The 55,922-nt window shown below is 61.5% G+C and carries 55 protein-coding genes and 1 tRNA gene (1 of these 56 running past the window's edge); 19 read left to right on the top strand and 37 right to left on the bottom strand.

Annotated elements, in window-relative coordinates:
- Positions 1-112 carry the start of an H-NS family nucleoid-associated regulatory protein gene (locus tag ACE3PH_RS14545; protein ID WP_374320344.1) on the bottom strand. It extends 152 nt beyond the left edge of the window, so only the first 112 of its 264 coding nucleotides appear in the window; the start codon lies at positions 110-112; the stop codon falls past the left edge of the window.
- Between the two features lie 144 nt (positions 113-256).
- Between ACE3PH_RS14545 and ACE3PH_RS14540 the strand changes: the two genes are divergently transcribed.
- Together ACE3PH_RS14540 and ACE3PH_RS14535 are read left to right on the top strand one after the other, a co-directional pair.
- A complete protein-coding gene (locus ACE3PH_RS14540) occupies positions 257-1,003 on the top strand; it encodes a metallophosphoesterase (protein WP_374320342.1) in 747 nt (248 codons plus the stop codon).
- Positions 993-2,414, top strand: coding sequence for a serine/threonine protein kinase (locus ACE3PH_RS14535; RefSeq protein WP_374320340.1), 1,422 nt, complete (start codon positions 993-995; stop codon positions 2,412-2,414). The genes ACE3PH_RS14540 and ACE3PH_RS14535 overlap by 11 nt, the downstream gene beginning before the upstream one ends.
- A gap of 12 nt (positions 2,415-2,426) precedes the next feature.
- Here the strand turns inward: ACE3PH_RS14535 and ACE3PH_RS14530 are convergent, their stop codons facing one another.
- Positions 2,427-3,248 (bottom strand): SDR family oxidoreductase, encoded by an 822-nt coding sequence (locus tag ACE3PH_RS14530; RefSeq protein WP_374320338.1) that lies wholly within the window; start codon positions 3,246-3,248, stop codon positions 2,427-2,429.
- Positions 3,249-3,508: 260 nt separating this feature from the next.
- On the opposite strand from ACE3PH_RS14530, the gene ACE3PH_RS14525 reads away from it, so the two are divergent.
- The gene (locus ACE3PH_RS14525; RefSeq protein ID WP_374320336.1) at positions 3,509-4,000 is read left to right on the top strand and encodes a DUF4405 domain-containing protein; all 492 of its coding nucleotides are present in this window, start codon (positions 3,509-3,511) and stop codon (positions 3,998-4,000) included.
- 4 nt (positions 4,001-4,004) lie between these two features.
- Here the strand turns inward: ACE3PH_RS14525 and parC are convergent, their stop codons facing one another.
- The gene (parC, locus tag ACE3PH_RS14520; RefSeq protein WP_374320334.1) at positions 4,005-6,335 is read right to left on the bottom strand and encodes a DNA topoisomerase IV subunit A; all 2,331 of its coding nucleotides are present in this window, start codon (positions 6,333-6,335) and stop codon (positions 4,005-4,007) included.
- Positions 6,336-6,417: 82 nt separating this feature from the next.
- Between parC and ACE3PH_RS14515 the strand changes: the two genes are divergently transcribed.
- Complete coding sequence (locus tag ACE3PH_RS14515; protein ID WP_374320332.1) at positions 6,418-7,482, top strand: alpha/beta hydrolase; 1,065 nt, start codon at positions 6,418-6,420, stop codon at positions 7,480-7,482.
- Positions 7,483-7,498: 16 nt separating this feature from the next.
- Here ACE3PH_RS14515 and ACE3PH_RS14510 read toward each other — a convergent pair whose 3' ends face one another.
- On the bottom strand, positions 7,499-9,520 hold the full coding sequence (locus ACE3PH_RS14510; RefSeq protein WP_374320330.1) for a DNA topoisomerase IV subunit B: 2,022 nt from the start codon (positions 9,518-9,520) through the stop codon (positions 7,499-7,501).
- Positions 9,521-9,633: 113 nt separating this feature from the next.
- On the opposite strand from ACE3PH_RS14510, the gene ACE3PH_RS14505 reads away from it, so the two are divergent.
- Positions 9,634-12,030: a putative bifunctional diguanylate cyclase/phosphodiesterase gene (locus ACE3PH_RS14505; protein WP_374320328.1), complete on the top strand. Its 2,397-nt coding sequence runs from the start codon at positions 9,634-9,636 to the stop codon at positions 12,028-12,030.
- A 4-nt stretch (positions 12,031-12,034) separates the two neighbouring features.
- Here ACE3PH_RS14505 and ACE3PH_RS14500 read toward each other — a convergent pair whose 3' ends face one another.
- The 14 genes from ACE3PH_RS14500 to fliF form a co-directional block, all read right to left on the bottom strand.
- Positions 12,035-13,336 carry an alkaline phosphatase family protein gene (locus ACE3PH_RS14500; protein WP_374320326.1) on the bottom strand — a complete coding sequence of 434 codons (1,302 nt, stop codon included), beginning with the start codon at positions 13,334-13,336 and terminating at the stop codon, positions 12,035-12,037.
- A 25-nt stretch (positions 13,337-13,361) separates the two neighbouring features.
- Entirely contained in the window at positions 13,362-14,123 is a 762-nt protein-coding gene (gene fliR / locus ACE3PH_RS14495; protein ID WP_374320323.1) for a flagellar biosynthetic protein FliR, read from the bottom strand.
- A 3-nt stretch (positions 14,124-14,126) separates the two neighbouring features.
- Positions 14,127-14,396 (bottom strand): flagellar biosynthesis protein FliQ, encoded by a 270-nt coding sequence (fliQ, locus tag ACE3PH_RS14490; RefSeq protein ID WP_374320321.1) that lies wholly within the window; start codon positions 14,394-14,396, stop codon positions 14,127-14,129.
- 28 nt (positions 14,397-14,424) lie between these two features.
- Positions 14,425-15,189, bottom strand: coding sequence for a flagellar type III secretion system pore protein FliP (fliP, locus tag ACE3PH_RS14485; protein WP_374320319.1), 765 nt, complete (start codon positions 15,187-15,189; stop codon positions 14,425-14,427).
- A gap of 13 nt (positions 15,190-15,202) precedes the next feature.
- On the bottom strand, positions 15,203-15,565 hold the full coding sequence (locus ACE3PH_RS14480; protein ID WP_374320317.1) for a FliO/MopB family protein: 363 nt from the start codon (positions 15,563-15,565) through the stop codon (positions 15,203-15,205).
- Positions 15,566-15,594: 29 nt separating this feature from the next.
- A complete protein-coding gene (gene fliN, locus ACE3PH_RS14475) occupies positions 15,595-16,110 on the bottom strand; it encodes a flagellar motor switch protein FliN (RefSeq protein WP_374320315.1) in 516 nt (171 codons plus the stop codon).
- Positions 16,103-17,104 (bottom strand): flagellar motor switch protein FliM, encoded by a 1,002-nt coding sequence (gene fliM / locus ACE3PH_RS14470; protein ID WP_374320313.1) that lies wholly within the window; start codon positions 17,102-17,104, stop codon positions 16,103-16,105. The genes fliN and fliM overlap by 8 nt, the downstream gene beginning before the upstream one ends.
- A gap of 48 nt (positions 17,105-17,152) precedes the next feature.
- Positions 17,153-17,770, bottom strand: a complete 618-nt coding sequence (gene fliL / locus ACE3PH_RS14465) for a flagellar basal body-associated protein FliL (RefSeq protein ID WP_374320311.1) — start codon at positions 17,768-17,770, stop codon at positions 17,153-17,155.
- Positions 17,771-17,912: 142 nt separating this feature from the next.
- Entirely contained in the window at positions 17,913-19,268 is a 1,356-nt protein-coding gene (locus ACE3PH_RS14460; protein ID WP_374320309.1) for a flagellar hook-length control protein FliK, read from the bottom strand.
- A 56-nt stretch (positions 19,269-19,324) separates the two neighbouring features.
- Entirely contained in the window at positions 19,325-19,816 is a 492-nt protein-coding gene (fliJ, locus tag ACE3PH_RS14455) for a flagellar export protein FliJ (RefSeq protein WP_374320307.1), read from the bottom strand.
- Between the two features lie 26 nt (positions 19,817-19,842).
- Positions 19,843-21,276, bottom strand: a complete 1,434-nt coding sequence (gene fliI, locus ACE3PH_RS14450) for a flagellar protein export ATPase FliI (RefSeq protein WP_374320305.1) — start codon at positions 21,274-21,276, stop codon at positions 19,843-19,845.
- The gene (locus ACE3PH_RS14445; protein ID WP_374320303.1) at positions 21,273-22,298 is read right to left on the bottom strand and encodes a FliH/SctL family protein; all 1,026 of its coding nucleotides are present in this window, start codon (positions 22,296-22,298) and stop codon (positions 21,273-21,275) included. Before ACE3PH_RS14445 ends, fliI begins: the two co-directional genes overlap by 4 nt.
- Entirely contained in the window at positions 22,285-23,280 is a 996-nt protein-coding gene (fliG, locus tag ACE3PH_RS14440; RefSeq protein ID WP_374320300.1) for a flagellar motor switch protein FliG, read from the bottom strand. Before fliG ends, ACE3PH_RS14445 begins: the two co-directional genes overlap by 14 nt.
- Positions 23,281-23,295: 15 nt before the next feature.
- Positions 23,296-25,023, bottom strand: coding sequence for a flagellar basal-body MS-ring/collar protein FliF (gene fliF, locus ACE3PH_RS14435; protein ID WP_374320298.1), 1,728 nt, complete (start codon positions 25,021-25,023; stop codon positions 23,296-23,298).
- Positions 25,024-25,233: 210 nt separating this feature from the next.
- Here fliF and fliE point away from each other — a divergent pair, with 210 nt between their 5' ends.
- The 5 genes from fliE to bamC all read left to right on the top strand — a co-directional run bounded on the left by fliE (position 25,234) and on the right by bamC (position 29,267).
- The gene (fliE, locus tag ACE3PH_RS14430; RefSeq protein ID WP_374320296.1) at positions 25,234-25,575 is read left to right on the top strand and encodes a flagellar hook-basal body complex protein FliE; all 342 of its coding nucleotides are present in this window, start codon (positions 25,234-25,236) and stop codon (positions 25,573-25,575) included.
- A gap of 60 nt (positions 25,576-25,635) precedes the next feature.
- A complete protein-coding gene (locus ACE3PH_RS14425) occupies positions 25,636-26,886 on the top strand; it encodes an MFS transporter (RefSeq protein WP_374320294.1) in 1,251 nt (416 codons plus the stop codon).
- A gap of 23 nt (positions 26,887-26,909) precedes the next feature.
- Entirely contained in the window at positions 26,910-27,035 is a 126-nt protein-coding gene (locus ACE3PH_RS14420; RefSeq protein ID WP_374320292.1) for a hypothetical protein, read from the top strand.
- Between the two features lie 98 nt (positions 27,036-27,133).
- Positions 27,134-28,015 carry a 4-hydroxy-tetrahydrodipicolinate synthase gene (gene dapA / locus ACE3PH_RS14415; protein ID WP_374320290.1) on the top strand — a complete coding sequence of 294 codons (882 nt, stop codon included), beginning with the start codon at positions 27,134-27,136 and terminating at the stop codon, positions 28,013-28,015.
- Between the two features lie 88 nt (positions 28,016-28,103).
- Entirely contained in the window at positions 28,104-29,267 is a 1,164-nt protein-coding gene (gene bamC, locus ACE3PH_RS14410) for an outer membrane protein assembly factor BamC (RefSeq protein WP_374320288.1), read from the top strand.
- 167 nt (positions 29,268-29,434) lie between these two features.
- On the opposite strand, the gene ACE3PH_RS14405 is transcribed toward bamC, so the two are convergent.
- The 3 genes from ACE3PH_RS14405 to ACE3PH_RS14395 form a co-directional block, all read right to left on the bottom strand.
- Positions 29,435-29,632, bottom strand: coding sequence for a hypothetical protein (locus ACE3PH_RS14405; RefSeq protein WP_374320286.1), 198 nt, complete (start codon positions 29,630-29,632; stop codon positions 29,435-29,437).
- Between the two features lie 158 nt (positions 29,633-29,790).
- A complete protein-coding gene (locus ACE3PH_RS14400; RefSeq protein WP_374320284.1) occupies positions 29,791-30,318 on the bottom strand; it encodes a hypothetical protein in 528 nt (175 codons plus the stop codon).
- 10 nt (positions 30,319-30,328) lie between these two features.
- On the bottom strand, positions 30,329-31,480 hold the full coding sequence (locus ACE3PH_RS14395) for a JmjC domain-containing protein (protein ID WP_374320282.1): 1,152 nt from the start codon (positions 31,478-31,480) through the stop codon (positions 30,329-30,331).
- 66 nt (positions 31,481-31,546) lie between these two features.
- On the opposite strand from ACE3PH_RS14395, the gene ACE3PH_RS14390 reads away from it, so the two are divergent.
- Complete coding sequence (locus ACE3PH_RS14390; protein ID WP_374320280.1) at positions 31,547-32,071, top strand: peptidylprolyl isomerase; 525 nt, start codon at positions 31,547-31,549, stop codon at positions 32,069-32,071.
- Between the two features lie 5 nt (positions 32,072-32,076).
- Here the strand turns inward: ACE3PH_RS14390 and dut are convergent, their stop codons facing one another.
- The 5 genes from dut to alaS form a co-directional block, all read right to left on the bottom strand.
- The gene (gene dut / locus ACE3PH_RS14385; protein WP_374320278.1) at positions 32,077-32,526 is read right to left on the bottom strand and encodes a dUTP diphosphatase; all 450 of its coding nucleotides are present in this window, start codon (positions 32,524-32,526) and stop codon (positions 32,077-32,079) included.
- A gap of 10 nt (positions 32,527-32,536) precedes the next feature.
- The gene (gene coaBC, locus ACE3PH_RS14380) at positions 32,537-33,778 is read right to left on the bottom strand and encodes a bifunctional phosphopantothenoylcysteine decarboxylase/phosphopantothenate--cysteine ligase CoaBC (RefSeq protein ID WP_374320276.1); all 1,242 of its coding nucleotides are present in this window, start codon (positions 33,776-33,778) and stop codon (positions 32,537-32,539) included.
- A 40-nt stretch (positions 33,779-33,818) separates the two neighbouring features.
- Complete coding sequence (locus ACE3PH_RS14375) at positions 33,819-34,889, bottom strand: AraC family transcriptional regulator ligand-binding domain-containing protein (RefSeq protein ID WP_374320274.1); 1,071 nt, start codon at positions 34,887-34,889, stop codon at positions 33,819-33,821.
- A gap of 71 nt (positions 34,890-34,960) precedes the next feature.
- Positions 34,961-35,845, bottom strand: a complete 885-nt coding sequence (locus ACE3PH_RS14370) for a metal-dependent hydrolase (RefSeq protein WP_374320272.1) — start codon at positions 35,843-35,845, stop codon at positions 34,961-34,963.
- A gap of 189 nt (positions 35,846-36,034) precedes the next feature.
- Positions 36,035-38,662, bottom strand: coding sequence for an alanine--tRNA ligase (gene alaS / locus ACE3PH_RS14365; protein WP_374320270.1), 2,628 nt, complete (start codon positions 38,660-38,662; stop codon positions 36,035-36,037).
- Between the two features lie 245 nt (positions 38,663-38,907).
- On the opposite strand from alaS, the gene ACE3PH_RS14360 reads away from it, so the two are divergent.
- A complete protein-coding gene (locus ACE3PH_RS14360; protein WP_374320268.1) occupies positions 38,908-39,828 on the top strand; it encodes an aspartyl/asparaginyl beta-hydroxylase domain-containing protein in 921 nt (306 codons plus the stop codon).
- Here ACE3PH_RS14360 and ACE3PH_RS14355 read toward each other — a convergent pair.
- The 3 genes from ACE3PH_RS14355 to ACE3PH_RS14345 all read right to left on the bottom strand — a co-directional run bounded on the left by ACE3PH_RS14355 (position 39,822) and on the right by ACE3PH_RS14345 (position 41,059).
- A complete protein-coding gene (locus ACE3PH_RS14355; protein WP_374320266.1) occupies positions 39,822-39,998 on the bottom strand; it encodes a hypothetical protein in 177 nt (58 codons plus the stop codon). The genes ACE3PH_RS14360 and ACE3PH_RS14355 overlap by 7 nt on opposite strands.
- Positions 39,999-40,167: 169 nt before the next feature.
- Positions 40,168-40,241: transfer RNA gene (locus tag ACE3PH_RS14350), tRNA-Gly, on the bottom strand.
- A 50-nt stretch (positions 40,242-40,291) separates the two neighbouring features.
- Entirely contained in the window at positions 40,292-41,059 is a 768-nt protein-coding gene (locus ACE3PH_RS14345; RefSeq protein ID WP_374320264.1) for a PEP-CTERM sorting domain-containing protein, read from the bottom strand.
- Between the two features lie 279 nt (positions 41,060-41,338).
- Here ACE3PH_RS14345 and trmB point away from each other — a divergent pair, with 279 nt between their 5' ends.
- Both trmB and ACE3PH_RS14335 read left to right on the top strand, forming a co-directional pair.
- Complete coding sequence (trmB, locus tag ACE3PH_RS14340; RefSeq protein WP_374320262.1) at positions 41,339-42,061, top strand: tRNA (guanosine(46)-N7)-methyltransferase TrmB; 723 nt, start codon at positions 41,339-41,341, stop codon at positions 42,059-42,061.
- A gap of 100 nt (positions 42,062-42,161) precedes the next feature.
- Positions 42,162-45,302 carry an L-glutamate gamma-semialdehyde dehydrogenase gene (locus ACE3PH_RS14335; RefSeq protein WP_374320260.1) on the top strand — a complete coding sequence of 1,047 codons (3,141 nt, stop codon included), beginning with the start codon at positions 42,162-42,164 and terminating at the stop codon, positions 45,300-45,302.
- Between the two features lie 26 nt (positions 45,303-45,328).
- Here ACE3PH_RS14335 and ACE3PH_RS14330 read toward each other — a convergent pair whose 3' ends face one another.
- From ACE3PH_RS14330 to ACE3PH_RS14310, 5 genes are read right to left on the bottom strand one after another with little or no spacing between them, the layout of a single operon-like run.
- Positions 45,329-46,153: a peptidylprolyl isomerase gene (locus ACE3PH_RS14330; protein ID WP_374320258.1), complete on the bottom strand. Its 825-nt coding sequence runs from the start codon at positions 46,151-46,153 to the stop codon at positions 45,329-45,331.
- Between the two features lie 25 nt (positions 46,154-46,178).
- Positions 46,179-46,448, bottom strand: coding sequence for a BolA family protein (locus ACE3PH_RS14325; protein WP_374320256.1), 270 nt, complete (start codon positions 46,446-46,448; stop codon positions 46,179-46,181).
- 39 nt (positions 46,449-46,487) lie between these two features.
- The gene (locus ACE3PH_RS14320; protein WP_374320254.1) at positions 46,488-47,138 is read right to left on the bottom strand and encodes a septation protein A; all 651 of its coding nucleotides are present in this window, start codon (positions 47,136-47,138) and stop codon (positions 46,488-46,490) included.
- Between the two features lie 23 nt (positions 47,139-47,161).
- Positions 47,162-47,560, bottom strand: coding sequence for a peptide-methionine (R)-S-oxide reductase MsrB (gene msrB, locus ACE3PH_RS14315; protein WP_374320252.1), 399 nt, complete (start codon positions 47,558-47,560; stop codon positions 47,162-47,164).
- A complete protein-coding gene (locus ACE3PH_RS14310; protein WP_374320250.1) occupies positions 47,557-49,095 on the bottom strand; it encodes a YdiU family protein in 1,539 nt (512 codons plus the stop codon). The genes msrB and ACE3PH_RS14310 overlap by 4 nt, the downstream gene beginning before the upstream one ends.
- A gap of 132 nt (positions 49,096-49,227) precedes the next feature.
- Here ACE3PH_RS14310 and ACE3PH_RS14305 point away from each other — a divergent pair, with 132 nt between their 5' ends.
- Both ACE3PH_RS14305 and ACE3PH_RS14300 read left to right on the top strand, forming a co-directional pair.
- Positions 49,228-50,070, top strand: a complete 843-nt coding sequence (locus ACE3PH_RS14305) for an undecaprenyl-diphosphate phosphatase (protein WP_374320248.1) — start codon at positions 49,228-49,230, stop codon at positions 50,068-50,070.
- Positions 50,067-50,885, top strand: a complete 819-nt coding sequence (locus ACE3PH_RS14300; protein WP_374320246.1) for a ferritin-like domain-containing protein — start codon at positions 50,067-50,069, stop codon at positions 50,883-50,885. The genes ACE3PH_RS14305 and ACE3PH_RS14300 overlap by 4 nt, the downstream gene beginning before the upstream one ends.
- Positions 50,886-50,890: 5 nt before the next feature.
- Here ACE3PH_RS14300 and xerD read toward each other — a convergent pair whose 3' ends face one another.
- Complete coding sequence (xerD, locus tag ACE3PH_RS14295; RefSeq protein WP_374320382.1) at positions 50,891-51,802, bottom strand: site-specific tyrosine recombinase XerD; 912 nt, start codon at positions 51,800-51,802, stop codon at positions 50,891-50,893.
- A gap of 7 nt (positions 51,803-51,809) precedes the next feature.
- Complete coding sequence (locus ACE3PH_RS14290; protein ID WP_374320244.1) at positions 51,810-52,379, bottom strand: chalcone isomerase family protein; 570 nt, start codon at positions 52,377-52,379, stop codon at positions 51,810-51,812.
- 173 nt (positions 52,380-52,552) lie between these two features.
- On the opposite strand from ACE3PH_RS14290, the gene ACE3PH_RS14285 reads away from it, so the two are divergent.
- Positions 52,553-53,458 carry an AEC family transporter gene (locus ACE3PH_RS14285; RefSeq protein WP_374320242.1) on the top strand — a complete coding sequence of 302 codons (906 nt, stop codon included), beginning with the start codon at positions 52,553-52,555 and terminating at the stop codon, positions 53,456-53,458.
- A gap of 4 nt (positions 53,459-53,462) precedes the next feature.
- Here the strand turns inward: ACE3PH_RS14285 and ACE3PH_RS14280 are convergent, their stop codons facing one another.
- Positions 53,463-54,521 (bottom strand): integron integrase, encoded by a 1,059-nt coding sequence (locus ACE3PH_RS14280; protein ID WP_374320240.1) that lies wholly within the window; start codon positions 54,519-54,521, stop codon positions 53,463-53,465.
- A 279-nt stretch (positions 54,522-54,800) separates the two neighbouring features.
- Between ACE3PH_RS14280 and ACE3PH_RS14275 the strand changes: the two genes are divergently transcribed.
- Both ACE3PH_RS14275 and ACE3PH_RS14270 read left to right on the top strand, forming a co-directional pair.
- Positions 54,801-55,211 (top strand): hypothetical protein, encoded by a 411-nt coding sequence (locus ACE3PH_RS14275; protein ID WP_374320238.1) that lies wholly within the window; start codon positions 54,801-54,803, stop codon positions 55,209-55,211.
- 130 nt (positions 55,212-55,341) lie between these two features.
- Positions 55,342-55,725 (top strand): nuclear transport factor 2 family protein, encoded by a 384-nt coding sequence (locus ACE3PH_RS14270; protein WP_374320236.1) that lies wholly within the window; start codon positions 55,342-55,344, stop codon positions 55,723-55,725.
- Positions 55,726-55,922 lie beyond the last annotated feature (197 nt).

The raw sequence follows: 55,922 nt of genomic DNA, 5'->3' as shown, positions 1-55,922 counted from the left end.
CGGGTGGCGAAGAGGCAGGCACGTCCGCCAGTTCATCTGACGTGATGCCCCAGAAATCAACCAGCTTCCGAATCGAGCGCAGGACGGCTTCTTGTTCTGCGGTCATCGTCATGGGTGGGCGCGCAAACAGCACAGTCTTGCTCGCATGAGGTATGACCGATTTTACCAGAATGAGTTCAACGCCATCAGGGGGCAGTCCCTTGTGTTCACCCCTCGGTACACGGCCTAGACTCTTCAGGTTGGAGATGTCCCGTTCATGAAAATTGCCCTGTTATCCGACCTGCATGCCAACCGCCAGGCCACCGAGTCTGTGTGGGCGCACGCCCAAAGCGAAGGCGTAGACCAACTCGTCTTGCTGGGCGACTATGTTGATTACGGCGCCGACCCCGCTTGGGTCATCGACTTTGTCAGAGATCAGGTCGCCCACGGTGCCATCGCCGTCAAGGGCAACCATGACGATGCTGTCGTCGCCGACGAAGACAACCCCGACATGGCTGGCCACGTGCTGCCATCCCTCAAGTGGACGCGCCAGCAACTCAGCGCTGACCAAAAGGCATTTTTGGCGGGCTTGCCACTCACGGCCACAGTGGGGCCCTGCCTCGTTGCCCACGCCAATGCCCACGACCCAGCCAACTGGGGCTACATCATGGGCCGACTGGAGGCCACGCGCAGCCTGTTTGCCAGCGACCACCAATTCGTGTTTTGCGGGCACATGCATGACCCTGCGCTCTACCACCTGACCCTGACGGGCAAAGGCGGGAACTTCACACCGGTTCAGGACGTGCCCATCGAGTTGTCATCGGCTCGCCGCTGGCTGGCCATTCCGGGTTCGGTCGGGCAACCGCGTGACGGCAACCCAGCCGCCTGCTACGCCATGTTCGACACCGACACCAGCACCCTGACCTTCCACCGGGTGCCCTACGACCACGATGCGGCCGCGCAGCGCATCCGCGATGCCGGCCTGCCTCCCCAACAAGCAGAAAGGCTGTTGCATGGCAGATGACATCACGCTCCCGCAGAAGCTCGAAGAAGGTCAGATCATCGACCGTTTCCGACTGGAAAAGCGGGTACACCAGGGCGGCATGGCAGCGTTGTGGTCCGTGACCGATCTGGACAACCAGCAAGACATCCCACTGCTGATGAAGGTGCCCCGCATCAAGGGCGGAGAAGACCCGGCCACCATCGTCGGCTTCGAGGTTGAACAGATGCTGATGCCCAGGCTGACGGGGCCTCATGTGCCGCACTTCGTGGCCAAGGGCGACTTCACCCGGCAACCCTATATCGTGATGGAGCGCATCCAGGGTGAAACCCTGCGCCCCCGGCTGGACGACGCCCCGGTCCCCGTCGATGAGGTGGCTGATTTCGGCGCACGGGTGGCCCAGGCCCTGCACGCCCTGCACTGCCAGCATGTGGTGCACCTCGACATCAAACCCAGCAACATCATGTTCCGCGAGACCGGTGAAGCCGTGCTGGTCGACTTCGGTCTGTCGCGCCACGACCAACTCCCCGACTTGCTGGAAGAAGAGTTCGAGTTGCCCATGGGGACGGGCCCTTATATGTCGCCGGAACAGGTGCAGTTCAACCGGACCGACCCACGCAGCGACCTCTTCGCCCTCGGTGTGATGATGTACCACTTCACCACCGGAGAACGCCCCTTCGGGCAACCCAACTCGGTCTCCGGTTTGCGCAAGCGCCTCTATACCGAACCGGTGCCGCCCCGCGCCATCAAGGCAGACATCCCGGCGTGGTTCCAGGAAATCGTGCTGCGCTGCCTCGAAGTCAACCCCGACAAGCGCTACCAGTCTGCCGCGCAACTGGCCTTTGATCTGCTGCATCCGGAACAGGTGACCCTCACGGCCAGGGCCGAGAAAATGGACACGGCCGGCCGACTCAAAACCCTGAGCCGCTGGTTCAAGGCAGTCGGCGCAGAATCCCGCACCCAGGCCAATGCCGCCGAGGTGGTTGAACGCAGCCCGATCATCATGGCCGCCGTTGGGATCCATTCCTCGACGCCGGCACTGCAAAAAAAGCTGCTGGGCACCGTCAAACGCATTTTGCAGATCGAACCGGGCGCCCGACTGGCCTGCGTCACTGTCATGAAGACCAACCGGGTTGGCATGGACAAGTTGACCGACGATCAGGGTAACAGCCTGCATGTCCAGCAGTTGGTGGCCATCAAGCACTGGGCGCGCCCGCTCCAGCAAGCTCTCGACATGGATGACCAGCGCCTGACCTTCCACGTGCTCGAATCACCGGACACGGCAGCGGCCATCATCGAGTTTGCCCGCAAGACGCACGTCGACCACATCGTGATGGGTGCGCGAGGCAACTCGGCGCTGCGTCGCTACCTGGGCAGCGTGAGTGCCCAGGTCGTGGCCGAGGCCGAGTGTTCGGTCACCGTGGTTCGCGTCTGATTCGCCTGAGCCTCAGGCCTCGATGTACAGGTCCAGCATCGGCTCGCTGCCCGGTGTGACCAGATAGGGCGCGAAGTCGGTGACACCGGCCTCGCGCAGCACCGTTTCGTCCACAAAAAACTGACCCGACACCTGACGGCTGTCCTGCGTCAGGATGTGCCAGGCTGCATCGGCCATGATCTCGGGCGTGCGCCCCATGGTGCCCAGATGGCTGCCCACCGCATTCAAGGCTGCCGTGGCAATCAGAGTGCGAGGCCACAGCGCATTCACGGCCACCCCCTGCCCTCGCAGTTCGGCGGCCAAACCCAAGGCCAGCATGCTCATGGCGTATTTCGACGTGGTGTAAGCCGCATGGTGGGCAAACCATTTGGCATCCAGGCTGATGGGGGGAGACAACACCAGAATGTGGGGGTTGGTAGCCTTTTCCAGATACGGAATGCACGCCTGGGAACACATGAAGGTGCCACGCACATTGATGTCCATCATCAGGTCATAACGCTTGGCCGACGTGTCAGCAGCCTTGCTCAGGTTGATGGCGCTGGCGTTGTTGACCAGGATGTCGATGCCGCCGAAATGCGCCGCAGCCTGTTCGACAGCGGCCCGAACGGCCACCTCGTCACGGACATCCAGCACCAGCGGCAGCGCCCGTCCCCCGGCCGCTTCAATGGCCGCGGCCGCCGTGTAGATGGTGCCCGGCAGGCGGGGATCAGGCTCGGCTGTTTTGGCCGCCACCACCACGTTGGCACCATCGCGTGCGGCACGCAAGGCAATGGCCTGGCCGATGCCACGACTCGCACCAGTGATGAAAAGGGTCTTGCCGGCAAGGCTGCTCATGGTGTCCGCTCCCGAAGATGCACACGATGTACACCCCGAGGCTAGCGGGTGAAGGCGTGCTGCTGCCATGGCGTTTTCCTGCTTGCCGTCCGCCAGAATGTGTTGACGCACCCCTGTGCCACGTCAAGATTGGGACGCGCGCCGGGCCTCATGTACCGACGCTTGACCTGCATCAATCCATATCTACGTTTCTCCACAATTCGACCACAGTTGCGCGGCAAACTGGTCGCATCGACAACCTTCAGCAAGCAAAACACACCATGCAGATCTCCCGCGAATGGGCCACGCCCCTCACGATCGGATCATTCATCCTGATGGCCTGCACCGGCATCCTGATGTTCTTCCATGCAGACATGGGGCTGAACAAGGAAGTGCACGAGTGGCTGGGCTGGGCCATGGTCATCGGCGTGGCGACCCACGTGACAGCCAACTTCACCGTGTTCAAGCGTTACCTGAACAAACCTGCAGCCCTGGGCATCGTGGGGGTGTTTGTCGTGATCCTGGTGGCTTCGTTCTTCATCAAGGAAGACGAAGGTGAAGGTGGCGGCCACCCGGCACGCCGAGCTTCACAAGCCGTGATCCACGCCCAGCTGGTCAGCATCGCCCCACTGGCCAAACAGACACCGGAAGAGCTGCTGGCCAACCTGCAAAAAGCCGGTTTCAAGGCCGAGTCGACCAGCCAGACACTCGACAGCATCACCGGCCCGGAAGAGCACGACCAGTTCAAAGCCCTGGACGTGATCTTCCACTGAGGCATCAGGTTCCGCTCAATGCCTGGACGCGGGTCACTTTCTGGAATGCGTCCACGGGCTTGCCCTTGCGAGCCCGTTTGCCCACGTGCGCCAGGTAAGCCGAGTTGCGCACGTCTTCTTCCTTGGGTTTGGCGCCACGCGTGGTGCCAATCACCCGCACCCCGTTGAGCACCGTCGCCACCGAGATCAGCGGGGCTTTCTTGGGGTCCACGTCCATCAGCGTCAGGCCGCGCCCACCGTTGGACTGCAGCTTGAGCTCGTCCAGCCCGAACACCAGCATGCGGCCGTCCTGACACAGGCAGGCCACCTGCGTGTGCGCAGGCTGCACCATCACCGGCGGCAGCACCTGGTCACCCTCATCGAGTGACAGGAAGCCCTTGCCGCCCTTCTGACGGGTCGTCAGGTCGCCCAGCTTGGCCAGCAGACCAAAGCCACCGCTGTTGGCCAGCAAGATGACCTGCTCGGGGTTGCCAGCCAGGTAATGCAGCGGCTGCGTGCCCGATTCCAGCTCGATCATGGTGGTGATGGGCTGTCCATCCCCCCGTGCGCCAGGCAAGCTGCTCACGGGCACGCTGTAGACACGCCCGTTGGAGCCCAGCACGATGAGTGGGTCCACCGTGCGGCACTCGAAGGTGCCATACAGACCATCTCCAGCCTTGAAGGCAAAGCCAGCCGGGTCATGCCCGTGCCCGGTTCGCGCCCGCACCCACCCCTTCTCGCTGATCACCACGGTCACGGGCTCGTCGATCACCTTCACTTCGGCCACGGCGCGCTTTTCAGCCTGAATCAGGGTCCGGCGCTCGTCACCGTACTGCTTGGCATCGGCCTCGATTTCCTTGACCACCGTGCGTCGCAGCGCGGCCGGGCTACCCAGAATGTCGTCGAGCTTGGCCTGTTCGGCGCGCAGGTCGGACAGCTCCTGCTCGATCTTGATGGCCTCCAACCGTGCCAACTGGCGCAGCCGGATTTCAAGGATGTCTTCCGCCTGGCGGTCGCTGAGCTTGAAGCGCTCGATCAGCGCGGCCTTGGGCTCATCGCTGTTGCGGATGATGTGGATGACCTCATCGATGTTGAGCAAGACCAGTTGGCGGCCTTCCAGCACGTGGATGCGATCCAGCACCTTGCCCAGACGATGCTGCGTGCGACGGGTGACGGTCTCCATGCGGAAACCGATCCACTCCGTCAGGATCTGACGCAGGCTCTTCTGGGTCGGTCTGCCATCGGCCCCCACCATGGTGAGGTTGATCGAGGAAGACGACTCCAGGCTGGTGTGTGCCAGCAAGGTGGTGATCAGCTCCTGTTGATCGATCGTGCGGCTCTTGGGTTCGAACACCAGTCGGACTGCAGCGTCCTTGCTGGACTCGTCACGCACACCATCGAGCACCGACAGCACCGTGGTTTTCAGCTGCGTCTGTTCGGCGGTCAGCGCCTTCTTGCCCGCCTTCACCTTCGGGTTGGTGAGCTCTTCGATTTCTTCCAGCACCTTCTGGGCGCTGGTGCCGTGCGGCAGCTCGGTGACCACCAGTTGCCACTGGCCACGGGCCATGTCTTCGATCTTCCAGCGCGCCCGCACCTTCAGGCTGCCCCGCCCGGTCCGGTAGGCATCCTGGATGTCCTGCGGCGAGGAAATGATCTGCCCACCGCCCGGGAAGTCGGGCCCAGGGATCAGCTCGGACAACGCGTCGTCGGTCAGCTGATCGTTCTTGATCAGGGCCACGGCGGCAGCAGCCACCTCGCGCAGGTTGTGGCTCGGGATTTCGGTGGCCAGACCCACGGCAATGCCGCTGGCTCCATTGAGCAACACGAATGGCAGCCGGGCGGGCAACTGTCTGGGCTCGTCGGTCGAGCCATCGTAGTTGGGCACGAAGTCGACCGTGCCCATGTCGATCTCGTCGAGCAGCAAGCGGGCAATGGGTGACAGCCTGGCTTCCGTGTAACGCATCGCCGCAGCGCCATCGCCATCACGCGAGCCGAAATTGCCCTGGCCATCGATCAGCGGGTAGCGCAAGGAGAAATCCTGCGCCATGCGCACCAGAGCCTCATAGGCCGCGGAGTCGCCATGGGGGTGGAAACGCCCCAGCACATCACCCACCACGCGGGCGCTCTTGACCGGCTTGGCACCGGTATTGCCGGCATAGGACAGGCCGAGGCGGTCCATCGCGTACAGGATGCGGCGCTGAACCGGCTTCTGCCCGTCACACACATCCGGCAAGGCACGGCCCTTCACCACACTGAGGGCGTATTCCAGATAGGCCCGCTCGGCGTAATGCGCCAGGGTCAGGGAGTCGCCCCCATCGGTGGGTGGCTGGTTGAATTCGAGAGTTTGCTGAGACATGGGTCTGTTTTCGCTGAACCCGCGTATTTTGCCTGTAGCCTTGCGTGCATCTGCCACCGTGCGACCAAATGGAGTCATGGCCATGCCCGCCCTGCTGCGCCTCGCCCCACTGACCTTGCTTCTGACCCTGCTGGGCCCCCTCGCCCATGCCGGCCCGCTGCGCGACCTCATCAAGGAACGCATGCAGGAACGCCAGCAGGCCACAGAAGCGCCCGGCGACGACGCTGCAGACCCCGAAGGGTTGTCAGACCTGGGCGGGCGAGGTCAGGCCGAAAGCTGCGAGCAATGGGCCCGCAAGGTCAACCGTCTGGACAAATTCAGTCGCGCCCGACATACCGGCCCAACACCGACGCAGGCCGACATCGCCTACGGCAGTGCCCCACTGGAAAAGCTAGACGTCTACCAACCAAGCCGCACAGGCTCCAGTCAGCTCACTCCCGTGGTGGTGATGGTGCATGGTGGCGGGTGGTGTGTAGGCGACAAGCAGGCCACCGGGGTCACCGAGAACAAGGTGGCACGCTGGGTTCCCAAGGGGCTGCTGTTCGTATCCGTGAACTACCCCATGGTCAGTGATGGTGCCAATGCCCTGCGTCAGGCCAACCATGTCGCCAAGGCCATTGCCTATGTCCAGGCCCATGCACGCGACTGGGGCGGTGACCCGGGCAAAGTCGTGCTGATGGGACACTCGGCCGGCGCCCACCTGGTGTCGCTCGTCAATGCCGACGCCCAGATCAGGCAGGCCAATGGTGTCCAGCCTGTACTCGGCACGGTCTCGCTCGACGCCGGGGCCATGAACGTGGTGACGGAAATGCCCGCGGTCTATCCGTTTCTGAAGCAGCGCTATCTGGAAGCGTTTGGCAGCAACGAAGCGCAGTGGGTGACCGCCTCGCCCTACCACCTGCTGAACAAAGGAGCCGCCCCCTGGCTGGGCGTGTGCTCAACCCAGCGCAAGGATGACCCCTGCGGTCAGGCACACGCCTATGCCGACAAGAGCCTGGGGCTGGGCATCCGGGCGGCGGTGCTGCCGCAAAAGAAGAACCACGGCGCCATCAACAAGGATCTGGGCGAAGACGAGCGCTACACCCAGGCCGTGGAAGACTTCATGGCCACGCTCGATCCCACCCTGGCCACCTTGCTGCGCCACTGACCCGGCGCCACCGCCGTCACACGTCGATTTCGACGGCGTCGCCGTGCAGCTCCATCAACTCCCGGCGTGATGCCGCTTCGCCCTTGCCCATGAGCTTGTTGAAAGTGACTTCCGTCGCGTCGAAGCCCGGCTCGCCATAGGCCACCGGCAGCAGACGACGGGTATCGGGGTTGAGCGTGGTTTCCCACAGCTGCCCGGCACTCATTTCGCCCAGGCCCTTGAAGCGGCTGATGGTCCAGGAACCCTCGCGGCAACCATCCTTGCGCAGCTTGTCGAGGATGGCATTGAGCTCACCTTCATCAAGCGCATAGAACTTGGCTGCCGGCTTCTTGCCACGGGCCGGGGCGTCTACACGGAACAGGGGCGGACGGGCGATATAGACGTGCCCTGCCTCCACCAGCTTCGGGAAATGTCTGAAAAACAGCGTCAGCAACAGCACTTGAATGTGCGAGCCGTCCACATCGGCATCAGACAGCACGCAGATCTTGCCGTAGCGCAGACCGCTCAGATCCGGGCTGTCTTGCGGGCCATGCGGGTCCACGCCAATGGCCACCGAAATGTCGTGAATTTCATTGTTCTTGAACAGCAGATCGCGCTCGACTTCCCAGGCATTGAGCACCTTGCCACGCAGCGGCAAGATGGCCTGTGTTTCCTTGTCGCGCCCCATCTTGGCACTGCCTCCGGCCGAGTCGCCCTCGACCAGAAAGACCTCGTTGAGCGAGATATCGCGGCTTTCGCAATCGGTCAACTTGCCCGGCAGCACGGCCACGCCCGAGCTCTTCTTCTTTTCGATCTTCTGCCCTGCCCGCTGGCGTGCCTGGGCCTGCTTGATCACCAGCTCGGCGAGCTTCTTGCCGTATTCCACATGCTGGCTCAGCCACAGCTCCATGGCCGGCTTGACGAAGGCACTGACCAGGCGCAGTGCATCACGGCTGTTGAGTCGCTCCTTGGTCTGCCCCTGGAACTGAGGGTCCAGCACTTTGGCTGAGAGCACAAAGCTGGCACGCGAGAACACATCGTCGGGCATGAGCTTGACGCCCTTGGGTGTCAGGGCGTGCATCTCGATGAAACCCTTGACCGCCTGGAACAAGCCATCCTTCAGACCAGACTCGTGCGTGCCGCCGGCCACGGTGGGAATCAGGTTGACGTAGCTCTCCCGCATGGGCGAGCCTTCTTCCGTGAAGGCCACGCACCAGGCCGCGCCTTCGCCTTCGGCAAAGGTGTCGTCGGTGCTGCCGGCGTATTGCTCACCTTCGAACAAGGGAATCAAAGGTTCGGCCACCAGCTCCTGGGTCAGGTAGTCACGCAGACCGCCCTTGTAAAGCCAGGTCTGCGTCTCGCCGGTCTTTTCATGCGTCAGGGTGATGGTCACCCCCGGCATCAGCACAGCCTTGCTGCGCAGCATGTGCACCAGCTCGCCCTTGGGCAGCTCGGCGCTCTCAAAATACTTCGGGTCCGGCCAGGCGCGCACCGAGGTGCCCTGCTTGCGGTCGCCACTGGCCGCAGGCCGTACCGTCAGGGCCTCCACCACATCGCCCCCATTGCCAAACACCAGCTGGGCCACCTGCTTGTCGCGGCAGACCGTGACCTGCAGACGTGTCGACAAGGCGTTGGTGACACTCACCCCCACACCGTGCAGACCGCCGGAGAAGCTGTAGGCACCGCCCGAGCCCTTGTCGAATTTGCCACCGGCATGCAGACGCGTGAAGACAATCTCCACCACGCTGACGCCTTCTTCCGGGTGCAAGCCAAACGGAATCCCCCGTCCATCGTCTTCCACCGACACCGAGCCATCTGTGTGCAAAGTGACGGCAATGCGCTTGCCGAACCCTGCCAGAGCTTCGTCGGCGGCGTTGTCGATCACTTCCTGAATGACGTGCAGCGGATTGTCTGTCCGGGTGTACATGCCTGGACGCTGCTTGACCGGCTCCAGCCCCTTGAGGACACGGATGGAAGCTTCGCCATACGCGGCATTGGGCTGCGTACCCCCTTTGGCCGGGGTGGAACTATTTGCGGAAGATGTCGGTTTGCTCGCCATGATGCGGGATTGTAGGCATGGTCGTCGCTTCAAGTTAGACTGACCATCTCCAAATCAGAAACCTGTCACGTCTGATTCAGGCGGATCTGGCAGCACCTTACATCCTCTTCATCTTGTTCAAAGCAGTCACGCGGATCTGGCGCAAGCATTACCCGATCTATTGGGCACTGGACCCCGTCTCAGCCGAGACAAGGGGCAAGATCCTGTCCAACATCATCAGCCTGACCCCCTTCACCATGTGGGGTGCGATCCTCAGTGGATTGCTGATTGCGGGCGCCATGTTCACCAGCCCCTGGCGGTGGCCCATGCTGGGCTGGTGGCTCCTCCTTCTGGTGGTCTGCGGAACCGGACTGGTCAGTACCTGGCACCAGCGTGCCCATCCGGCACGCCCGGCTTCGCCGAAGGCCATGGCCCGCGTCACATTGAATAGCTTGGTCTTTTCCGTGGCATGGACCCTGATCCCGGCCTGGATCTTTCCCGAACTCGACCCATCTTGTCAGATGGTCATCACCGGCCTCATGGCGGGGATGATGTGCGCTGGTGCCTTTACCCTGTCCGGTGTCCCCATGGCGGGCACCCTGTATGTCTGGATCATGGTGAGCCTGTGCAACTGGGCCCTGCTGCGAACCGGCAATGACTGGCTTTTCCTGCTGGCAGCGCTCAACGTCGTCTACGGGGGCATTCTGACCATGGGCGTGCTTTATGCGGCCAAGGCCACCAATGCGCGGCTCCAATCGGAACGGGAAGCCGAGCGTCAGAGCCGCATGGTCAGTGTCTTGCTGCGTGATTTCGAGGAGCAAACCACCGACGTGCTCTGGGAAGTCAATCTTTCCGGGCGCTTTACCCATGTGAGCGACAAGCTCGCCAAGTTGCTGGGCTGTGAACCGTCTCAACTGCAGGACACCACCTTGCAGGGCTGGTTCCGAACCCACTGCCCCCACCTTGACGAATTCAAGCAAGCCCTGCGCGCCGGCCAGCCCTTCAGGGATGTGATCCTGCCAATCAGCCTGAGTCAGCAGGACCATTGGTGGTCCGTCTCGGCTCGCCCCCTGTTCGATGACAACGGCAACGTGATGGGCTGGCGCGGCGTGATCGCCGACATCACCGAGCAACACCAGGCCCAAAGTCGACTCAAGGATCTGTCCCTGATCGACCCGCTGACGGGCATTGGCAGCCGCACCCACCTACGGGAAGCGCTGGGGCATGCACTGGAGCTGGCCCAGACCAAGGGGTTCCGCAGCGCCCTGCTGTGCGTCGACATCGACAATTTCAAATGGATCAACGACGCGCACAGCCACACCATCGGCGACGAAGTGCTCAAGGGGGTGGCGCAGCGTCTGCACACAGTCTGCCCCGATACCCAGTTGGCCCGACTGGGCGGTGATGAATTTGCCGTGCTGCTCACACCCGTGCGGCACGACGACCATGCCCAGGCCATGTCCAAACGCCTGCTGCTGGCCATGAAAGAGCCGTTCAAGGCGGGCGACCACGTCGTCAACATCGGGGTCAGCATCGGCATCGGCCTGATTCCGGATCACGGCGATACCATCGACGAGGTACTGGCCAACACCGACCTCGCCCTGCTGGCAGCCAAGGAAGGCGGCCGAGGGCGTGTCGAGGTCTTTGCGCACAGCCTGGGTGAGCGCAGCCGGCGCCGCGCCATGATCGAGCAAGAGCTCAAGGGCGCCTTATCTGCTCGGCAGTTCTCGCTTTACTGGCAGCCCAAGGTGCAGACGGATGAATGGCGCATCTGTGGCTGCGAAGCCCTGTTGCGCTGGGCCCACCCGACATTGGGCATCATCTCCCCTGCCGAGTTCATCCCGATTGCGGAGGCCGCAGGCCTGATTCCCGCCATTGGCAACTGGGTGCTGCGCGAAGCGTGCAAAGTGGCGGCCCGCCATTTCGGCAATCTCACCATCTCGGTCAACGCCTCACCAGCGCAACTGGTGCGTCCACACTTCATGGAGAACATCAACGCGGCGTTGTCCGAATCCAGGCTGCCAGCGTCTCAGCTGGAGATCGAAATCACCGAGTCGCTGTTCATTGATGCCTCTCCTGTGGCCTTGGCCCATCTGCATGCGCTGAGAGACCGTGGCGTGCGGGTGGCACTCGATGATTTCGGCACCGGCTATTCGTCCTTGTCGTATCTGAGGCGATTCCCCTTTGACACCCTGAAGATAGACCGGTCATTCGTGTGTGAACTGCTCAACAGGCCAGATGCCCGCGCCATCGTGCGCACGATCATCAATTTGGCCCGGACCCTGGGCATGAACACCGTGGCCGAAGGGGTGGAGGAACCGGCGCAACTGGCCGTCCTGCAGCAAGCAGGTTGCATGGTCACGCAGGGCTTCCTCATTGCCAAACCGATGCCACTGGAAGACTTCAAGGACTTGCTGTCGAACTGGGAAGACGGTCACGCCCCTGAACTGGGCCCGATTCCCCAAACCGACTTTGCGCAGCTGGAGGCCTTGCGCTCCACACAAAAAGCCTGGAGTGCCACGCTGGCGTGACCCCTCAACTGCGCAGCGGCTCACGGAACACCGAGGTAATGGGTTGCAGATTGCGCCAGGCCAGCTCAAACGGCGAGCCTGAGCCCTCCTGCACCCGGTAGTACTGCTGGAAATCGGCACGAAACTGCTCCAGCCCGCCATACAGCCACAAGATGGTGGCCAGCACATTGAGGTGATCGATGCGCTGCGTCACCTCCGCGGGCTGCACCCCTGCCCCATAGAACACGGTGGCGATGCGGTCCGCCCCCGTGACATAGGGGTCACCCCGACGCGCATCGGTGCTGCCATCTTCATCAAAGGTCACGATCAACAGGCTGTTGTGCTCACGCGCCCATCTGGCATAGGCCCCCAGATGCGTTCGCAGCCAGTCATCGGCCACCTTGGCGGTGTTGCTGTGCGCGTCGTGTTGCTCATTGGGCACCACGATCGACACCTCAGGCAAGGCATCAAACGGCAATGCACGCCCCCCCTCATCAGCCAGAAAGCCGCGGAAGGATTGTTTGAGTACCGGGTCCCTGGTCGGTGCGAAACCCAGGTTGACCGACACGGGCAAGACGTGGTGCGCCAGATCACCCTGGCGGCCACGCGCGCTGGTCGGCGCACGCTGATCGGTCCAGTTGATGGCCGGGTTGTGCTTGCGACGGTAGTCATCGGTCATGGCATGGGCTGCCTGACACGGTGCCAGCCGGTCGTCTGTCCCGCAATTCCAGCTGGGGTATGGCAAGGACTCGCAAAAGCTCAAAAACCGCCCACCGGCCTTCATGATCGCGGCGCCCAGATTGGGGCTTTGCAGGGGCAGCCAGTCGAGCGGAATCTGGTTGTTGGCGATGCCCACCTTGGTCTCGCGTGGTGCGGGCAGAGGCTGCCCATCCCGGTCGTACAGGGCCGTGCCCATATAGGGTGAGCCCCGATCTTCGAACCACTGCGGCAACACGCCTTGGTGATGTCCCGAGAACAGATACAGGTAATTGGGCTGGCTGGACCGGGTCGGCTTGTCCGACCCATAGGGCGTACGCGCAAAATGGGCGTCCATGAAGCGGGCGCCGCCTGCAGCCAGTTCGTTGAGGAAACGCCAGTCCGACTCGGGCGCATACACCGGCGCCTGCCCACCCTGGCGCTGGGCAGGGGTGGCGGTGAACGCCGACAGGTTCTCCAGCACGACCACCACAGTGTGGTCCGGACGCCAGACCGGACGTGGTATCGACGATGTAGCCGGTTTCTGACGCGCAGCTTCAACCCAGGGCGACAAGCCCCAGCCGGTTGCGGCGCCCAGCGCCCCCTGAAGCAACTTGCGCCTTCTGCTCACACCGCACCTTTCGACAAACCTGCCACTACTGGAAGTAGCCCAGCATACGCTCAATGGCCATGGTCAATGGCGCCTGCATCATGGGCAGGGTCAACCACAGCCCGGTCAGCCCGACCCCCAGCGTGATCGGAAAGCCAATGGAAAACACATTGAGCTGTGACGCGACGCGCGCCATCAAACCCATCACCACGTTGACCAGCAGCAGCATCGACACCACGGGCAAAGATACCCACAGACCCAGGCGAAAGACCTCAGCACCCCAGACCTGCGGCTGAACCACCTTCAGAAAGCCCAGGGGCTCGGCCATGACCGGAAACACCTTGAAGCTGTCGATGACCGCCGCAGTCAACAGCAGGTGGCCGTTCATGACCACAAAAAGCCAGGCGGCACAGGTGCCATAGAAGCGGCTGATGGCCGTCGACTGGCCGCCGCTCATCGGGTCGTAGAAGCTGGCGAAGTTCAAACCCATCTGCAAGCCGACGATTTCGCCCGCGAACTCGATCGCCGCGAACACCACGCGGGCAGCAAACCCCATGGTCAGACCGATCAGCACCTCGTGCAGGAGCACCATCACAGCCTGTGGCGAATTGAGGGCGACCGACGGCATATCCGGCAAGGTAGGCTGCGCGCACAAAACGATCAGCACCGCCAGAGACAGGCGGACACGCCGGGGAATCACGCGCATCGACAGCACGGGCGCAGCCGTGAAAATGCCAGCCACGCGGACAAAGGGCCACAACCACGGCGTGATCCACGCCATCAATTGCGCTTCAGAGAAGCTGATCAAGGCTCAGCCCACCACGCTTGGAATCGACTCGAGCACCTGTCGGATGTAGTCAACCAGGGTACTGAGCATCCATGAGCCAGCCAGACCCAGCGTGGCAAAAGCGGCGAGCAGCTTGGGCACAAAGGACAAAGTGGATTCGTGGATCTGGGTGGCCGCCTGGATGATGCTGACCACCAGCCCCACCACCAGTACCACCAGCAGGATGGGCGCACACACGGTCAGCAACACCAGCAGGCCGTCGCGGCCAATCGTCAATACCTGTTGTGGATCCATCTCTGCACTCCCCGAGTCTCGCAACCGTCTACTGGGCAAAACTGGCTGCCAATGAACCCAGCAACAGGTTCCAGCCATCGGCCAGTACAAACAGCATGAGCTTGAATGGCAAGGCCACCATCACGGGTGACAGCATCATCATCCCCAGGCTCATCAGCACGCTGGCCACAATCATGTCGATGATCAGGAACGGGATGAACACCAGGAAACCAATCTGGAAGGCGGACTTCAATTCACTGGTCACGAAAGCCGGCACCAGCACCCGAAATGGCACGGTTTCCGGCTTGACCTCGCCTTCCAGCCGAGCCAGACGCGTGAACAGGCCCAGGTCGGACTGACGCGTTTGCTTCAGCATGAATTGCCGCATGGGCGTCTGCCCACGATCCAGCGCTTCAGTGAAGGAAATCTGGTTGGTGGAAAACGGTTCGTAGGCATCTTTGTAGACCTTGTCGAAGGTCGGGCCCATCACGAACAGCGTCAAGAAAAGCGACAGGCCAATGATGACCTGGTTGGGTGGGGCTGCCTGGGCCCCGATGGCCTGACGCACCAGACTCAAGACGATCACGATGCGGGTGAAACCCGTCATCATCAAGAGCAAGGCCGGCAGGAAAGACAGTGCCGTGAAGAACAGCAGCGTCTGGATGGGAACGGAGTAACTGGTTCCGCCTCCACTTTGGGCCACCATCAGGGGTAGCCCTGCCGAGCCCCCCGCTGCCTGAGCCCACGTCAAGCTGGAGGCTGTCAGCAGCGCCAGACCGGTCAGAACCCGGCCGGCATACCGATTCAATTGCATGCTCCGCCCCGGATCAGCCCTTGGGTGGTTCGATGATATCGGTCGAGCGGCGCAGCAGCACCGGGAAGGTGGACGACACCGGGTCACCCTGCGCCTGATTCTGGCTGTCGTCGGATGGTTGCAAGGTGTGCAGCGTGGTGATGCTGTTCGCTGTGACGCCCAGCACCAGCCAGGTTTTTTGCTCACCGGTACCCAACTCGACCGTCACCACGCGCTGACCAGGGCCGACAGCCAACTGGCTGATCGGACGCAGCACCTTGTCACCCGTGCCCAACACACTCTGGGCCAGGCCAGACTTCTTCAGGAAATACAGGCTGATCGGGATCAGCGCGACGATCACCACAAACCACAACACCAACATCCCGGCGGATTGCATAAAGGTCTCTCCTAGTCTTCAGTTATGGATCAGCACCCGCGGCTGAGGCGGCGCATACGCTCAGACGGCGTGACGATATCAGTCAAGCGTATACCAAACTTGTCGTTGACAACGACGACTTCACCTTGCGCAATCAAAAAACCGTTGACCAGCACATCCATCGGCTCACCGGCCAGTGCATCGAGCTCAACCACAGAACCTTGTGCCAGTTGCAGGATGTTCTTGATGGGAATGCGGGTGCGACCGAGTTCAACCGTCAGCTGGACCGGGATGTCCAGGATCATGTTGATGTCGTTGCCTGCAGGGTTGCCAGCCGAAGATGGACCGAAATTGGCAAAGGCTGCTGGCGTGGCTTGCAGAGCAGGATTGGCCACCTCGCTCGCCGTGGCCGTGGCCGCACCAAAGATGTCATCTGCAGAGGGCCCGCCAGACGAGGTGTTGGCCTGCTGAGCCAGCGCGGCTTCCCACTCTGCGGCCATCGCATCCTGTTCAGGATCTCCCGAGGACGGCGCGTCTGCAGGCGGAAATTCAGTGTTGTCAGACATGTCGTTCTCCCAGCCAACCCGCGTTGGCAGTGGTCAATAGTTTGTCAACGCGCAAGGCGTACTTGCCATTCGACGTACCGTAGTAGCACTCGACGATGGGCACCCCGTCCACCTTGGCTTCAATCAGTGGTTTCAGATCCAGCTCGATGAAATCCCCCGGCTTGAGCGCCAGAAGCTGCTCGACCGTGGCCGGCGCATGTGCCATTTCTGCAACCAACTCGACTTCAGCTGCCTGGATCTGCTGCGTCAGCAACTTCACCCAGCGCCGATCCGGCTCGGCGGAGTCGCCCTGGATGGACGAGAACAGGATGTCCCGAATGGGTTCGAGTGTGGCGTAAGGAATACAGAAATGGATGGTGCCGCTGGTGTCACCGATTTCGAGGGTGAAGGAACAGCACACCACAATTTCACTGGGTGTGGCCACCGTGGCGAACTGCGGCTGCATTTCCGAGCGCTGGTAGTCCAGCTCAATCGGATAAATGCCGCGCCAGGCTTTCTTGTATTCCTCGGCAATCACCTCGATGAGGCGGCCAATGATGCGTTGCTCGGTGGCAGAAAAATCACGGCCTTCGATGCGGGTGTGGAACTTGCCCGCACCACCAAACAGCGCATCGATCACGGCAAACACGAGAGTCGGGTCACACACCACCAGACCGGAACCCCGCAAGGGGCGGATGGCCATGATGTTGAAGTTGGTGGGCACCACGATTTCGCGCAGGAAGGCGCTGTATTTCTGCACCTTGATGCCGCCCACCGACACCTCGGGGGACTTGCGAATCAGATTAAACAGGCCAATGCGGATGTTGCGGGCAAAGCGCTCGTTGATGATCTCCATCGTAGGCATGCGCCCGCGAACGATCCGCTCCTGGTTGGCCAGGTTGTAGTCACGAATGCCTTCCTGGGGCCCATCGTCCTGCTCCAGCTTCTGGCTTTCGCCGGTGATGCCCTGCAAGAGTGCATCAACTTCATCTTGCGAGAGGATTTGCTGATTCATGGCCTTGACACTGCGTTGGCCGGGTTTGACGCCGGGATCAGGACGGACTCACTGGATGATGAAATTCGAGTACTGCACATGCGAGATCGGGTTGTACAACTCCACCCGCTTCTTTTTCTTCTTTTTCTTCTTGGGCGCCTCGTCTTCAGCCGGCGCATCTTCCTCGTCTTCCGGATCTTCCACCTCATACCCCATGGAACGGGCAGATTCCCGGCGAATTTCTTCAGCCAGTTTTTCCTTGCCGTCTTGAGACATCAGGTCTGTGGAAGCCTTGTGAGAGAGGATCATCAGCACGGCATTGCGAATGGCCGGCATGTAGTTCTTGACCTCTTCGGCCACCTTGGGGTCTTCCACCTGAAGGGTGACGCCAATCTGGGCATAGCGGTCTTCATCGCGGTCAGCCAGGTTGACGATGAATGGGTCCAGGGGCACGAATGTGGGGGGATGACCGCTGTGATCCTTGGGCTTCTCGGCCACCTTGCCGTGCGACTCTTCCTCGGCTGCGGCCGCATCGCCCTCTGCCGGCTTCTTCTTCAGCATCAGAAATGCAGCGGCACCACCACCAACCAGCAGCAAAGCCACCACTGCGATGATGATGATCAGTTTCTTCGAGCCCTTTTTCGGGGCTTCGCCTTCGGCTGGTGCGGCAGCGGGTGCAGCTGACATGCTCTCTTCTCCTGGGTGTCACGCCCTTCCACCATGTCGGATAGTGAAAGGGGCATGATGGGATTATTCGAAGTCAGAGCCAGACTGATGAACCGATAAGCGAGGGGAAAGCCGCGCGATTCTGATTTGGTCCGGCAAGGACCTATGCGTAAAGATCGAGGCCGCCGGCAAGACCGCCTCTGGAAGGGACACGAGTCTGGACCATGCTGGCGTCCTCCCGCGATGACGTGGCGTCGGCGCCACTGTTGGCCGATGCAGCCCAAGGTGCCGACGACTGACCATCGGACTGGCCAAACGACTGTTGCGCCGTCTGGTCAGACACGCCAGCGCCCCCCAGGGTCAGCCCCACCTCATCCAGCGACGCCGACAACATCGACAGACTGGCCTCGATCGCCTTGCGGGTTTCTACAGCAGCTGCAGCAAAGTCGATCTGCGCCGATTGGCCATCCAGTGAAATCTTCACGCTGATGGGGCCCATCTCGGCCGGATTCAGGTGCAACTCGGCGGTCAAGGGGCCATCCTGGTCGGTAGATTGCACCAGCATGCTCACCTTGTCAGCCAGCGCCTGCGAAAAATCTGGGCTGTTGACCGGGGTGGGAACAGCGTCACTGACAAATGTGGCCGAGGCCTTCACACCGCCTGCCAGATTCTGCCCACGCAGCATTTCCGCAGCCAATGCGCCACCAAAGTCACCACCGGCCTTGTCCAGCATCTCGACTGCCAGCTTGCCGCCGGCTTCTGCCATGCCACTGATGTCGATGCCCGATGCAGCACCTGCGGCACCCAGCATGGATTGCATGAACCACTCGGCACCCGCCGCCAACTGGCCGCCGTCCTGCCCACCGTGGGTCCCCAGCCGATCGGCCGAGGCACTACCCTGCAAATCGGCCTGAGCGGACTGAGCCAGATCGCCTTGTGTCAGGCTGGACAACCAGGCCAACATGGCGTTGGGGTCGTTCGCCGACACGTTATCCGGCGCCTTCAGTTCGCGAACCACGGCTGCGCCCTCGGTCGAGGCAGCGGCCGTTTGTGCGGTCTTGGCAGCGTCCTGCTCTTCGGCCCCCGCGTCGGCATGCTCCCGACTGGCATCGCCGTTCTTGCCGGCAGCCTGTTGAGGCTTGGGCTGCGTGGCCGGGCGTGCCTCACTGCGTTGCACATTGCCAGCCTGCGGCGAAGGTGTTGCCGGCTTGTTCTGCGCGGTGCTGGCCGGAGCCATCACGTTGTTGTGCTGTCTCGCTACAGCCTGTGCATTGGCCTGGGCGCGTGCCATGGCATTACGCGCCTCGGGTGACAGCCCGCTGGACTGCGTTGCGCCCTGGCCTGACGAGGCCCCGCCGCCCGTGGCGTGTCGCTCCAACATGCGCGAAAAATCGATCTTGTCGACCGCCAGATCGGACGAGGCACTGCCTGCAGCCAGCTTGCTCATCCAGTCTGCCGGCAAACCGGTCCCGCCTGAGACAGCGCTGGTCTTGCTTGTCTGATTGATGGATGCACTCATATCTGCCCTTTCTGGACCCAAACCCTGTCACGCCTGGCAAGCCAGGTCGATCACCGTCAATGCGACGGACCAGCCAGGTGTCCCCCACCCATGAATGGGTTGCTCACTGATCGAACGGCTCGCATGGCTTGTTCGTCAGTGGCCTTCTGTTCCTGCTTCTGCTGGCGCCGCATCATTTCAAGCTGCCGCCGATCGATCAGTTGTTCCACCGCTGCGACCTTGCGCTCGCGCTCGATGAGCTGCACGCGGCATTGGTCAAAAAACAGACGGGTCTGATCAACTCGACGGTCCTGCTCCGACATTGCATCACCAAGTCGCGCACTGAAATCCTGATAACAACGCAGGATTTCCATGCCTCCAGATTGGCTGAACTGCAATTTCCAGCGTTCCTGATATTCGCGGCGCCAATCGCTGAGGGACTGAGCCTGGGCGCGCGCACCTTCATAGGCACGGCGGGCAGACTCCATCTGCGCAACGGCTTCGTCGCGCGCCTTCTCGGCTGAGTCCAGCAGAATCAGCAGAGGTTGGATGGCTGCCGGGGTGGTCACGTTGGGTTCTCCAGACTTCAGAACAATCAATTACCGACAATATGCTGCAACTGGCCGATGCTGGCGTCGAATCTGGCCTGCTCATGCATGGTTTGTTGCAGCAAGCTCACCATGGCTGGATGCAACTTGACGGCGGAATCGAGCTCCTGATCATGGCCCGGCATGTAGGCCCCCAGCTGAATCAGGTCTTTGGCCTTGCTGTACTTAGACCACAACTGACGGAATCGACGCGACGCTTCAATGTGCTGCTGGCTGGCCACGTTGTGCATCACACGCGATGCGGAACGCTCGATGTCAATGGCCGGGAAATGCCCCGACTCGGCCAGCTCCCGCGACAGCACGATGTGGCCATCCAGAATGGCGCGGGCGGCATCGGCAATCGGGTCCTGCTGGTCATCGCCCTCGGACAGCACCGTATAGAAAGCGGTGATCGAGCCATAGCCATTGAGGCCGTTGCCGCTGCGCTCAACCAATTGCGGCAATTTGGCAAAACACGATGGCGGATAGCCCTTTGTGGCCGGCGGCTCACCAATGGCCAGTGCGATTTCGCGCTGCGCCATGGCATAGCGTGTCAGCGAATCCATCAGCAGCAGCACATGCAGGCCCTGATCACGGAAATGTTCAGCGACCGCAGTGGCGTAGTTGGCCCCCTGCATGCGGGTCAGCGGCGGCGCATCAGCGGGAGCGGCCACCACCACCGAACGAGCCAGCCCTTCTTCACCAAGGATATCCTCGATGAACTCCTTGACTTCACGGCCCCGCTCGCCAATCAGCCCCACGACGATGACATCGGCCTGGGTATAGCGGGCCATCATGCCCAACAGCACGCTCTTGCCCACACCGGAGCCGGCAAACAGGCCGATCCGTTGTCCGCGTCCCACCGTCAGCATGGCATTGATCGCACGCACCCCGGTATCCAGCGGTTGGCGAACCGGGTCACGGTCCATGGCGTTGATCGGGCGACGTGCCAACGGTTCACTGCGCACATGGTTGAGTGGACCCTTGTGATCCAGGGGCTCCCCCTGGGCATCGACAACGCGGCCCAGCAAGCCGCTGCCAATGGGCAGATGGCGCGTGCGGTCTTCGCTGCGACGCCAGGGGTGGTTCGGGCGCCCCAGCGCCGGCGAGTTGATGGGAATCGATCGCGGCACCACGCGGGCGCCACTCGACAAGCCATGCACTTCGGCTGTCGGCATCAGGTAGGCCCGGTCGCCCGCAAAGCCCACCACCTCGGCCAGTACCGGCTGAGATTCCAGCCGGGTTTCGGAATGGATCTCGCAGACAGCCCCGACCGGCAAGCGCAAACCCGCCGCCTCCAGCACCAAACCAGCTACACGCACCAGCTTGCCCTGGTTTTCCAGCGGCAAAGGGGTACCAGCACACTCGTCCAGATCCGACAGGAAGCGGTTCCACTGCTCCATCGACACGTCACGCGTGCGACCACCCAATGGCATGTTCATGGCTGGCTCTCCCCGGCACTGCCCAAGCCACCGACGAACTCGTCATCGTCAGGCAGCGGCTTGGCGCGGTAAGGCACCTCGTGGCCTTCATTCCATTCGGCATCGCTGCCCATCACCGCAGCGGCACGCGACCAGCGCGCCTCGACACTGGCATCGACCACGGCGATGTCCGACTCGACCACACAGCCCCCCCGGGTGATACTCAGATCCGGGATCAGCCGTGCGCCCCGGACATCCAGAATCTCTGTCAGCGTGCCCTGCGCCATGGCCTGGTCATCGGGGTGCATGCGCAACACAATCTGGCGGGCCGAAGCCAGCAAGGTCCCCAAAGCCTCTTCAGCCACGAGCAACACCTGCTCTGGCCGCTGGTTGATTTCACTGCGCACGACCTGACGTGCCAACTCCAGCGCCACACCAGCGATGCGTCCGGCCAGCTGTTGCTCAAGGGACTCCAGGCGACGATGCAGATCGGAAACCAGCCCGCTCACCTGATCGCTCATGTGCGCAGCCAGTTGCGCCCCCTGGGTCTGCTTGTAGGTTTCAAGCGCAGAAAGCCCGTTGCGGTAGCCATCCTGATAGCCTTCACGACGCGCTACATCCACCAGTTCGTCGATATTGGGCGCTGGCTCCGCGGCCGGCTGAGCAACGGGATCAGGGTCCAGGCGAGGATCCTCCCCCGGCACACCGCCCACGATCGGGCGACGCAGCGGGGTCACGGTGGCACCGCGTTGCTGCGGCTGCGCGGCCGATGCCTGAGCGGGACGCCCGTTGGGTGCCGGGCCTGACTGCGCAGTGCGCGCATTCGCTCCCCCCTGAAACGGCGGCACGCCATCGGCCACACGTTCGGCAAATGAAGGCTTGCGCACCCCCGTATCCTTCGCCGGATCCGGGCTTGGCTGCGGGGTTTCAAACGCCTGAGGATTCCACGCCTCAAAGCCCTTCAGCTCCTCACGGGGAATGAAGCGCGCGTAGGGATTCGACGGCCCACCACCCGGCGGCTGCGGCGGCTTAGACGTACTCATCGTCGCCTCCGCTTGCCAGGACGATCTGACCTTCGTCAGCCAGACGTCTCACAATCTTGAGCATTTCCTTCTGCTCGGACTCGACTTCCGACAACTTCACAGGCCCGCGAGACTCGAGATCCTCACGCAGGGTTTCTGCGGCACGGCTGGACATGTTCTTGAAGACCTTGTCGCGAATTTCCGGCGAAGCGCCCTTGAGCGCGATGATGAGCGATTCGGTCTGCACTTCCTTGAGCAGGGCCTGGAAGCCCTTGTCGTCCAGCTTGATCAGGTCATCAAACACGAACATGTTGTCCATGATCTTCTGCGCCAGATCGGAATCACTTTCACGGATGTAGTCGAGCACGGAGGTTTCGATGCTCGAACCCATCAGGTTGATGATCTCGGCCGCAGGCTTGGCGCCACCCAGCGACGACTTGCGGATTTGCGTGCCACCGGCCAGCACGCGAGACAGCACCTCGTTGAGGTCCTTCAGCGCGGAAGGCTGGATGCCATCCAGCGTGGCAATGCGGATCATCACCTCATTGCGCTGCCGGTCGGTGAAATACTTCAATGCAGAAGACGCCTGGTCGGGATCCAGGTGGACCAGGATGGCCGCCACGATCTGCGGGTGCTCGTTGCGGAGCAATTCCGCCACAGAGCCAGCGTCCATCCACTTCAGGCTTTCGATGCCGGTGACATCGCTGCCCTGGATGATGCGGTCAATCAGCAGGTTGGCCTTTTCTTCACCCAAGGCCTTGCGCAGCACCGACTTCACATACTCATCGGTGTCGGCCACCAGCATGCCCAGATCGGCTGATTCTTCGGCAAACCGCTCCAGCACCCCTTCCACGCGGTCGCGGGGCACGGTCTTGAGTTTGGCAATGGTTTCACCCAAGCCTTGCACTTCCTTGGGTTCAAGGTTCTTGAAGATCTCGGCAGCTTCCTCCTCGCCCAACGACATGAGCAGGATGGCTGCGTCTTCGAGTCCTTTTTCATCCATCTTGAGTCACCTTGATCAACCGTTGGTGATCCAGCCACGAACCAGATTGGCGACTGCCACCGGGTTCTCGCGCGCCAGCTGGCGAGCTGCTTCGAGTCGGGAGTCAGCCGTTGGAGGGCCCAGTGCTGGCAACATTTGACCATTCGGCCCTTCAACCATGCCAGCGTGTCCCCCATCAATTGCGGGTAACTCCTGAGGGTCGTCGATGACCGCGCTGAGTTGCGGCTTGGCCTCTTCCACCGGCTGAGGCTGTGCAGCCTTGATGGCCGGCCGAATGGCGCCGAACACGACAATCAGCGCAGCCAGGGTCAGGGCACCCGGCACGGCCAGCGTACGCAAGATGTCGACAGTCTCAGGCTTTTGCCAGATCGGCGTCGTATCCGGTTCATCTTTGACAACCTGGAACGAGGTGTTGATCACCTTGACCGAGTCACCACGCTGGTCATTGACCCCGATGGTTTCGCGCACCAGTGCGGTCAGCTTGTCGAGCTCCTCCGGCGAGATGGGCTGGGTAGAGGTCTTGCCCTTGGCATCCGTCACCGTGCGGTTGTTGATCACGACGGCAGCGTTGAGGCGACGGATGTTGCCGGTGGAGTTGCGCGTCACCCGCACCGTCTTGTCCACCTCGTAATTGGTCACTGCGTCACGACGGCTGGTCCCACCCGTGCTGCTCTGGCCGGATGCCTGCAAAGCCTGGGATGCTCCGTTGATCGGTGCCGTTGCCGGAACAGGCGGCTGGTTGCTCGCAGCACCAGGCACCCCAGACGGCGAAGCGGAACCCTGCCCCACCTGCTCGCTGGTCTGCTGGCTGCGCACCGCAGCGGGGGCCTGCCCTTGATTCGGCTTGAACTCTTCGGCCGTCGACTCGATCTGCGAGAAGTCGACATCGGCCGTCACCTGGGCACGGAAGTTGTCCTTGCCCACCACCGGCTCCAGGATGTCCTTGATACGCTGTGTGTAATTGGCTTCGATCTGATGCACGTACTGCAACTGCTGGGCATCCAGGCCCGCCTGGTCAACCGCCTCGTTGGAGCCGGACAGCAGCGCGCCAGACTGATCCACCACACTGACCGCCTTGGTCGACATCTCCGGGACACTGGACGACACCAGGTGCACGATGCCGGCGATTTGCGCCTTGTCCAGCGAACGCCCCGGGTACAGGGACAGCACCACCGAAGCCGAAGGCTTCTGCTGCTCGCGGAAAAAGCCGTTCTGATTGGGCAAAGCCAGGTGCACGCGGGCTGCCTGGACGCCCGACAGAGTCTGAATGGAGCGGGTCAATTCCCCTTCCAGGCCACGCTGGAAATTCAGACGCTCCTGAAACTGGGTAACCCCGAATTTCTGAGCTTCCATCAACTCGTAGCCCACCACCGAGCCCTTGGGCAACCCGGCCGAAGCCAGCTTCAGACGCACGTCGTGCACTTTTTCTGCAGGCACCAGGATGGCTGCACCGCCATCTGTGTACTTGTACGGGACGTTCATCTGCTGCAACTGAGCCACGATGGCGCCGCCGTCCTTGTCAGACAGATTGCTGAACAACACCCGGTAGTCGCCCTCACGACCCCACATCATCATCGCGATGAAGATGGCGACCAGCGCAGCGATCCCCCCGCCGAGCATGAGCTTGCGCTGCATGGGCAGAGCGGCCACGCGCTGCACGAAGGTCGGCGGCGTCGGGGTAGCTTCGATCACCTGGGCAGGTGATGCCGTGATGGCTTGATTGGGTGCGACTGTGACTTCCATGTGCGGTCAAGGCTGTGGGCCCCGCATCGATGAAATCACACGATGCAGCAAACCCGGCTGGACTGCACCCATTATTCAAAGCACTGACCGGCAAAAATGCCGCGAACAGCATGTGATTTGCCGACTTCTTTCCTGCATTGGGTACCCCGGGACTGCGTAGGATGCCGAACGTGGTGAACTGCATCACACCTTGTCGGAGTTATCGGCACCATGGACCTGAAACTTAAGCCTTTCGATTTCGCGCAAGCCGCCACACGGGCCGGCATGGCCGACGTCGCTCAGCGCGTTCAGGCCAAAACCGCCCTTGGCCAGACCGGCTCCGTCGACAAATCCTCGTTCCAGACCGCGTTCAGCAGCGCGCTGCAGTCCGTCAGCAAGGCACAGGATCAGGCCACCACCATGCAGCGCGAAGTCCAGTTTGACAACCCCACCGTCAGCCTGGAAGAAACCATGATCGCCATGCAGAAGGCCCAACTGGGGTTCCAATCCGTCGTCCAGGCCCGCAACAAGCTGGTTCAGGCATATACGGATATCATGAACATGCAGGTCTGAAGACCCGCCCCACTCCTCTTCCAGCCCTTGCAGGCAGCTTCTGGCTGCCTGACTCCATTCATGAATCACCCGTCACGCCTGCCGCTGGCGCAATTGCTGCTGTGCGGCGCACTGGTCGTCACCCTGTCCATGGGTATTCGCCATGGCTTCGGCCTGTGGCTGCAACCCATTGTGACGGCTCGCGGCTGGAATCGGGAAGATTTTGCACTGGCCATGGCCGTGCAGAACCTGGTCTGGGGCGCATCAGGGCCCTTCATCGGCTGGTGGGCTGACCGACAAGGCGCCTTCCGTGTGCTGGTAGCAGGCTCGCTGCTTTATGCACTGGGCTTGCTGGGCATGGCCCAATCAGCTCAATCTGCCTGGTTCATGGTCAGCACAGGCCTGACCATCGGGCTGGCACAAGCCTGCACCACCTATGCGGTGGTCTATGGCGTGCTGGGGCGACACATCGATGCACACCAGCGATCATGGGCCATGGGCCTGACCGCTGCGGCGGGCTCCTTTGGCCAGTTCCTGATGGTGCCTGTTTCCAGCCTGCTGATCAGCCACCTGGGCTGGCAGCATGCCCTCTGGACCCTGGCTGGTGCAGCCTTGCTGATCATCCCGATCGCGCGCGGCCTGCACGACGAACCCCATCGTCAGACAACTTCAATCACACCTGAGGGTCAAACCGCTCATTCAGAGCCATCCACCCGCTCGGCCTTGATGGAAGCGCTGCAACACCGCGATTACCTGCTGCTCACTGCCGGGTACTTCGTTTGTGGTTTCCAGGTCGCCTTCATTGGCGTGCACCTGCCCAGCTACCTCAAGGACCACCAGATGGCGCCGGAAATCGCCACCACGGCGCTCGCCCTGATCGGTCTGTTCAATGTGTTTGGCACCTATGCGTCGGGGGTACTGGGGCAGCGCTTGCGCAAGCCATGGATCCTCTCGGCCATCTATGCGCTGCGCGCAGTCACCATCATCCTGTTCGTCACCCAGCCCTTGAGCGCATGGAGCGTCACCCTGTTCGCGGCGGTCATGGGCACCCTCTGGCTGTCGACCGTCCCACCGACCAATGCCATCGTGGCCCAGATGCTGGGCATCCGCAATTTGTCCATGCTGGGCGGCATCGTCTTTTTCTCACACCAGATCGGGTCCTTCCTCGGCGTCTGGCTGGGTGGCCGGCTCTATGACACCACAGGCAGCTACGACGTCGTGTGGTGGGGCGCCGTGGCCTTGGGCATTGCCGCAGCACTGCTGAACCTGCCCATTCAGGAGCACCGCACGCCGCAACGACGAGCGGTCGCACCGATCGCCAAGAGCGCCTGACCCCGACACACACCGGAAACACCATGCCGACACGTCAACGATTCCTGGTTTGGGCCGTTGTGATGGTGGTGCTTGCACTGGTCTTCCTGCTGTACTTCCATCCGGAACTGGTGATTGACCTCGCCCGACAGATGTGGACCTGCACGTAAATCAACGTCAATTCAAGGCGATAGCCGCTTTTCCACGGCCCGCAGCCTTCATTCCGCCCCCTTGCTCTGGGTAGAATGTTCCGATCTAAGGAAACAACATGAAACCGATTTTTGGCAGCATCGTTGCGCTCATCACCCCGTTGCTTGAAGACGGCAGCGTCGACTACCCCCGCCTGCGTGAACTGATCGACTGGCACATCGCCGAAGGCACCAACTGCATTGGCGTGGTTGGCACCACGGGTGAGTCGCCCACCGTGTCCGTTGACGAGCACTGCGAAATCATCCGCGTGGCGGTTGAGCAAGCCGCTGGCCGCGTCCCTGTGATGGCCGGTGCGGGTGCCAACTCCACCCGTGAAGCCATTGAACTGACGGAGTTCGCCAAGAAAGTCGGCGCCGACTGCACGCTGCAGGTTGTGCCCTACTACAACAAGCCTACCCAAGAGGGCATGTACCAGCACTTCAAGGCCATTGCCGAAGCAGTGGACATCCCTATGGTGCTCTACAACGTGCCTGGCCGCACCGTGGCAGACATGCTGCCCGAAACGGCCTTGCGTCTGGCCAGCGTGCCCGGCGTGATCGGCATCAAGGAAGCCACAGGCAACATCGACCGTGCAGCCTGGCTGATCAAGCAGGCCCCCAAGGGCTTCAGCATCTTCTCGGGCGATGATCCGACCGCTTTCGCTCTGATGATGCTGGGTGGTCACGGCAACATCAGCGTGACGGCCAACGTGGCGCCGCACGACATGTCCGAGCTGTGCAAGGCGGCCATGGCCAAAGATGCACAACGCGCCGTCGCGCTGCACATGAAGTTGCTGCCGCTGCACAAGCAGCTGTTCGTCGAGCCTAACCCCATTCCCGTGAAATGGGCCCTGGCCCGCATGGGCAAGGCGGGTGGCAAGATCCGTCTGCCCCTGACCGAGCTGTCACCAGCTGGTCAGCAGGCTGTGGAAGCTGCACTGCACGAGTGCGGCATCATCTGATCCGTGTAGGATCTTGCGCGGCGCACCTCTCAGTGCGCCGCTTGAATTTCACCCTCCCGATCGGGACCCATCCCGGATGTGATTGCCCATGTTGAACAAACAACTTCCTTATCGCCCCGCTGCTCTCTGCCTGGCCTTGGCTGGCGCTCTGGCAGCGTCCGGTTGCTCCTCGATCAACGACACCCTGCAAGGCGACAAGGTTGATTACCGCGATGGCGGCAGCAAGACCGTCAAGCTGGACGTCCCTCCCGATCTCAATCAACTGACCGGACAGACCCGCTACAGCCAGGCATCCCAGCCCTCCACTGTCAGCGCCAGCCAATTGGCCACCATGGCCCCGCGTGACCCGAATGCCACCCCGGCAAGCGTCTCGACCAACCAGCTTGGCACGGTACAGCTGGAGCGCGCCGGGCAGAGCCGCTGGCTGGTAGTCGGCCTGCCACCCGAAAAGGTCTGGGATCAGGTCAAGGCGTTCTGGGAAGATCAGGGCTTCGAACTGCCGCTGCTGTCCCCCGAGGCCGGCCTGATGGAGACCAACTGGTCTGAAAACCGCGCCAAACTGCCCCAGACCGGCATCCGCAAGCTGCTGGGTACCCTCACCGATTCGCTGTACGACACAGGCGAACGCGACCAGTTCCGCACGCGAATCGAACGCACGGCCAAGGGCAGCGAGATCTACATCATTCACCGCGGTGTGATGGAGGTCTACGAAAATGATCGCAAGGATTCAACCAAGTGGGTGGGCCGCCCCGCCAGCGCCGAACTCGAAGCCGAAATGCTCACTCGCCTGATGGTGAAGCTGGGCGCCACCAAGGAGCAAGCCGCAGCAGCCAAGGCTGACACCGGTGCAGCAACAGCGACGAACTCCAACAGCTACAGCCCAGCTCGCGCCACCCTGCAAGCTGACGGCATCAGCCTGGTGGCCAATGACAGTGTGGACACAACGTGGCGCCGTGTGGGCCTGGCTCTGGACCGAGCCGGCTACACCATCGAGTCGCGTGACCGCAATCTGGGCTCCTATGAAATTCGCCTGGCCCCAGGCAATGACCCGACAGCGAAGGAGCCCGGCTTCCTCGCGCGCCTGTTCGGTGCCTCCAGCCGTCCTGGCCCCGATGCACTGGCCCGCTACCGTGTGGTCGTCTCGGCGCAAGGCATCAACAGCCTGATCAAGGTGGTCAGCAACCAGGAAGATGCTGCCAATTCGGAGCCCGTTCGCCGCATTGCCAAGCAACTGTACGAAGAGCTGAACTGAGTTTCACAGAATCGTCAAAAACAAAAGCCCTGGCAGAAATGCCAGGGCTTTTTTATTGGTCTCCAATCATTCTCGAATTAACAATATGTTTCAACGATTCTGATTGGAGCCAGCAATAAAAAAAGCCGCTCTTGCGAGCGGCTTTTACCTTGCAATCTGAAACCAGATTACTTGGAAGCAGCGTCAGAAGCAGCTTCAGAAGCAGCTTCAGGAGCCGAAGCGACTTCAGGAGCCGAAGCGACTTCAGGAGCGGAAGCGACTTCCGAAGCGGCGGAAGCGGCGTCAGCAGCAGCTTCTTCCTTCTTACCGCAAGCGGCCAGGGCCATGGCAGCGATCAGCGAAGCCAGCAGGAGCGACTTTTTCATGCTTGTGTCCTCAAAAGGGAGTGTCAAAAAAACAGTGTGTATGAACTTTGCGCAAAGCCCACTGCCTCAAAGGATATTCGAGACGGTCGGCTTGGATGTATCACAACCAGAGGTTGTTCACATACAGCCGGTGATTATACGCCCCAATCTGGTCATCATTAAAGCCCCAAAGTAGTCGATGGCATGGCCTCATGGGATCGTTGCGAAATAGCATCAAACTCCTGGCGCCAAACGGTCAAGTCGGATTTAAGTCTTGACCACACGCCTCGCCCCGTGACGGGGTCGAGCAGCTTCAAGCCCAACTGCCCCTCCAGCAACAAGGTCGGCTTCACAGCATCTGCCAGCTCTTCGACCACCACCCTGCAGGTCACCCTGTGCCCCCAGGTTGAACGCCACGCCACCCAGCGTGGATGCTTGCGTGGCAGCTCATCAAGGGTGGCCGCAATAAGGGTACATACGGGTAGCTTTGTCTGCAAAACCCATTGCTGAAATCCCTCGATCATGCTGCGCTCACCGATCGGCCAGCGCGCAAAGTCGTGGTCCATCATCAAGATGGAGGTCGGCTGGGCTGCAGCCATGGCGAGAGCGGCCCGCACCCGGTCCGTGAAGTCGGGCCAGCCGTCTATACGCCCATATTCATCCGCACCGCCACCAGAGACCACGTTATCAGTGATGTCTTCGTTCATGCGCACTCCTTCAGGCATGCGGATGCAACCACCCGTCTTCGGCCCACTGACATAGCAACTCCAGCGCATCGGCGCTGGCCTTTGATACTACCGCTGCGCTCAGCTGACGCTGGTCGGCCAGCTGTCGCATGAAGCGCGCATCGGCACCAGCAGCCAGCCACGACTCGCCATTCACATAGATGCGCTTATCGTCATACATCATGCGGGTGCGTGCATCGAGCATGACCCCCGCGCCGACAGGAAGCGGCTCACCCGGCTCAAACCACACGCGCGGCTTGGGTTCGGTCAGCACCTCCCCCAGCGCAGCCAGAATTTGCTGAGGATCACGCAGGAAGCGCTCGATGGCATCGCTGGCAAAACCCTGCAGGTCAGCCGGAATCCGCGCAGGCGTACTCGTGGCATCCTGCTTGGGGTCCTTGTAGAGGCGACGTGTTTCAGCGGGCTCGATCGCATCCACACAACGCCCCAGCACCTCCTGCGTCAGCTCGGTGGCTTCGGGTACGCGAAAGCCCACCGAACAGGTCATGCAGTCGTCGCCCTCGGCAATGCCGTCGTGTGCCCACATGGGTGGCAGATAGAGCATGTCACCTGGCTCCAGCACCCAGTCTTCTTCGGGCTCGAAATGGCTCAGCAACTTCACGGGCACATCCGGCCGAAGGCTGCCATCCTTGACCGGACCGATGCGCCAGCGACGTCGCCCATGCACCTGAATCAGGAACACATCGTACGAATCATAATGCGGCCCCACCCCGCCCTGATCGCTCGCGTAGGAAATCATCAGATCGTCCATGCGGGCATCCGGCACGAAACGGAACTGACGCAGCATGTCATGCGCGGCCGGTACGTGGAGATCAAGGCCCTGCACAAGCAGAGTCCAGGCAGGCTGTGACAGCTTGGGCAGGGACCGACGCTGAATGGGGCCATGCTTGAGGGTCCACTCGCCTGTAGCCGGCTTTTGCACCACCAGACGCGACTCGACGTCATCCTGACCCGCCAGTGCAAACAGGCTTGCCCGGTCAATCGGAGGCTGAACGCCCGGCAGAGCCTGACGAATCAAGAAAGGCTTCTTCTGCCAGTAGCGGCGCATGAATTGCCGAGGTGACAGGCCACCCAGCAGGGTCAGGGCCTGGTCCAGCGAATCGGTCTGTGCTGTTTTTTTCATCAAATTCATTCCTGCATTGTGCGTTGTAGCCTGGGGCGGGAACAGCCGTCATGAGATGATTGGAGGATGATGATTTCCTCCCCCTGCGTCGTCACCCTGGTGTGGCGACTCGAAAACGCGCAAGGCGAACTGATTGACGAACTGAACGCCCCCATGGAATTCCTGGTCGGCGGCGAAGACCTGCTCCCCAAGGTTGAAGAAGCACTTCAGGGGCAGAGTGTCGGCTTTGAGGCCCACCTGCACCTTGAGCCAGAGCACGCCTTTGGCGACTACGATGCCGATCTCGTGTTTTTCGAGACACGTGACATCTTTCCCGATGAAGTGTCTGTAGGCATGCAGTTTGAAGGCCCGCCAGAAGGTGCCACCACCCCGGATCTACCGGAAGACGCGATCTACACCGTGACCGAGGTGTATGACACCCACGTGGTACTGGATGGCAACCACCCGCTGGCTGGCATGGCCCTGCGCCTGTCCCTGAAAGTGATGGATGTGCGCGAGGCCGCTGAGGAAGAGATCGAACGCGGTTCGGTGGCGGATTCGATCTTTGCCATTACCCCGCCGGGGGCGCCGCCAGACGCCATCCTGCACTGAGCCAGTCAGGCGCGCCCGGTCGAACCGAAGCCGCCCTCGCCTCGCTCCGAGGCGTCAAAGCTGTCAACCACACGGAATTGCGCCTGCACCACGGGCACGATCACCATCTGCGCGATGCGCTCCAGTGGTTGCACGGTGAACGCAGCCTGGCCGCGGTTCCAGCAACTCACCATCAGCGGGCCCTGGTAGTCTGAATCGATCAGGCCAACCAGGTTGCCCAGCACGATGCCGTGCTTGTGTCCCAGACCGGAGCGCGGCAGCAACATGGCCGCCAAGCCCGGGTCATTGAGGTGAATGGACAAGCCGGTCGGAATCAACTGGGCCTGGCCCGGCTCGATCACCAGAGGTTCATCCAGACAGGCCCGCAAATCCAGACCGGCGCTACCGGGCGTGGCATAGGCGGGCAGGTATTCGGCCATGCGTGCATCGAGCACCTTGAGGTCGACAGTGGTCATGAGCGTTGGTTCAATCAGATTCAGGAAGATTCAGTCGGCGGGCCAATTCGGCCATGAGCTGGCGCGCCAGCACCAGCTTGTCGGCGGTGCTGCCATCGGGCGGCAGCTGCCATTGATCGGTTGAGTCGACCAGCAGCAAGGCATTGTCATCGCGACCGAAGGTGGCCGGCCCCAGGTTGCCGACGATCAAGGGAATGCGCTTGCGTCGCAGTTTGGCTCGCGCGTGCTCCAGCAGGTTTTCACTTTCTGCCGCAAAGCCCACGCAATACGGCGGCTGAGGCAAGGCAGCCACCGCTGCCAGGATGTCGGGGTTCTCTGTCAGCTCGAAGGACGGAGCTACTTTCTTGCCCTCCTTCTTGATCTTGTGCTGCGCCAGCGTCGCAGGGCGCCAGTCGGCCACAGCGGCCGTGGCGATGAAGATATCGCTCTCGGTGGCTGCGGGCAACACGGCATCGTGCATCTGCTGCGCAGACTGCACATTGATGCGGCGCACCACGCCACGCGGTGTGTCCAGATGCACGGGGCCCGCCACCAGGGTGACCTCCGCACCGGCCTCGGCAGCGGCACGCGCCATGGCAAAGCCCATCTTGCCGCTCGAGTGGTTGGTGATGCCACGAACCGGGTCAATGGCTTCAAAGGTGGGGCCTGCCGTGATCAGCACCCGCTGCCCTTGCAGCACCTTGGGCTGGAAGAAGGCAATCAGGTCATCCAGCAAATCAGCGGGTTCGAGCATGCGACCATCGCCCACTTCGCCACAGGCCTGCTCACCGTTGTCCGGCCCCAGAATCACCGCGCCATCCTGGATCAACTGATCCACATTGCGCTGCGTGGCCGGGTGGGACCACATTTCACGGTTCATGGCCGGCGCCACCAGCAAGGGGCACCGCTCACGTGGACGAGCCAGGCACATCAGGCTCAGCACCTCGTCGGCACGGCCTTGCGCCAGCAAGGCCATGAAGTCGGCGCTGGCTGGGGCGATCACCATGGCATCGGCCTCGCGGCTGAGGTTGATGTGCGCCATGTTGTTGGGTTCGCGGGCATCCCACTGGCTGGTCACCACGGGGTGACCCGAGAGCGCCTGCATGGTCACGGGCGTGATGAAGGCCTGCGCGCCTTCGGTCATGACAACCTGAACCGAGGCGCCGGCCTTGACAAGCAGGCGCACGAGTTCGGCAGACTTGTAACAGGCGATGCCGCCCGTCAGGCCCAGCACAATGTGTCGGCCCAGGAGATCAGTGCGTTGTGTCGACATATGGGCGGCACTCTAGCAGGAAGCAACGCCCTTGACGCCCTCAGGCCCGCCCGTTTTGATCGCGCCATACACTGGGCGTGCACCCCTCCCAGCGCTTGAAAGCCGCCGTGAAGGCCCGTCTATCCGAAAAACCCAGGCGGATGCTGATGTCGTCAATGGAGACATCGCCCTGCCCCAGCCACTGGCATGCCAGCCGATGACGCATGCGCGCCTGCACGGCCAGATAGCTCATGTCCTCATCCTTGAGGCGGCGCTGCAGCGTGCGAGGATGCAGTCCCAGGCGTTCGGCCATGTCTTCGATACCCAGCGCCAGCAGGGTCGGCTCACGGGTAATCAGTTCTTCAATTTCCGCAGCGACACCCTGCCGCCGAGCTTCCTTGCCCAGACGTTGCTCGGCCAGTGCCCGCGCCTGCTGGTGCAGTGCGGGAAAGGCGCCCTCGAGCGGCACATCGAGGATGTGTCGGTCGATCAGCAAGGCATCCACAGACGCATCAAAACGGACGGGCACGTGGAAGAACGCTTCAAACTGTGCGGCATAGACTGGCGGGGGGCCTTTGATGGTCAGGCCGCACAAGCCATCTTCAGAGCCTTGCAGGGAGCGCCCGAACTTGCGGATGGAAGCCAGCGCAGCCTCGATCACCAGATGCAGGGGTAGCCGGTAGGCCTTGGCCAGCGTGACCGGCACATCCAGGCCCACGACCACCTGGGCGATATCGCCCTCTTCCTTGACGGTCAGCGTCAGCCAGGGCAACACCACACGCCGCGCCATGTCGGCCACCCGCAGCGCTTCTCTCAAGGTCGGGCTGGTGGTCAACAGGGTTTCAAATTCGGGAAGAGACTCGAAAGCAAAGGTGTCGCCCAGCACGAAAGGAAAATGCTGACGCGGCGACATGGCCACGCATTGCTCCAGCAGCGAAATCAACTGCAGAGGTGACACGCGCACTTCTTCCAGGCGCAGCAGGTCGATCTCGATACCCGCCTCTTTCAACAGGGGCTGGACATTGAAACCGCACTTGGCCGCGGCCTTGATCCAGCTGGACAGCATGAACAAGGGAATCGGTTTGATACCCAGGGCTTCGAGCAGAGCGGTTGGAGGTAAGGACAGCACCATGAAATGAAATCGGCACACCCCGAGGAGGTGTGCCGAAGTCTAACCAACTAAGTGGCGTCAAACGCGGTGGCTTAAAGCGCCAGAGCTGCTCGCATACCCTCACTTGCCTCCACCGGATCACGGTTTCGGTTGAAAGCGGACAGCCATTCGGCATAACCGGGTTGCTCCACCTCCTGCCAGGGGTGGTAGTGGGGCTTGTAGTAAGGGAAGTAATGCTTGTACAGGGGCGCAGCAAAACCGGTCGGCTTGAACATCCAGTACAGCCCCTTGATGCGCATCTTCGCGCGTTCGCTCCGGCTGAAACCGTCCTGCTTGAGCATCTCGTTCTGGAAGAACGAGATCACATAAGGGAACATGAAGGTGGCATGAATCAATGCACCGATGCGTTTGAAGTAACCAACCTTGGCATAGTCGATCATGACGTCATAAGCAACCCCCTTGTGCTCCACCTCTTCAATGGCATGCCAGGCGTACATGGCACGCACATTGGGGTGCGCATCGCGCAGGATGTCGCGCTTGTCGAACATGGGGTGGGCACTGATGGCAGTGAAGTGCTCCAGCGCAGCGGTGATGGCCAGCGTGTACTCCCGACTGAAGCGACTGCGGTAGTTGTCAAAGAGCAGCTTGTCGAGCCAGCCCGTGAGGTAGTCCACGTCGATCCCCTGCTGACGCAGGCGGTCGTTGTACTGGTTGTGAACCATGCTGTGCTGGGCTTCCTGACGATTGAAGTCCTTGATGTCCTGCAGCAGCTTGGGGTCGGTGATGCGGTCGCGGAAATCGCGCACCGTGGTCATGAAAAACTTCTCGCCGGGAGGGAAGATCAGCGACATCGCGTCGAAGAAGCGGGTTTTGAACGGGTCGCCGCCAAACCAGTATTTGGGAATGTCGCCATCCAGGCCGAAATCCAGGCGCTCGCGCGGGATGATGGGGTGCTGCTTGTCGGTGTCGTGTGCCATCGGTGAACCTCGGTGGGCTGTTTCCACAATGACTGGCATCGTAGAAAGCACCTGCCTGATTACACAGGATGACAAATGACAGCAGGGATTCCTGCGCGACAGATCGCCCCTGGGACTTCCCCTTGTCTGGCAAGAAAAAGCCCGGATACCGTCAAGGCACCGGGCTTCGAAGCGATGAACTGAACGGGATCAGGCGCGCTCGGCTACCCAAGCCTGAACGCTGGCCAGCGCCGCCGGCAAGGCCGCAGCATCGGTGCCACCGGCCATGGCCATGTCCGGCTTGCCGCCACCCTTGCCACCCACCTGCTGAGCGACAAAGTTCACCAGCTCACCAGCCTTGACCTTGCCAATGCTGTCAGCCGTCACGCCCGCAGCCAGTTGCACCTTGCCACCGTCGACAGCAGCCAGCACGATGGCAGCGGTTTTGAGCTTGTCCTTGAGCTTGTCCATGGTCTCACGCAGGGTCTTGGCATCGGCGCCTTCCAGCGTCGCGGCCAGCACCTTCAGGCCCTTGACGTCCACGGCCTTGGCCATGAGCTCGTCGCCCTGGCTGGAAGCCAGCTTGCCCTTGAGTGCTGCGATTTCCTTTTCCAGGGCGCGGATCTGCTCCATGGCAGCGGCCACACGGGCCGGCACTTCCTGCGGCGTGGCCTTGACCAGCGCTGCCACGCCGTCCAGCGTGGTTTCCAGGTTCTGGGTGTAGGCCAGCGCGGCTTCGCCCGTGATGGCCTCCACGCGGCGAACGCCCGCAGCGACGCCGCTTTCAGCGACGATCTTGAACAGGCCGATGTCACCCGTGCGCTTGACGTGGGTGCCGCCACACAGTTCCTTCGACGAGCCGATGGTCTGCACGCGCACGGTCTCGCCGTACTTCTCGCCGAACAACATCATCGCGCCCGACTGCTGAGCGTCTTCCAGTGCCATCACCTGGGCGATCGCATCGGCATTGGCCAGGATCTCGGCGTTGACGATCTCTTCGACTTCACGGATCTGCTCGGCAGTCAGCGGTGCATTGTGCGCAAAGTCGAAACGGGTGCGGTCAGCAGTGACCTGTGAGCCCTTTTGCTGCACGTGGTCGCCCAGCACTTCGCGCAAAGCCTTGTGCATCAGGTGGGTAGCACTGTGGTTGCGCACGGTGCGGGCACGCGTTTCGGCATCAACCTTGGCGTTGATGGTGTCACCCACCTTGATGGCGCCTTCGACCACGCGACCGTGGTGACCGAACACGTCAGCCTGGATCTTCTGGGTGTCTTCCACCAGGAAGCGGCTGGTGTTGTTGCGCAGCTCGCCGCTGTCACCACACTGACCGCCGCTCTCGGCATAGAACGGGGTGTTGTCCAGCACGATGACGGCATCGTCGCCTGCGTTGGCCTGCTGCACTGGGGCGCCATCCACGTAGACGGCGGTCACCTTGGCGCCTTCGTGCGTCAAGTGCTCGTAACCGTGGAAGGTGGTGGCGGTACCGCTGTACTCGAGGCCTGCCGCCATCTTGAACTTGCCTGCCGCGCGGGCCTGCTCACGTTGACGCGCCATGGCGGCATCGAAGCCAGCCTGGTCCACCGTCACATCACGCTCGCGGCACACGTCGGCGGTCAGGTCGACCGGGAAGCCATAGGTATCGTGCAGCTTGAAGGCGGTTTCGCCATCCACCTGCTTGGTACCGGTTGCCAGAGCGCCTTCCAGGATTTCCATGCCGTGGGCAATGGTCTGGAAGAAGCGCTCTTCTTCGGTCTTGAGCACCTCGGTGATGCGCTTTTCGTTTTGGCGCAGTTCAGGGTAGGCATCGCCCATCTCGCCAGCCAGTGCGGACACCAGCGTGTGGAAGAACGGGGTGCGAGCGCCCAGTTTGTAGCCGTGACGGATGGCGCGACGGGCAATGCGGCGCAGCACGTAACCACGGCCTTCGTTGCTGGGGATCACGCCATCGGCCACCGTGAACGAGGTGGCACGGATGTGGTCGGCAATCACCTTGAGCGACGGGCTGTTGCGGTCGCAATGGCCAGCGCCAGCCGCATCCACCGCAGCCTTGGCCGCGTCGATCAGGGTCACGAAGGTATCGATCTCGTAGTTCGAGTGCACGTGCTGCAGCACAGCGGTGATGCGCTCCAGGCCCATGCCGGTGTCGACCGACGGCTTGGGCAGCGGGTGCATCACGCCGTCTTCCGTGCGGTTGAACTGCATGAACACGTTGTTCCAGATCTCGATGTAGCGGTCGCCGTCTTCATCGGGGCTGCCCGGAGGGCCGCCGGCCACGTCAGCGCCGTGGTCGTAGAAGATTTCGGTGCAGGGGCCGCAGGGGCCGGTGTCGCCCATCATCCAGAAGTTGTCGGACATGTAGCGGCCGCCCTTGTTGTCGCCGATGCGCACGATGCGCTCGGCGGGCACGCCAACCGTCTTGTTCCAGATCTCGTAGGCTTCATCGTCTTCAGAGTAGACGGTCACCCACAGTTTGTCCTTGGGCAGCTTGAAGTGCTCGGTCAGCAGTTCCCAGGCGAAAGTGATGGCGTCGTGCTTGAAGTAGTCGCCAAACGAGAAGTTGCCCAGCATCTCGAAGAAGGTATGGTGACGCGCGGTGTAGCCGACATTGTCCAGGTCGTTGTGCTTGCCGCCCGCGCGGATGCACTTCTGGGCCGTCGTGGCACGGGTATAGGGGCGCTTGTCGAAACCCAGGAAGACATCCTTGAACTGGTTCATGCCCGCGTTGGTGAACAGCAGGGTCGGGTCGTCACCGGGCACCACAGGGCTGGACGCCACGATGGTGTGACCTTTGGATTCGAAGAACTTCAGGAACGTGGAACGGATCTGGGCGGCTTTCATCCGATGTCTTTCTTTGGGGCTGAGGTGGGAGCGTGGCCATGCGGCTGCCAGCCACCGGGTTTCAGCGGAACCCTTGATTATAGATTTCCGCAAGGCCTGTTGAGATGTCCGCAAAACGCACAGAGTCACTGCCTGTTTTCGCGAATTCGTGAGCCTGCGCAACCGCAACCGCCCTCAGCCCACAGATAATCCCGAACGCTCGTTCGATGTTGGGCGGGTGCATTTGGCAAGACAGGCTCAAACCCATGGATTGGTTTCCCCACCTGGCACTCCGGCACTGGGTGCTGCTGATTTTCATCGCGTCGGCACTCCACGCCCACTTTCGCGGCAAGGTGCGATTCAAACTGTCGAAGGCGCTGATCGACTTCACTGTGCTGATCGCCCCCTTCAACTCCTTGATGGTGCTGTTTTCCAAAGTGGGCACACAACCCTACCTGGACCCCAAGAAATTCCCTGAGATGCAGATCCTGCAGGACCACTGGCAGGAAATTCGGGATGAAGCACTGAAACTCGAAGACCGGGGCAACATCAAGGCCGCGGACACGTACAACGACATTGGCTTCAACTCGTTCTTTCGAACCGGCTGGAAACGCTTTTATCTGAAGTGGTATGGCACCGACCTGCCCTCTGCACAGCAGATGTGCCCCCGCACGGTCGAGTTGCTCAAGCAGATCCCTGGGGTCAAGGCCGCCATGTTCACATCGCTGCCACCCGGCGCACGCCTGGTGCGGCACCGTGACCCCTATGCCGGCTCACTGCGCTATCACATGGGGCTGGTCACACCCAATGACGACCGCTGCTTCATTGACGTCGACGGTGAACGGCACTCATGGCGCGACGGCGAAGTGGTGATGTTTGATGAAACCTACATCCACTACGCCGAAAACACGACCGACAAGCCGCGCATCATCCTGTTTTGCGATCTGGAGCGCCCGGTCTACACGCCCGTCGTACGCTGGATCAACCACCTGTTTGCCAATGTGATCATGCCGGCATCGGCCACACAAAACGTGGAAGGCGAACGCATCGGTGCGCTCAACAAGTTCTTCTTCTATTTCTACCAACTGCGCACCAAGGCCAAGGAATTCAAGAAAACGAACCGCAAGGCCTATTACGTGGGCAAATGGGCGCTGATCATCGCTGCGCTGTGGGCTCTGTTTTATTGAGTGGTATCTGCGTCGGCGTCCTTGCGGCGCCAGAAACGCAAGCGCGGGTAGTACAAGCCGGCCACGGCCGTCAGCACCAGGAAAACCAATGCCACGGTGAGAGAGACAATCCAGAAACGGGGCTCTTCGCGCGAGACCAACCACCCTGCAATCAGGGATGGAACAAACATCACCAAACGCACCAGCCAAATCATCCTGACCTCCGAAATACAGCTAGAGGCATGGCCAAGCTCAGGCCACGAACTGAGAATGATTGTAGTTCCCGGGGGGGGACCAACGTTGTAGCCCCTGAAAGAACTTGAGCCAAGTCACTGATCAATCAATGACTTGGCTCATATCTGGAGCGGGTGATGGGAATCGAACCCACGTATCAAGCTTGGGAAGCTGGCGTTCTACCATTGAACTACACCCGCGATGGCTCGCATTGTAGCGGCGGTTTGCAGGCTAGTACGCCCGATCTGCGTCAGGCGGACAGTTTTCGGCGTGCAACCCACACCATCGCCACGAGCCCCAATGCCATCATCGGGGCGGGACCTGGCTCAGGCACGGGGATCATGGCTGCCGTGAACGCAGAGGCAGACACGGGTTTGCGCAGCGCGGCATTGATGTCGATGCTGATGGTGCCAAAGTCGATCACCGACAGCACGCCTTTGAGCGTCTTGCTCAGGTTCAAAGCCGAGGCAAACGTGTTCTGTGCCGCCGTGGTCAGGTACAAGTGGTTGAGCACCTGCGACATGTTGAGGGTCAAGCCCTGCAGGGACATGTCGAGCGTCGTGGCCTGATCAAAGCTGTAGATCGCCATCCCGGTTGTGGTGACCCCGCTGACAATGACATCAGCCAGAACCTGCTCGGTGCTGTAATCGATCTGAAAGTTGGCCAGCACCAGGTTGTTGCTGCCGCGGCTGATCTGCAGGGCTGAACCGGAGGACTCACCCGCGGTCGGGGTCAGGGCATATGGAATCAGGCTCAGATTGACACTGACTTCGGTGATCGGCAGGTCGAACGAAGGCAAGGTGCTGCCGGAAACCGCATAGGCATTGCCCAGCGCAGACATCGAGATGCCTGTGGCGCTCATTGCGTCCACCGCATCCTGCGACAGCGTCATGATGGCGTTCGCGTCCATCGCGGTCGTCGGCAAGGTCATGGACAGCGCGTGGGCAGCTGTCGCCGAGAACAAGCAGGGCACACCCAACGCTGCAGCCGCAGCCCATTTCATAACCACTCGTTTCATCTACGTCCCTCCTCACCCGAACAGCCCGGTGTCGAAACCCGAGTCACATGTTGAGATGATGCATGGACTGGAAGGACACCGATCGCTCGAAATTGCATGAAACAACAAACGTTCTCCGTTTTGACGGTGATGTGTGAATTTGTTACACCCCGACATGGGGGTGCCATTTACGGGAAGCCCCCTATCACGCGCCACAACAGCCACCCGTCGACGCTTTAGGCGACAATGGCGCCCTTCCGCGCCCCATTGCGCATTCAGCCCATCTCAAGCCCTGCGGCCATGACCAGCACGCCCTCTACGCCTGAAGACGAACAGTCCACCAACCCTGTTGTGGCCCACCCGCGCACCATCCGCAGTTTTGTGATGCGTGCAGGACGCACCACCGAGGGACAGGCACGGGCCCTGAGTGAACTCGGGCCCCAGTTCCTGCTGCCATACCGTGACCAAGCGCTGGACTACGCCGCCACATTTGGTCGTCAGGCACCGGTGGTGCTGGAGATCGGTTTTGGCATGGGGGACGCTACCGCCAAAATTGCCGAGACCCTGCCTGAGACAGACTTCATTGGCTGCGAGGTGCACGAACCGGGCGTGGGCGCCCTGCTCAAACGCATTGGCGAACAGCAGTTGAGCAACCTGCGCCTGATTCGCCACGACGCCGTGGAGGTGCTGGAGCACATGATTGCCCCGGCTTCGCTGGCAGGCGTCCACATTTTCTTTCCGGACCCCTGGCACAAGAAGCGCCACCACAAGCGCCGCCTGATTCAGCCAGCACTGGTGTCCCTGCTGTCTTCCCGTCTGATGCCTGGTGGCTACCTCCACTGCGCAACCGACTGGGAGCCTTATGCCCAGCAGATGCTGGAGGTGCTGGGCGCCGAACCCGCGCTGATCAACTCGGCAGATGGTTATGCAGACAAACCTGCTTACCGCCCCCTGACCAAGTTTGAAAACCGAGGCATTCGCCTGGGCCACGGCGTCTGGGATCTGGTGTTCAAAAAGCGCTGAGCAACATACAGAAACAATAGCGGTACAAAACCCCTGTTGATGACAGGGATGGCTCCTCCCTGTCATAGATACGCTGTCAGGCGATGACTGGGAGGTCTCCATGTTGACTGCGTCCGCACCCGCCAGCCTTGATTCCCGCACCACGGCCCGGCCTGACCGGCTGCCCCTGCCGTGGGCCGATGAAGCAACCCAGGTCGAGCGACTGAAGCAGCAGTTGCAAGACAAGATTGACTGGGGTCGCGTCAGGCAACTCAGTGAGCCATGGGTACGCGGCGTTCGGCGGCGCCCCCCCGCATTCTGGGCGCTCGACTCATTGCTTCGAGAGTTCCCGCTCAACAGTCAGGAAGGCCTGGCATTGATGCGGCTGGCAGAAGCGCTGCTGCGCATTCCCGATCAAGCCACGGCGCTGGAGTTGCTGTCCAGCCAACTGGAGCAGGTTCACGGCCGCCCGTCAGGAGCCGCATCGCAGGACGGGCATCGCCCCTGGTCTGCAGAGGCCTCGCTGTGGCTGCTGGACATGGCCGGCAAACTCCTGCCCGGGCACACGGTGAGCGATGCCGGTGGCCCAGCCAAACTGCTGCAACGCCTGACTGAGCGACTCGGCTCACCAGCGGTTCTCGCCGCCGCCACCCGTGCACTGCAACTACTGGGGCGCCAGTTTGTGCTGGGCGAGCATGTCAGCGACGCCCTCGAGCGTGCGCAGGTACAAACCGCAGAAGACGCCCAGCGCAATCTGTTGACACAGCACAGCTTTGACATGCTGGGCGAGGGGGCCCGCTCCTGGGAGGATGCCGACCGCTACCTGGCTGCCTATCAAGAGGCTTTGCGGCACATGGCCGCACTCACCCCGAACACCCGATCCGGCCAGCCAACCTGGGGCCAGCGCCCAGGCCTGTCCGTGAAGCTGTCGGCCCTGCACCCTCGATTCGAGCCTGCACACGCAGAATCGGTCATGCTGGAGTTGGTACCCAGACTCACCGGTCTGATCAAACAGGCCCATCGCGCAGGCCTGATGCTGACCATCGATGCCGAGGAGTCATTCCGGCTGGAGCTGCAACTGGCCGTGCTGGAGGCTGTGCTGAGCGAGTCAGCAGATGGCCTGGGTCTGGCCATTCAGGCCTATCAGCACCGTGCACTCGACATGATCGCCGCCGTCATCGCTCTGGCTCAACAGCACGAACGGACCATCGGCGTCCGGCTGGTCAAGGGGGCCTATTGGGACAGCGAGATCAAGCGGGCACAGGAGCTGGGGCTGGACGGCTACCCGGTCTACACCAGCAAGGCGCACACCGACCTGTCCTACCTGGCGTGTGCCGACATGCTGCTGGCCCACACCGATTGCATTTACCCCCAGTTCGCCACCCACAACGCCACCACGATCGCGGCCGTGCTCGCACTGGTCGGTTTACACGGCGTTCAGGCTGACCAGTACGAATGGCAGCGTCTGCAAGGCATGGGTGAAGCCCTGTACCGGGAAGCCCGGCAAACCACCCCAAGCCACATGCCGCAGGCCGCTTTGCGCATCTATGCCCCCGTGGGAGAGCACCGTGACCTGCTGGCCTATCTGGTCAGACGCTTGCTGGAAAACGGAGCCAACAGCTCCTTCGTCCACCAACTCACGGATCCAGCCGTCAGTCTGGATGAACTGCTGTGCTCTCCATGGGTGGAGGCCTCTGGCACCTCACCCTCGCTCCCCATGCCGGCCAAGCTGTTCGGCACCAGTCGGCGCAACGCCAAAGGCAAGGATCTGCAATGCGAAGCCCATCGGCGCGACATCCTGTCGCTGCTTGAAGCGCGGCCGGCTGTTCGCCAGGTCGCGGTATCGACTGCGGAAGAAGCTCAGGCCAGCATGAAGCGACTGCACGAAGCCTGGCCTGCGTGGGACATGACACCCGCGGCACAGCGGTGTGAGGTGTTGGAGCGTACGGCTGCCTTGCTCGAATCGGAATTTGACAGCTGGGTAGTCGACCTGGTGACAGAGGCTCGAAAGACCATGGCCGATGCCGTTGCCGAGGTGCGGGAAACCATCGACCTGGCCCGTTACTACGCGCAGCAGGGTCGTCAACACCTGCTCGTACAGGACCTCCCTGGCCCCACCGGTGAAAGCAACGAATGGCAATTACGCTCGCGCGGGGTGTTCGTCTGCATTGCCCCCTGGAACTTTCCCCTGGCCATCTTCGGGGGACAGGTCATGGGGGCCCTGGTCTGCGGCAACGCGGTCGCAGCCAAGCCAGCTGAACAAACCCCGGCCATAGGACAGCGTTTCATGCGCCTGCTGGAGCGCGCTGGCGCCCCGGCTGCCGTGCTGGGTTTCGCACACGGCGCAGGTGATGTGGTGGGGGCAGCTCTGGTAGCCAGTCGCTACTGTGCCGGTGTCGCTTTCACCGGGTCGGTTGCCACCGCCAAACGCATTCAGCGCATGCTGGCCCTGGGTGACCGGCCCATCATTCCGCTGATCGCCGAAACCGGTGGTCTCAATGCCATGGTGGTCGACAGCAGCGCCCACCCCGAGCAAGTTGTTGACGCCGTGATCAGCAGTGCATTCCTGAGCGCTGGTCAGCGTTGTTCGGCCTTGCGGCTGCTGTGCCTGCATGAGGCCATGGCCAATCGCCTTGAAACGCTGCTGGCCGGCGCCATGCAAACCTTGCGGGTCGGACAAGCACACCATTGGCCTACAGACGTGGGGCCCGTCATTGACCGCGATGCCCAGGAGCACCTGCTGGCCCATGTGGCTGATCTGCGCTGGCAGGCAGAGCAAGCCGGCAGTGGCATCAGGCTGATCGCACAGTGCGAGGCCAGCGATCCGGATGCGGTCGATATCGTGCCGCCTTCTGCCTGGGCCTTGCCGCAGGTGCAATCGCTGACAGAAGAGCATTTCGGTCCCATCCTGCACGTGGTGCGCTGGGGGCCGGGCACGGCTGCGCCAGATCTGGACACACTGATGGCGCAGATCAACAGTTCAGGTTACGGGCTGACGCTGGGCGTGCAAACACGCATCGACCGACGAGCGCGCAAGGTGGCGCAGTTGGCCAGAGTGGGCAATGTGTATGTGAACCGCCCCATGACCGGTGCGGTAGTGGGCTCGCAACCCTTCGGTGGACAAGGGTGGAGCGGTACAGGCCCCAAAGCGGGGGGCCCGCATTACCTGCTGCGCTTTTGCACGGAACAGGTCGTGAGCATCAACACGGCGGCAGCCGGTGGCAATGCCGCCTTGCTGATGCAGATGGGCCGATCAGGCTGAGCAAGGCACAGCCCGACCGGATCACATCATTCCTGGAACTTGAAGTCGGTCTTGGCGCGCTTCTTGACGTCGTCCATGTACTTGGCCCACTTCATTTGCGACTGGCGCTGCATCAGTTGGCCCTTCACGTCGTCAAACGCAGGGAACGCCGTGGCGCGCACATCTTCCAGCTTGATGATGTGATAGCCGAACTGCGACTTGACCGGCACTTCGGTGTACTTGCCCTTTTCGAGCTGGGTCATGGCTTGAGAGAACTCAGGCACATAGTTGCCAGGTGCAGCCCAGTCCAGGTCGCCACCGTTTTCGGCAGAGCCCGGGTCCTTGGAGTTCTTCTTGGCCAGGTCTTCAAACGACGCGCCCGACTTCAGCTGGGCAATGATGGCCTTGGCCTGGTCTTCAGTCTCGACCAGGATGTGACGGGCACGGTATTCCTTGTCGCCGTTCTGAGCCTTGATCTTGTCGTATTCGGCGCGGGCATCAGCCTCGCTGACCGGGTTCTTGGCTTCGAAATCGGTACGCAGCGCCTGGATCAGGATGTCCTGACGAGCTGCTTCCATCTGGGCCTTGTAGTCGGTGGTGGTGGCCAGACCCTTGCGCTCAGCTTCCTGGCTGAAGATTTCGCGCAGAACAAGCTGCTCCTTCACCTTGGCTTCGAGCTCAGGCGTGCGCTGCGGCGACTGGCCGTTTTGCTTTTGCTTCAGGATCAACGCCATGGTCGAGTCGAAACGCGACTTGGGCACGCCCTTGCCGTTGACGATGGCAATGTTCTGAGCCATCACCAGCGGTGCGGCCAGCGACAGGGTCACTGCCAGCACGGCAGATTTGAGGGCGGTGGATTGGAAGGTCTTCATGAGCGAATAGTGATGAGTGTGGATATCAGACTTTCTCGGCCTTGATCGCAAGCGCATGCACGCCCTGCGGGATCAATTCGCGCAGGGCATCATACACAAGGCGGTGGCGTTGGACATGAGACAAGCCCTCGAAACAGGCTGCACGGACGTGCACACTGAAGTGGCTGCCATCCCCTGCCCCGGCATGGCCTGCGTGCTGATGGCTGTCATCGGTCACGGTCAGGCTGGCGGGTTGAAGGGCTGACTGCAGGGCGGCCTCGATCTGGGCGGCTGTCACACCGTGTGTTGGTGTCATGGTGAGTCCGGAAAGTTCAATGATTGCGTGAGGTTGCATTCAACCCTGCTTGCCCGGGTCGGCCACTTCGTCGGGAAGCGGGTGCATGTGGCGGCTCAGGTAGGCGCCCTGCGCCAGCGTGAAGACCAGCATCAGGCCAGTCGTGCCCCACATCTTGAAGCTCACCCAGGTGTCGGTCGGGAAATGAAAAGCGACGTAAAGATTGAGACACCCCATGGCGGCGAAAAACGCCACCCAGGCCCACGCCAGCTTGCGCCAGACAGGTGCCGGCGCATCAATCTGGCCGCCCATCATCTGGCGAAGCATGTTGCGCTTGAAGATGACTTCGGTAAACAGGAAACCCAGCGCCATGATCCAGTAAATGACCGTCGGCTTCCACTTGATGAAGGTTTCGCTGTGGAACCACAGGGTGAGCCCCCCCAGCACCAGCACCACCAGCAAGCTGGCCCAGAGAATGGTGTCCACTTTGCGACGCAGCGCCTTGAGGGTGACGATTTGCGCGATGCTGACGATCACGACCACCGCCGTGGCCAGCAGCACGGGCGCCTCCATCGAGCCCACCACCCCGCCAGACACGAGAAAGCCCAGGTGGTCGGTCATCCACTGGGCGGCCGTGTCCTTGTGCCCATCTGCCCACTTGTAGGCAATGAAAAACAGGATGACGGGCAGCAGGTCGATCAGAATTTTCATGTATCAGCCGCGAAGCGGAATGGTTAGCGCGGCTCGAAGTCTATCGCGGCCGAGTTGATGCAAAAGCGCTCACCAGTGGGAGCCGGGCCATCGTCGAACACATGCCCAAGGTGCGCGCCGCAATTCTGGCAGCGCACTTCCACCCGGATCATGCCGTGGCTGTGGTCCATCACACGCTCGACGCCTTCATCTTTCACGGCGGCAGAAAAGCTGGGCCAGCCGCAGCCCGCGTCGAACTTGGTGGCTGCGTCAAACAAGGGCTCACCACAGCAGACACAGCGGTAGCGTCCATCTGCGAAATGGTCCCAATACTGGCCTGTGAAGGCCCGCTCGGTAGCGGCATGGCGCGTCACCTCGAACTGCATGGGATCGAGCTGCGCACGCCATTCGGCGTCTGATTTCTTGACCTTGTAGTCGCTCATGAGGAACAGGATACCGAAATGCCCTTCGCCCAATCGGGCGGGAAACCCGCGTCGGCTTCACAACCGGGTTGCTCATCAAACGGATTCTGCAGCAAGGCGTGCAGGCGGCGTACCTCGCTGTCGTCGCCCTTGCGTGCCTTGTCGATGGCATTTTCTGCCATGTAGTTGCGCAGCACGTAGACGGGGTTGACCCGTCGCATGCGCTCACGGCGCTCGGCATCCACGCTGCCCTCTGCACGCAGGCGCACGGTGTAGCGGCGGGCCCAGTCGTCAAACCCTTCCCGGTTCAGAAACAGGTCACGCACCGGCGCATTGACAGGGTCGCTGGGCGACAAATCAGCCCGGTAATCACACAAACGGCGGAATGTGATGGTGAAGTCGGCACGGTGCTCCGCCATCAGGCTGAGCAGGTCGACTGCCAGCTGGCCATCTTCCGGGTCAAGCACCTGCAAGCCCAGCTTGGCGCGCCAGCGTGCCCGCATGGACAGCGGGAAACGGTGCTCGTAGCTCTTGAGCACATCGATGATGAGCTGGTCGTCTTCGGCCAACTCGGGGATCAAGGGCACCAGGGCAGTGGCCAGTGCACGCAGGTTCCAGTAGCCGATCTGAGGCTGGTTCTGCCAGCTGTATCGCCCCTCAGAGTCAGAGTGGTTGCAGATGTGCTGCGGGTCAAACCCATCCAGAAACCCGAAAGGGCCATAGTCAATGGTCAACCCCAGGATGGACATGTTGTCGGTGTTCATCACCCCATGACAGAACCCAACAGACTGCCACGCAGCCATCAAGTCTGCGGTGCTATCCACGGCCTTTTGCAGCAATGCCAGCGCCCGGTTCGGCGCGTCGGCCAGATCCGGATAGTGGTGGGTGATGACGTAATCCACCAGTCCCCGCAGGACGTCGAGGTGGCCGGCGGCGCCGCTGTGCGCGAAGTGCTCAAAGTGGCCAAAGCGGATGAAGCTGGGGGCCACCCGCGTCACCACGGCAGCGGTTTCCACGCCCTCACGCATCACCGGTTGGGGCGACGCCGTCAGGCACAAGGCCCTTGTAGTGGGAATGCCCAGCCCGTGCATGGCCTCGCTGCACAAAAACTCGCGGATGGATGAGCGCAGCACAGCGCGTCCATCTGCCCGACGCGAGTAAGGTGTCTGACCTGCGCCCTTGAGCTGGAACTCCAAAGGCCCCATGGCCGTATCGAGCTCACCCAGCAACAAGGCCCTGCCATCACCCAGCTGCCCCGCCCACACCCCAAACTGGTGACCACTGTAGACGGTGGCCAAGGGGCTCATGCCGGGCCACACCGCGTTGCCGGTGAAAACCTGCAGGCTTTCGTCATGGCGCCAGCCATCGGGCCAGCCCATGTCTGAAGCCAACTCGTTGCTCCACGCCACCCAGCGGGGGCGCGCCAGTGCATCACCCTGCCAGGGGGTGGCCACCGGCGCTTGAACACGCGGGTTCCAGTCCCCACTGAAGGAGGCGTAGCGGTTCAGCCACCGCTCAGACGGGGGCGCAAAAGTTTCATCAAGCAAGGTGACCATACGGGTCAGTGTAGAGACATGCCCCCGCAAATGCGGGCAAGGGATGGCAATGTCCGCCTCCGCAGCGCAGGTTTTCGTCACCAAGCTGGCCTAAGATGCGCGCTTCGTCGATCTGTTGCAATAGGACCCTGCGTGGACACCCTGCTGTTTATCAAGGCCGCCCTGATGGGCGTCGTAGAAGGCCTGACCGAATTCCTGCCCATCTCGAGCACCGGTCACCTTATCCTGGCCGGCTCACTGCTGGACTTCTCTGGCAGTGCCGGTGCCGACAAGGCCAAGGTCTTTGACATCGCCATCCAGACGGGCGCCATCTTCGCCATCATCCTGGTCTACTGGCAGAAGCTGCGAGACACCGTGATCGGCCTGGGCGGCGATGCCCGCGCACAGCGCTTTGCCATCAACGTGGCGGTGGGCTTTCTGCCAGCTGTCGTGCTGGGCCTGCTGTTCGGCAAAGCCATCAAGGCACACCTGTTCACCCCCATTGTCGTGGCCAGCACCTTCATTCTGGGTGGGTTCATCATCCTCTGGGCGGAACGCCGTGCGCAATCGGTGTCGCACTACCGCGTTGAAAACGTGGACGACATGAGCCCGCTGGACGCCCTCAAGGTTGGCCTGATGCAGTGCTTTGCCCTGGTGCCCGGCACCAGCCGCTCTGGCGCCACCATCATTGGCGGCATGCTGCTGGGCCTGTCGCGCAAGGCGGCCACCGAGTTCAGCTTCTTTCTGGCCATCCCCACCCTCATCGGGGCGGGTGCCTACAGCCTCTACAAGGAGCGCGCCCTGCTCTCGGCCGCTGACCTGCCCCTGTTTGGCGTAGGGCTGGTGTTTTCCTTCCTGTTTGCCTGGCTGTGTGTGCGCTGGTTGCTGAAATACGTATCCAGCCACAACTTCAACGCCTTCGCCTGGTACCGCATCGCCTTCGGTGCTTTCATCCTGCTGTCGGCCTACATGAACTGGATCACCTGGGCAGAATGAAGCAAGCGCCGTCCATGAGGCAACAGGCGCTGGCCGTGTTGCTGGAGCGGGACCCTGCAACCAAGGCAGTCCAGGCCCGTGCCCTGTACGCTCAGCGCCCAGTGCAGTTGGATGACAGCGACTGCCAGGAGCGCCTCAGCCTGACGGCCGACCAGCTCGCGGCCCTGCCCGGCCGCCCCGAACGACCGCATCTGGTCCCCGCCAAGGACGTCCCCTCGCGTACCCCATTCACACTGGAGGGACGCGCGGCACTGCTGCACGCCATTTGTCACATCGAGTTCAACGCCATCAATCTGGCACTGGATGCGGTCTGGCGCTTTGAAGGCATGCCGTCCCAGTTTTACCTGGACTGGCTGCGGGTTGCGGATGAAGAAGCCCTGCACTTCTCACTGCTGCGCGCCCACCTGCAGACGCTGGGCCACGACTATGGCGACTTCGATGCTCACAATGGGCTGTGGACCATGTGCGAAAAGACCTCGCACGACATCCTGGCACGCATGGCGCTGGTGCCCCGGACACTTGAAGCGCGCGGACTGGACGCCACGCCGCTGATTCAGGACAAGCTCACCCGGGCGGGAGACCACGCGGCAGTTGACATCCTGAACATCATCCTGCGCGACGAGATCGGCCACGTCACCATTGGCAACCACTGGTTTCACCATCTGTGCGATGCCAGGCAGCTCAACGCGGTCGAGATCTACCCGCAACTGGTCAAACAGTACGAGGCCCCTCGCCTCAAGCCGCCGTTCAATGAAGCCGCACGCAAGGCGGCCGGCTTCACTGAAGAGGAAATGGCCTTTTTGCTGGGGCCCTGAAGGCGTCACCCACGAGGGTGGTGCTGCGCATGCAACTGGCGCAGACGTTCACGCGCCACATGGGTGTACACCTGGGTGGTCGAGATGTCAGCATGGCCCAGCAGCATCTGCACCACGCGCAAATCAGCCCCGTGGTTGAGCAAATGCGTCGCAAACGCGTGTCGCAAGGTGTGGGGCGACAAGGCCTGGGTGATGCCCGCCCTGATAGCGTATTTGCGCACCAGCTTCCAGAACATCTGCCGGCTCATCGGCCCACCCTGGTTGGTCACAAACAAGGCATCACTTTGACGTTGCCCCAGAATGACCGGCCGCCCGTCAATGAGGTAACGGCGCAGCCACTCACCCGCCTCGGCACCAAACGGCACCAGGCGCTCCTTGCTGCCCTTGCCGGTGATGCGCAACACGCCCTCGTTGAGCCCGACGTGTACCGATTTCAGCTCAACCAGCTCACTCACACGCAAACCGCTGGCGTACATCAGTTCCAGCATGGTGCGGTCGCGCAGCCCCAGCGTTTCTTCCAGGTCAGGCGCAGCCAGCAAGGCCTCCACCTGCGATTCGGTCAGCGTGCCCGGCGTGCGCATAGGTTGCCGTGGCGCATCCATGCGCAAGGTCGGGTCCTGCTGCGTCAGGCCTTCCCGCAAAGCCCACCTGTAAAAGCGCCGGTAGACACTCAAACGCCGCCCCACCGATGCCGGCCGCGAATCGCGATGCCGGAAGGCTGCATAGCCCATGAGATCCACCTCGGTGGCCTGGACCAGCGTGCGACCAGTTTGCTGGTCAGCCAGCCACGTGGCCAACCCCTCCAGATCACGCCGGTAGGCCGCCAAGGTGTTGGCACTCAGGCCATCTTCCAGCCAGAGTGCATCGATGAAACGGTAGAGGTTGGGATCGCCCCCCTGGGTGGACGACGATGCCACACGCTTGTCAGCCGGGCGCGCCACTCAACAACCCCTCCTTCATGCGTTTGTCAGCCGGGCGCTTGCCGATGAAGATCTTCATGATGGCCCGATAGAACTCTTCACCGGCAATCGGCTTGCCGAGATCCTTTTCATTGAGCCTCAACTGCGTGCCGCGCCCCGGCACGAAATCCAGATCGAGCACGTCTCCGGGCTTGAACTTGCCGATGCCGTCAATGGCCGCTGCGAAGGTATCAACGCGGGCGGCCAACTGCGTCTGAACCTCTGGCGTCTCGTTGTGCCGCACACCATTGCGCATGGACTTGCTCAACTCGGCACTGGGCGCTTCCAGCATCACCTTCAGACGCAAGCGCTTGGGGCCCGTCATGCTCAGCAGTTGCGCCGGGTCATGTGAGGTGGTTGGCACATACAAGCCCGCAACAAACGCCTTGATCCAGGCCACGCCACGCAAACCCAGGCCGTTGAGGCGCAATGTGCGGTTGCCCAGCACGATCGAATCTTCGAAGCGCTGCCCTTCTAGCGAAGCCGCGTGCACGCCACCCACACTGGCCAACACGGCCAGACAAAGCAGCCCCATCCGGCCTGAACGAGCCAGGCTTGAAACAGAAAAATCAGCCAATCGCGTCAATTGAGAACCTGTCGAGGTAAGTGGAGCCTTGCCCTATAACGCCATGCCCAGCCACCAAGCTGACATGACCAGCAACCCCGGAGCAGCAAAGCGGTCACCAACCTTGTAACCTTGCGGCCATCATGACCGCATTTGACCCACTGCTTCTGCTGCCCGACTTCCTGCTCATCCTGACAGGTTTCGGGTTGTGCCGCTTTTCAACGCTGCAACGCCCAGTGTGGGAGGTGGTTGAAAAACTGGTGTACCACCTGCTTTTCCCCGCCTTGCTGTTTGCATCCATTGTGCGCAGCCCCTTGCGCCCGAGCGATGCTGTCACCCTGGCTGGTGCTGGCATGGCCGTTTGCCTGGCAGGCATGGTGCTGGCGGCATGTTTGCAATGGTACAAGGGCTTTGACCGACGGCTGCTGGCCAGTGGCGCGCAAACAGCATTCCGCTTCAACTCCTACATCGCCCTCGCCCTGGCAGAGCGCATGGCCGGGCCAACCGGTGTGGCACTCATTGCGGTGCTCATTGCGGTCTGTGTACCGCTGTGCAATGTAGGCGCCGTGTGGTTTCTGGCCCGCCACGGTGGGCACAACACCTGGAAAGAAATGGCCAGGAACCCGCTGATCATCAGCACGCTGTCTGCTCTCATCGTGAAGATTCTGGGCATCCCCTTGCCTGAATGGCTGGTTGGCACCGTGGGGCGCATTGGCCAGGCTGCACTGCCCATGGGCTTGCTGGCTGTAGGTGCCGGCCTGCGGCTGACCGGTTTGACCGTGGCCCCCACCCTCACGACAGCCTTCCTCGTGATCCGTCATGGCCTGCTGCCCTTGCTGGCCCTGGTGCTGGGCATCGTGCTGCAGCTGCCTTCCGCAGAAAAGGCCATCTTGCTGGCTTTTGGCGCACTGCCCACTGCGTCAAGCGCCTACGTGCTGGCCGTGCGCATGGGCGGACACGGCCCCTTCGTGGCGGGACTGATCACGCTATCGACGCTGCTGGGCATGGTGACGGTGCCCTTCTGGCTCCAGGCGCTGCGCTGGTTCTAGGCCACTAGCTCAGCGCATCCAGCGGGCTGCGCACACCCCCACCGCCGACCTTGAGCACGTGCGTGTAGATCATGGTGGTGGACACATCAGAATGCCCCAGCAACTCTTGCACCGTCCGGATGTCGTAATGCGCCTGCAGCAAGTGGGTGGCAAATGAATGGCGCAAGGTATGCGGTGTCGCCGATTTTTCAATGTGCGTGCGAGATAGCGCTCGCTTGAAAGCACGCTGAAAGGTCTGGTCCAGCACGTGGTGGCGACGGATTTCACCCGTGCGGCTGTCTACTGACGTATCACCCGCCGGGAACAGCCAGAACCAGCCCCAGGTTTCACCCGCGCGTGGATACTTGGTTGCCAGGGCATCCGGCGTGAAGACCGCGCCGACACCGGCCTGACGATCTCTCTCCCACTGCAGCCGGGCATGCTGCAGCTGACTGCGCAAGGGCTGCACCAGGGAATCGGGCAGCATGACCGTACGGTCCTTTCGCCCCTTTCCCTCGCGAACGATGATGGCACCGTGGTCAAAATCGATGTCTTTCACACGCAGGCGAAGACCTTCCAGCAAACGCAGGCCTGCCCCATATAACAGTTGGGCAATCAGCCGGTAGTCGGCATCAAAGGCATGGAGCAGTTGCGCCACCTCATCGCGCGACAGCACCACGGGGAGGCGGCGCTCGGTCTTGGGCCGGCCAATTTCGCCCAACCACGGCAGGTTGACCCCCAGCACCTGCTTGTAGAGAAACAGCAAGGCCGACAAAGCTTGCTTGTGCGTGGACGCGGACACCTTTCGTTCGTTGGCCAGATGCGAAAGAAAGCGCTCGACCTCTGTAGGGCCCATCTCTCGTGGGTGCCGCGTGCCGTGGAAATGGATAAACGCCTTGACCCAATAGACGTAAGCCTCTTCGGTACGCCAACTGTAGTGAAGGTAGCGCACACGTTCGCGCAATTGGTCCAGCAAGCGCACGGGCTTGATTGGCGAGCCACCCGGGCCCACCCGAGCACCAGTCTGAACTGGAGAAGCGGCTGAGCCTGATGATCTCGATGACGACGGCGAAGTGGATTTCATCAGTTGATGATGTGTGGCTTGATCCAGCCATCGCAACCCCACCAAGTGGGGTACCCATCGTTTGACTATTCAGTACGCGCCCGCTTATGCTGGCGGCAACACTTGGTTACTGAACCAACAAGTGACGCATAACCTGGGAGGAATGACCGTTGAAGAGCCAAAAACCAATGCGCGACAAGCACTTAGACCCTGATGTGGTTAATGGGTTAGGCCTCACTTTGCGCCTGAAACCACTTTGTTATGCGTCAGTATTGACGCCTAAATTACGTTAGGCTCTTTATGCAGCTACCAAACGTACATGTACTGCCAGAGGCTGTTCCAGCCGTAGAACTGCAGCAGCTATTCGTCGAAGCACTATCTGCATCAGCACCAACATCCGACAAGATTGATGTTCTCATTGAGTTGGCGGACAAGCAGTGGCATACCTATGAGCGCATCTCACCAGAGCTAGCTGCGGAGATTTCGAAGTTCATCAACGCCACCTGGAATCCAACCGATCTTCCGCAAACCGAGATGCTTTTGAGCATCGTGGGCCACCTTGGACTTGATGCTTCTATGTCCCTATTCCTTGCAAAAGCGAAGGACCCCGAAACGGCATTGCTAATTCGCTCAGAAATCTTAGAAGCTAGCCGGGAATTTGGTGACTTGGCACTTGATCCTTATATTGGCATGCAAGCAACTCGCAAGTAGCCATCATGATCAACTCAATTGCTGCAGCACCTGCCATCAGCCTAACTGGTTGTTCAACAGGACGCCAACCAGCTTCGCTGGCTGTCGCCTGTTAACGTGAGCGTTATGCAGCATTTCGCGGAGACGCCAATTGAGTCCCACTGAAATTCGCGCCCTCGTCGACCACTACATCGACGCCTACAACCGCAAGGACGTAGACGACATGCTCGATGGCCTTCACCCGCAGGTGCAATTCAAGAACATTTCTGCCGGGGTGGTGAACGCAAGCACAAATGGAATCGCGGAACTTAAAGCCCTTGCTCTGCAATCGCTATCGCTGTTCTCGGAAAGGCATCAGAAAATCGAGTCCTTCGAGATTCAAGGCCCCGTCGCGGTTGCCATCATCGCTTTTCGCGCCGTCGTCGCCTCCGATCTGCCGAACGGCCTAAAGAAAGGGCAGGTTCTGACCCTCTCTGGTCGCTCGGAATTCGAGTTCCAAGACGAAGCGATCTCCAAAATCACAGACATCAGTTGAATGTACCCATGCTGCATAACCCTGCGCTCAACCGGACCTGCGCGAAAGGCCGCGCAGGCCGGTTAGCTCCACGTTAGGCTCAAGCTTTGTATGACGCTTCGCCCGATTTTCTTGCTCTTCACCGCACTCTCGTTTCTTGGCGCACTACTCCTGTGGAATAGTGAACCTCCGCGGCCAGCCACGATCTTTGGTTCGGA

The sequence above is a fragment of the Aquabacterium sp. genome, assembly GCF_041909175.1.
Taxonomy (GTDB): Bacteria; Pseudomonadota; Gammaproteobacteria; order Burkholderiales; family Burkholderiaceae_C; genus Aquabacterium.
Note: the sequence above shows the minus strand (reverse complement) of the source record. Positions and strands in the feature narration are given on the sequence as shown.

Coding starts and splice junctions, on each gene's coding strand:
- ACE3PH_RS14345 (WP_374320264.1), bottom strand. CDS start 41,059: ATGAAACGAGTGGTTATGAAATGGGCTGCGGCTGCAGCGTTGGGTGTG.
- fliI (WP_374320305.1), bottom strand. CDS start 21,276: ATGAACATGCCATTGGGTGGTCGCACGCGTGACGTGTCGATGGAGCAG.
- fliQ (WP_374320321.1), bottom strand. CDS start 14,396: ATGGATCCACAACAGGTATTGACGATTGGCCGCGACGGCCTGCTGGTG.
- ACE3PH_RS14405 (WP_374320286.1), bottom strand. CDS start 29,632: ATGAAAAAGTCGCTCCTGCTGGCTTCGCTGATCGCTGCCATGGCCCTG.
- ACE3PH_RS14320 (WP_374320254.1), bottom strand. CDS start 47,138: ATGAAAATTCTGATCGACCTGCTGCCCGTCATCCTGTTTTTCATTGCC.
- ACE3PH_RS14370 (WP_374320272.1), bottom strand. CDS start 35,845: ATGGCACACGACACCGACAAGCAGCACCCCATCATCCCGCGCGAGCGC.
- msrB (WP_374320252.1), bottom strand. CDS start 47,560: ATGAGCGACTACAAGGTCAAGAAATCAGACGCCGAATGGCGTGCGCAG.
- fliM (WP_374320313.1), bottom strand. CDS start 17,104: ATGAATCAGCAAATCCTCTCGCAAGATGAAGTTGATGCACTCTTGCAG.
- ACE3PH_RS14425 (WP_374320294.1), top strand. CDS start 25,636: ATGAATCACCCGTCACGCCTGCCGCTGGCGCAATTGCTGCTGTGCGGC.
- ACE3PH_RS14310 (WP_374320250.1), bottom strand. CDS start 49,095: ATGGTCACCTTGCTTGATGAAACTTTTGCGCCCCCGTCTGAGCGGTGG.
- fliN (WP_374320315.1), bottom strand. CDS start 16,110: ATGTCTGACAACACTGAATTTCCGCCTGCAGACGCGCCGTCCTCGGGA.
- dut (WP_374320278.1), bottom strand. CDS start 32,526: ATGACCACTGTCGACCTCAAGGTGCTCGATGCACGCATGGCCGAATAC.
- ACE3PH_RS14460 (WP_374320309.1), bottom strand. CDS start 19,268: ATGAGTGCATCCATCAATCAGACAAGCAAGACCAGCGCTGTCTCAGGC.
- alaS (WP_374320270.1), bottom strand. CDS start 38,662: ATGAAAGCCGCCCAGATCCGTTCCACGTTCCTGAAGTTCTTCGAATCC.
- ACE3PH_RS14285 (WP_374320242.1), top strand. CDS start 52,553: ATGACCGCATTTGACCCACTGCTTCTGCTGCCCGACTTCCTGCTCATC.
- ACE3PH_RS14335 (WP_374320260.1), top strand. CDS start 42,162: ATGTTGACTGCGTCCGCACCCGCCAGCCTTGATTCCCGCACCACGGCC.
- ACE3PH_RS14535 (WP_374320340.1), top strand. CDS start 993: ATGGCAGATGACATCACGCTCCCGCAGAAGCTCGAAGAAGGTCAGATC.
- ACE3PH_RS14330 (WP_374320258.1), bottom strand. CDS start 46,153: ATGAAGACCTTCCAATCCACCGCCCTCAAATCTGCCGTGCTGGCAGTG.
- ACE3PH_RS14395 (WP_374320282.1), bottom strand. CDS start 31,480: ATGAAAAAAACAGCACAGACCGATTCGCTGGACCAGGCCCTGACCCTG.
- ACE3PH_RS14420 (WP_374320292.1), top strand. CDS start 26,910: ATGCCGACACGTCAACGATTCCTGGTTTGGGCCGTTGTGATGGTGGTG.
- ACE3PH_RS14480 (WP_374320317.1), bottom strand. CDS start 15,565: ATGCAATCCGCCGGGATGTTGGTGTTGTGGTTTGTGGTGATCGTCGCG.
- ACE3PH_RS14375 (WP_374320274.1), bottom strand. CDS start 34,889: ATGGTGCTGTCCTTACCTCCAACCGCTCTGCTCGAAGCCCTGGGTATC.
- ACE3PH_RS14515 (WP_374320332.1), top strand. CDS start 6,418: ATGCCCGCCCTGCTGCGCCTCGCCCCACTGACCTTGCTTCTGACCCTG.
- ACE3PH_RS14360 (WP_374320268.1), top strand. CDS start 38,908: ATGGATTGGTTTCCCCACCTGGCACTCCGGCACTGGGTGCTGCTGATT.
- ACE3PH_RS14400 (WP_374320284.1), bottom strand. CDS start 30,318: ATGAACGAAGACATCACTGATAACGTGGTCTCTGGTGGCGGTGCGGAT.
- ACE3PH_RS14525 (WP_374320336.1), top strand. CDS start 3,509: ATGCAGATCTCCCGCGAATGGGCCACGCCCCTCACGATCGGATCATTC.
- ACE3PH_RS14390 (WP_374320280.1), top strand. CDS start 31,547: ATGATGATTTCCTCCCCCTGCGTCGTCACCCTGGTGTGGCGACTCGAA.
- ACE3PH_RS14275 (WP_374320238.1), top strand. CDS start 54,801: ATGCAGCTACCAAACGTACATGTACTGCCAGAGGCTGTTCCAGCCGTA.
- ACE3PH_RS14510 (WP_374320330.1), bottom strand. CDS start 9,520: ATGGCGAGCAAACCGACATCTTCCGCAAATAGTTCCACCCCGGCCAAA.
- fliL (WP_374320311.1), bottom strand. CDS start 17,770: ATGTCAGCTGCACCCGCTGCCGCACCAGCCGAAGGCGAAGCCCCGAAA.
- fliE (WP_374320296.1), top strand. CDS start 25,234: ATGGACCTGAAACTTAAGCCTTTCGATTTCGCGCAAGCCGCCACACGG.
- ACE3PH_RS14325 (WP_374320256.1), bottom strand. CDS start 46,448: ATGACACCAACACACGGTGTGACAGCCGCCCAGATCGAGGCCGCCCTG.
- parC (WP_374320334.1), bottom strand. CDS start 6,335: ATGTCTCAGCAAACTCTCGAATTCAACCAGCCACCCACCGATGGGGGC.
- coaBC (WP_374320276.1), bottom strand. CDS start 33,778: ATGTCGACACAACGCACTGATCTCCTGGGCCGACACATTGTGCTGGGC.
- trmB (WP_374320262.1), top strand. CDS start 41,339: ATGACCAGCACGCCCTCTACGCCTGAAGACGAACAGTCCACCAACCCT.
- fliP (WP_374320319.1), bottom strand. CDS start 15,189: ATGCAATTGAATCGGTATGCCGGCCGGGTTCTGACCGGTCTGGCGCTG.
- ACE3PH_RS14530 (WP_374320338.1), bottom strand. CDS start 3,248: ATGAGCAGCCTTGCCGGCAAGACCCTTTTCATCACTGGTGCGAGTCGT.
- ACE3PH_RS14445 (WP_374320303.1), bottom strand. CDS start 22,298: ATGAGTACGTCTAAGCCGCCGCAGCCGCCGGGTGGTGGGCCGTCGAAT.
- ACE3PH_RS14300 (WP_374320246.1), top strand. CDS start 50,067: ATGAAGCAAGCGCCGTCCATGAGGCAACAGGCGCTGGCCGTGTTGCTG.
- ACE3PH_RS14290 (WP_374320244.1), bottom strand. CDS start 52,379: ATGGGGCTGCTTTGTCTGGCCGTGTTGGCCAGTGTGGGTGGCGTGCAC.
- fliF (WP_374320298.1), bottom strand. CDS start 25,023: ATGGAAGTCACAGTCGCACCCAATCAAGCCATCACGGCATCACCTGCC.
- ACE3PH_RS14540 (WP_374320342.1), top strand. CDS start 257: ATGAAAATTGCCCTGTTATCCGACCTGCATGCCAACCGCCAGGCCACC.
- fliG (WP_374320300.1), bottom strand. CDS start 23,280: ATGGATGAAAAAGGACTCGAAGACGCAGCCATCCTGCTCATGTCGTTG.
- ACE3PH_RS14355 (WP_374320266.1), bottom strand. CDS start 39,998: ATGTTTGTTCCATCCCTGATTGCAGGGTGGTTGGTCTCGCGCGAAGAG.
- bamC (WP_374320288.1), top strand. CDS start 28,104: ATGTTGAACAAACAACTTCCTTATCGCCCCGCTGCTCTCTGCCTGGCC.
- dapA (WP_374320290.1), top strand. CDS start 27,134: ATGAAACCGATTTTTGGCAGCATCGTTGCGCTCATCACCCCGTTGCTT.
- ACE3PH_RS14280 (WP_374320240.1), bottom strand. CDS start 54,521: ATGAAATCCACTTCGCCGTCGTCATCGAGATCATCAGGCTCAGCCGCT.